Consider the following 47783-nt stretch of genomic DNA (forward strand, 5'->3'; position numbering starts at 1 on the left):
CGATGCCATATATGACAATTCTTGTCAATAACAAAATCCGGTTATGCCCTATATATATTACTAATTCAGTAATATATTATCCTCCGGCGCTGGTCGGCTGAGAAATATGGTACAATAATCGCGCTCAGGAGAAATACCATGCGATCTCGCGTGAATCAACAGGCCAGAGACGAACTGGTGGAGCTGTGCAAACGTCTCACCCCGAATCAGCGGCTGGCGGCCTTTGCCACGCACTCTCGCCTCATGATGAGCCTGTTCAAATCCGGCGAGCGATATCGCGCCCGGCGTCGACGAGCCCAACACTCTTCCTCTCGGTAATGCTTCCTTCGGGTTCAGGGCAATCATCCCGCTTACTTCTGGAATTGCTATCAGACCTTCGACGCTTGCGCATTCCGTATATGGCCATCGGCGCGACCGCAGCCACGTTCTACGGGGTGATGCGCGCCAGCTTTGACGCGGACGCCGCCCTGGCGATTCAACGCCACGACCCTCGCCTCATCTCCCTTCGAAATCAACTCACCAAAAAGGGGTTGGTCGTCACTCAGCAGGATGGCTCGCCCCGGGATCCCATCGCCACGATGCTCAGAGTCACGGATCGGCACCAGAATCGAGTTGATCTGCTGATCGGCATCCGAGGCATGGATCCGGCCGCGTTTTCAAGAACAGCCCGCGGGTCGCTGGACGGTCATCCGCTGAACATCGTCGGACTGGAAGATTTTGTGGCCATGAAGATCTTTGCCGGCAATCCTCAAGATCTGGAAGACGCCCGCGGCGCGTTGAAGGTCTCCGGAAAGGATGTGGATCTGAAGCTGCTCCGACACCTCACCGCCCGCTACGGCAAGCCCGCCCTCAAAACCCTCGCCTCCCTGCTTAGTCGTGACTAGGTTTTCTTAATTTCTCAAGGCGAGTCTTGACCGTCTGCTCAAAGCCTTGGTCGGTGGGGTCGTAGTACACCGTCTTGGTCGGCACATATTCTTGCTCGACGTAGTGGTCTTTGTAGTCATGGGCGTATTTGTAGCCCACACCGCGGCCGAGCTTCTTAGCACTCTTGTAGCTGGCGTCTTTCAGGCGCGTCGGCACTTCGAGCGTGCGGCCTTCCTTCACATCGCCCATGGCTTTCTCGATGCCAAGATAGGCGGCGTTGGATTTCGGTGCGCACGCCACATAGACCGTCGCCTCGGCCAGCGGAATGCGGCCTTCGGGCATCCCGACAAACTCAAGGGCTTGCATCGCCGCGGTGGCGACGACAAGTGCTTGCGGATCCGCCATGCCCACATCTTCCGCCGCGCAGATCACGATGCGCCGAATGATAAACCGCGGATCTTCTCCGGCGTACAGCATCTTGCCCAGCCAGTAGAGCGCGGCGTTGGGATCTGAGCCGCGCATGGACTTGATGAAGGCCGAGATCGTGTCATAGTGCGCATCCTCGGCTCGATCGTAGACCACGGCTTTCTTTTGGACCGACTCCTCAATCGCCGCCAACGTGAGTGGCGCCGTCCCCTCGGCATCCTTCGGCGTGGTCAGCACGGCCACTTCCAAGGCGCTGAGCGCTCGACGCGCATCCCCGTCGCAGATTGCGGCGAGATGGTCGAGGGCTCGATCGGCGGCGCGCACCTTCATGCCGCCCAATCCGCGCTCGCGATCCTGCAGCGCACGATGCAGAATGGCCAGGATGTCTGACTCGGCCAGCGGCTTCAGCTCGCAGACCAGCGAGCGCGACACCAGGGCCGGCTGCAGCGCAAAGAATGGATTGAACGTGGTCGCCCCGATCAAGATGGGATTGCCCTGCTCCACATCCGGCATCAGCACGTCTTGCTGCGCTTTGTTGAATCGGTGGATTTCGTCGATAAACAAAATGGTTCGCCGGCCGTTCATCGATTGGCGTTTTTTGGCATTCACAATCGCCTTGCGCAGCTCATCCACGCCAGCCGAGGTGGCGTTGAGCGACTCAAAATGCGCCTGGGTCACGTTGGCGATGATGGTGGCCAGGGTGGTCTTGCCGGTGCCAGGCGGGCCGTAGAGGATCAGCGAGGTGATGCGGTCGGCCTCAATCGCGCGCCGCAGCAGCTTGCCTGGGCCCAGTAGATGCGTTTGCCCGACAAAGTCTTCGAGCGTTTGCGGCCGCATCCGTACGGCGAGCGGCTGCGGCGTCTTGGTCGATGTCGAACGCTCGGTTTCGAACAAGTCCATCTCTTCCAATCGATATCAGATATGAAATGGCCATTTCATATCTGATATCGCCTTTCAAAAAGAAAAGCCCCGACGCTGCCGTTAGTTCCGTCGACGCTGAACCCAACCTCAACAGGTGGGTAACTCCTCCGCAGGGGACTTGCGTCCCGGCACCTTCCCGGGCAGGCCTCTCCCGGCAGAAGTCAGCTTCCCGTCAACATGGTGTTGGCTCACGTTAACGGAACGAATCGCGCGCAGCACAGGGCTTCAGCTGCATCCTACCCCTTTGAGAGAAAAACTCAAGTCAAAAAGGGGTCAGACCCCTTTTTAAATGGGGTCTGACCCCTTTTTGCCGATGTTGTGGATGCCGCACTCGGTTTTGTCCTGGCCGGCCCAGCGACCAGACCGCGGATCATGAGGATCGACCGGCTTCTGGGTGCAGGGCCAGCAGCCGATGGACGTGTAGCCTTTCTCCCACAGCGGATGATATGGCAGGTCGTGCTTCGTCATATACTCGTGCAGCTGCTTGGAGCTCCACCCTGCCAGCGGGGCCACTTTCGTCACGCCGTTGCTCAGCGCCTCGACAAATGGGGTGGCCGCGCGCGTTGTGGCATCGCTGCGGGAAATCCCGGTAATCCAGCAGCGCAGATCCTTGAGCATCCGCTCGGTCGTTTCCACTTTATAGGAGCTGCAGCAGAATTCGGGATGGCCGACCGCTTGCCCTTCATGCTCTCTCAGGAACTTGGGCACATCCAGCGCGGTGCCAACGATCTTCAGATTCAGATGAAAGCGTTTCTTGAGCTCCCCCATAAAGACATACGTCTCTTTAAAGAGTAGCCCGGTATCCACGACGCGAATTTCGATCTTCGGATCGGCCTGCAGCGCCATGTGGATGATCCCAGCGCTCTTTGCCCCGAACGACGACGTCAACGCCACCTGCGGACGGAAGGTCTCCACCGCCCACCGAACGATCTCTATCGGGTGTAAGGTTTCAAATCGTTTGTTGAGGCGTGCGATTTCTCGGGGCGTCATGGGAAGCCTTCGCGGTAGGAATCCAGCCGTGCTGCTCCAGGTAGGCGAGGACTTTGGCGAGGCTCTCTTGCTCGCTCTCGCGCTCGGAATCGATGAGAATTTCGGGCTTGAGCGGCGGCTCGTACGGATCAGACACGCCGGTGAAATTCTTGATCTCCCCGGCCAGCGCCTTCTTATACAACCCCTTTACGTCGCGGGCGGTCAGCGCCTCAATGGAGCACTGGACGTAAATCTCCACGAAGCTGCCGATCTGCTGCCGGTTGTAATCGCGGATCTCGCGGTAGGGGGAAATCGCCGCGCTGATCGCAATGACCCCGTTGCGGCTGAGCAGCTTGCAGACATAGCCGATGCGCTTGATGTTGGTGTCGCGATCTTCCTTGCTGAACCCCAACCCCTTGCTCAGGTTGGTGCGCACCTCATCCCCATCGAGAATCTCGACGTTGCAGCCGCGCGCGCGCAGCGCCTTCGCCAGGTGATTCGCCAGCGTTGACTTGCCGGCCCCGGAGAGCCCGGTAAACCATACCGTGACGCCTTTTCGATGCATGGGGATCCTTTCGAGTGTGCGATGATCGACGAACGTCCATTATAGCATCTCGACGGGAAGACGCAACGCTTGCGCTCTGAGGCATTCTTCGCTAGGATGGCAGCACGATATGCGTGGGCGCGCGTTATTCATCCGCTGCTCCATGATGTGGAGGGCGGGTGCCGTGTTCATCCTGCTCCTGGGGAGCGCTCCTTCGCTCCAGGCCCAAGGCGACGAAGCCCAGCGCAGCCAAGCCCCGCAACGCGCCACCGACGCTCAACACACCGCGCAGCGCGCCGCCGAACTCTCCGCCGCCTACCAAGCGCTCGGCCTTGACCATCCGGTGCCGTATCATGAGGTCCTGGCGAATCCTGATGACATCGACTTGAACGTCCGCTTCGCCAAAACGCAGACCGCCGAGGGCGATACGCTGGGCGCGTCGGCGACGCTGGAGCGCATCCTGATGATCCAGCCGCTGCTCGCCCCGGCGCGGCTGTTCTACGCCATGGTGCTGATGCGCCTTGAGCGCTATCCGGAAGCCAAGCAGGAGTTGGCGAGCCTAAACCAGCTTCCCGCGCTTCCGTCGGAGATCCGCGCAACCGTCATCGAGTACCTCCGCGAGGTCAGCAAGCGCGAGCGGCGCACGCAATGGACGAGTACCACCACCGTCGGCTTCCAATACGACCGCAACCGCAACGCGGCTTCCTCCACCAAAGAGCAGCTCTTCGCCGATGCGCGGCTGCCCTTAACCGGCACCTCCCGCCGTCGGCACGACACCAGCCTGCTCGTGGTCCAAGGGCTTGAGGTCGCGCATGACCTCGGCTTCCAGGCCGGGCATGAACTGCTCGGCTCCTTCACCTATTACGACGGCGAGCAGACCCGGGTGAATGATCTGGACTTGCAATCCTTCACCCTGGATACCGGGCCGAAGCTCAAGCTGCCGTGGTGCACGCTGACGGCGCAGGCCGACCTCAACCAGACGACGCTCTCGCGCGAAAGCTACGTGCGCTCCCAAGGCGTGAAGACGCGCCTGGAGCGGCAGCTGACCCCGCGGCTGGCGGCGTTTGCGGCCGGCGATTGGAAGTATGAGAATTTCGACGGGATCAACGAAAGCCAAACGGCGTTCCTGCGCGCCGGAGGGCGCACGACGGTGGCCCTGGGCGGCTCCTACACCCTGACTCCGACGATGAAGCTGGATTCGGACATCCAATATGATCGAAAGAGCGCGAAGGCCGATTTCTACGCGTTCCACGGGCTGACCCTCACCGGCAGCCACACGTGGATCTTGCCCGGCGGCCAGTTCGTGATCAACACGCTGGAGTACGGCTATGACCACTACGATGCGCCGGATTACGCCCTCAGCGCGATGGAGCGGGATGACCGCCACCTCACGGTGCGGGCCACATATGGCATCCCAGTTGGCCTGCTGCTGCCGAAGTGGCAAGCGCTGGAGCCCATCGTCGCGGATCTGACCGCGATCGGCAGCTTCGAGCAAACCCGGTATCTGTCCACAGTGGCCAACTATAGCTACGCGAACTCAAAATTTGATGTTATGATGACCAAGCGGATCGAATTCTGATGATGCGGCGTTTACAGCGCGGCGCGTTGGCGGCAACGGTGATGGCGGCTGCGTCAATCGCCTGGGCAGAGCCTGCGGCGGTAGCGCCCGGCCAAGTCGGCGTGGCTGCGGCGGTGCAAGGGGTCGTCAACGTCACCGCCGGCAACACCGGTCCTGCGCGGCCGGTGCGCAGCGGCCAGGCGATTTTCCTCGGCGATCTTGTCACGACGGAAGCGCAGAGCCGTCTCCAAATCCTGCTGCTGGATCAAACGGTCTTTACGATCGGGCCGGCCAGCGCGATTGCGATCGACGAATTTGTGTACGATCCCTCGACCGACGCCGGCAAGCTCAGCGCCCAGATCACCAAAGGGGTGTTTCGGTTCGTGAGCGGCCGCCTGGCGCACAAAGATCCCAATCAGATGAAAGTGAAGCTGCCTTCAGGCACGATCGGCGTGCGCGGCACATGCGTCACCGGCAGCGTCGAAGGGGATCGAGCCACGGTCGCCCTCGTCAGCCCCGGCGGGCTGACGGTGGATAACGCCGGACGGCAAGTGCAGGTGACGCGCAGCGGGTTTGGGACCACACTCTCAGGCCTGAATGCGCCGCCCAGCGCGCCGTCATCTATCCCCACGGCCGAGCTGACGGCGATGGCCACGTCGTTGACCCCGACGATGCAGATGGGCATGGAGGCGATGCGCCAGCAGATGCAGGCCGATCAACAGGGCGCTGGCCCTGCCGCCGGACAACCTGGAGGGCCTGGCCCTCAAATGCAGCAGCCAGGCCAGCCAACCGAAGGCCAACCGCAAGGTCCTGCCGGCCCAAGTCCCTTCGCTCCCGGCACGGCAGCCCCGGGCCAGTTCCAGCCAGGGACATTTCAGCCAGGCGCGTTCCAGCCTGGCACCTTTCAGCCTGGCATGTTCGGGCCGCAGGGACCGATGGGTCCAATTATAGCGGGCCCAATTCTTTACGGCCCAATTTACGACGTACCACCTCCACAATTTTTCCCACCACCACCAACGCCAATACCGGAACAAACAGCCCAAATCCTCGATGGCATCAGCAAACTCGACCAGCTGCGCCAAATTCAAACCGGCATTTTTCATTTCCAGCGAGCTGTGATCGACGCGTTTCATCAAACGTTCCCGGTCGACCGCCCGGGCCGCCTGGAGGTGTTTCTGGACATCGACTTCGGTGCGCGCACCGTCGGCGGCAACAACTCCCGCCTCATCGTCAAGACCGGCACAGGGGTCAGTCCACCGGACATCGACTCCACCATCACCATCCAAACGCAGTCGTTTGCCTCGGGTATCGGCGATGCGGTCTTCACCGCCTCAGGCGGTGGGTTGAGCGGAACGTTTACGATGTCCAACGCCGGAGGGGTCATCGCCAACCGCCTGAAGGCTGAGGCTGTCTTCGACACCGGCACTGGAGTAGGTGGAAAGCAGGGCTCGGGCACGTTCAACGACATCCAGCGGCAAGACGGGAACTCGCCGCCACCACCGCCACCGCCGTAGGAGAATTGCCGGATGGCTGACCGAGGCCGGATCGTTCGGGTCCGCAAAGGCGACCTCATTATCCAGGAAGGCATGCGCGACATGCGCGCCTACCAGATCATCGCCGGGCGCGTGAAAGTCTACACCACGCACAAGGGGCGCCGCTACGCGCTGGGGCGATTGGGCGTTGGCGAGGCGTTTGGGGAAATCGCGCTGGTCTCAAACGCCCCGCGCATCGCCTCGGTGGTGGCCGAGGAAGACTGCACGCTGCGCGCCATCACGCGGCCGGTGTTTAACCGTCTGCTGCGGCGAAACCCGCGCGCCGTCGTCCCGCTGCTCACAGCGCTCGTTGAGCGCCTGCGCGAGATGAACCGCAAGTATCTCACCGCGCTTGAAGCGCGCGGGGTGCCAAAACCCTCGGCCTATTTCGACGCCGAGGCAAACACCCCATCCCAATCCGCCGGTGGCGGACTCGTCTGATACCGATCGATCCGCTCAAGATACCGCTGATAGAAGACCCGCAAGCGCGTGCGCGGCGTATCGAAGGCCAGGCACTCGTGGATCGCCGCCGCGGCCTCTTCCCACCGCTGGGCTCGATACGCCGAGAGCATCTGCTGGTGCCGCGGCAGCAGCGCGCGGAATCCCTCATCGCGGGCGAAGGTCTCATCGCCGATCAAGCCGAAAATCCTCGTCGGAGCCTGGCGGCCTTTGACGCGGATCAAGTCCAGCTCAACCGTCGCCATCATCGGCACCGCCGTCTGGGTCCCTTCCCCGAGAATCATGTCCAGGCGATACTCTTTGGATTGCCCTTCCAGCCGCGAGGCGAGATTGACCGAATCGCCGAGCACGGAATAGTTGAAGCGCTGCTCAGAGCCCAAGTTGCCGACGACGCATTCCCCGGTATTCACGCCGATGCCGATATGCACGGTGTCAAACGCCTGGCCCCGCTTGGCGTGCTCCTCGGCGAGCTGCTGGTTGAACCGAACGAGCTGCTGGCGCATGCCAAGCGCTGCCAGGCACGCATGGCGGGCATGCTGGGGATCATCCAGCGGCGCATTCCAAAACGCCATCAGGCAATCCCCGACGTATTTGTCGATGGTGCCGTCCTGCGCCATGACTTCGCGCGTCATGGGGGTCAGAAACTGATTGATAAAGCGCGTGATCTCTTCCGCGGTCTGCTGCTCGGCCAAACCGGTGAACCCTCGGATATCCAGAAAGAGCACCGTCATGATCTTGCGCTCTCCGCCCAGCTTCAGCTGCTCAGGATGCTGCGCTAAGCGCTCGACCAGCACGGGGGAGAGATACATGCCGAAGGCCCGCCGCACCTGGCGCCGCTCGGCCTCGGCCCGCATGAAGCCCATCAGCGACGCCACGAGATAAATGCCCAGGGCCGCGAGCGACGGCACCACCGGATCCAGCAGTAGCCCGTGGCGGAGGAACGCGTACCATGAGCCGGCGATGGCCAGGCCGATGGCGCCGGCTCCCAAGCCTGCGCACCACAGCGCCCCGGCCCGCGGCAACAGCAGCATGAGTGCGAGGCCCAGCGCGATCAAGAAGCAGATTTCCGCCCCGTCGGCCCAATCCGGCCGCTGCAGCCACTGGCGCGTGAGCATCTGCTCGGCGAGCTGCGCATGCACGGAGACCCCGGCCGCCGACGGATTGAGCGGGGTCGCCCGCAAATCTTTCAACCCGGCAGCGCTCGTGCCGACAAACACGATGCACGATGTCAGCGCATCAGCCGGAAACTCCTCGGAAAAGATCTTCCATGCCGGGATGGTGCGCGCCGGGACCTCCTCGGTGTAATACACCCACGCCCGGCCTTGCGCATCGGTCGGCACGACCAGCGATCCCACCTTCAGGCTCACGATCCCGGTGCGAGCCCCCAAGCTGCGCTCCCCGCTTCCCCCGGATGATTTGATCCCGTAACTCGATGCGCCCTGATAGACCCGGAGCGCTTCCAGCACTAGCGACGGATACAGCGCGTCGCCGAACCGCAGCACGAGCGGCACGCGCCGCGTCATGCCGTCAGGCTCCGGCGTCATCGTAAAGTGGCCGTTGCCGGCGGCGGCGGCTTCCAGCGCCGGCAAATTGACGACCGCGCCTTGGTAGGACGCGACGAAGGCAACCGGATCCTCGCCGGCGAACGCAAAGCCTGCTTTGGCCGCGGGCGGGCGGGCGGAGGGTGTGGGGTCTGACGTCAGCGTAAAGCCGGTGACGACTTGCGCGCGCGCGATCGCTTGGGCGAGTACTCGATCGTGATCCGGCAGCCGCGCGATTTCGGCGCGCAGCAACGGCGAGGCCTCTTTCGATGACCACTGCGGCAGCAGGCGAGACGGCGAGGTGCGATCCGGCTCGGCGAAGACGGCATCAAACGCAATGGGAGCCGCCCCCAGGGCGGTGAGGCGGTCGACGAGCGCCGCCACCTGGGTCCTGGGCCAGGGCCATTGGCCCAGCCGGGTAAGCGTTTCGTCGTCGACATCGATGATGCGAACCGGAACGGGCTGGTACGCCCGCGGATGCATGCGCTGGAAGGCATCGAAGATGCGCGCGCGGATTTCGTCAAGGGCTGGGGGATTGAGCACGCGAAGGCCCACCGCCAGCACGAAGACGGCGGCGGGAATCGCGCGGGCGGCGGCGTTAGAAATACGGCTGAAAGAGCTGCTCCAATTCATTCAGCAGATGTCGATCGAGTTCAAACTCAATCACGTTGGCCCCGGCGTCCAGCCGCACGATCGCGTTGAGGCTGGCGTCTTCAATGTCCACCTTGGTCAACCGCTTGAAAAAATGGTTGTTGACCGTCTGGACCTCGCGGTAAAACTCGGCCAGCTGTTTCAGCGGCCAGTCGGCGGGCTGGCCCTTGAGGCTGCGCAGGTATTGCCCTAGCAGGTACATCGAGAGCACGCGGTAGCGCGTTTCATCGATAGTGGAAAACGGCAGGTGGAAGCGCACCATCGGCTTGAGCTTCGCCATCACCGGGCAGCCGCTGGTCACCATGTGGATGCCGAGGAGCGAGCTGATCCCCTCCTGCAGCGAGGTCTGCTTGGCGTGCTGCCGCTCAGGTGTTTCCACCACGACGGTCACCCGCTCAATCGACAGCGACTGCTTGAACGCGCTGATGAGCTCGACGACGCTGACCGCGGCCGGACACTGGGGCGACTCTGCTTCGCGCAGCGGGCAGTTAGGGCATTGCTGAAAGGACAGGCGGGTCCAGGCCGGCAGCGGAGCTGGCGAGGCCGGAGGGATCCACGCCAGTGTTGCTGGATCCAAACGGACGGTAAACGCGCGCTCGGTGTGATCGGGAAAGATGAAGCGGTAGTGAAAGGTGATCGCCGGTTCGGAAGACGCCTCCATCAGGCGATGACTAACCCATCGGCTGCGGCGCGCGTATCAGGAAACTGCTTGCGCGCCGCCGCGACGATCGAATCAATCATCTCATCCGAATGGCCGGGGTCGTGGGAGGTCAGCAGGAGTTCCTTCACGCCGGCCTCCTTGGCCACCGCCACCGCGTGCTCCCACGTGCTATGCCCCCATCCTCGACGAGCAGGCAGCTCCTCCGGCGTAAACTGCGCATCATGCAGCAGCACGTCGGCCCCGCGGCAGAACTTGATGAGCGCAGCGTCTCCTGCGGGATCTCCGTGCTCGCGGTCCGTGGCAATGACGAGCACGCGGCTCGGAGTGCTCAGCCGATACGCCACGCAGCCTTGCGGGTGGCGCACCGGCAGCGTTGTGATGCTCACCCCGTCAAGCCCATAGGCCTCGCCATGGCGCAGCCGCAAATCCTCAAAGCGCACCGCCGACCGATCGCGCAACAGCGGCAGCGGCCAAAATGGATGGTCCATGAGCAGGCTCACATGGCGCTGCCACTCCGGCAGCTGCGACGGATCCGCCATGAGGGTCACCTGCGCCTTGGAGTTCAGCAGCGGCTTAAACGCGGGCAGGCCGATCAGGTGATCGAGGTGGATATGCGTAAAGAGGATCGTCGTGGGAGGCGGAACCCGATGCGCCGCGAGCGCATCGCCGAGATCCGCGATGCCGGTGCCGGCGTCGACGATGATGAAGCCGCGGGAGGTCTCAAGGCTGAAACACGAGGTGCGCCCGCCATAGCGGGCAAAGGAGGTGCCAGCCACCGGATAGCTGCCGCGCGCCCCATGCACCGTGAATTTCATCAGCGTTATCGTCGCACAGCGCCGAGGTGTTGCGCAAGGGCTTGAGCAACGCGCTGATGCAGGGCGTCAACCTCGTCAGCGGCCAGCGTCCGCGCAGGATCATGGTACGCAATCGAAAATGTCAGGCTGTATTTACCCGACGGCACCTGGGCGCCTCGGTCGTAGCGATCGATCAATTCCACCTGGGAGGCGGCCGGCCCGGCCGCCTGCTGAATGACTCGCGCAGCCTCCGCATAGGCGACCGATACATCGAGCAGAAAGGAGATGTCCCGCTTCGCCGCCGGGATACTCGATGGCGCCATCACCCGCCGGTCGGTTGCGCGCGCAACGCCTAAGAGGTCGGCGTCGCATTCGGCGAACCACGCATCATGTTTGACATCAAGTGCTGCAAGAATCCGCGGGGCGATTTTTCCTGCCGCGCCGAGCCGCCGCTCACCGAGGAGAACCGTCGCGCTCTGCCCGGCCTCCGCCCACGGATGCGGCTGGACCGTGAGATGGATCGGCTGCTGGGTGGCGCGCCCCGCGATAGCCTCCAGCAGCCCCTTTAGGAGAAAGAAGTCGCTAGGCTGCGCTTTCATCGACCAATCCCGCAGCCATGTCCCGGAGATGAGCAGCCCCAGCTGCGTGCGCTCAGCTGAGGCTTCCGGCGGCACGACCGCCCCAAGCTCGAAGAAGCGAATACTTGATGCCCCATGGGTCACATTGTGCCGGAGGGCTTGCAACAACCCCATCAACAGCGATGGACGGACGTACGCATGGTCTTGGCTGAGCGGATTGCTCACCCGCGCCGCACTCGTGGGTGAGATGCCGCACCGGGTCAGGGCTTGCTCGGAGAGCAAGGACCAGGTTTTGGCCTCGCACAATCCCAGGCTCGCACAGAGGCGTTGCAGTTCGTGTCGTTGGGCATATGTTGCCGAGCCTGCACGCCGCGCAGGAAATGACCCGGTGGGCACGGTGGCGGGAATGCGCTCATAGCCCATTAACCGGGCGAGCTCTTCGTGAAGATCAACCTCGTGGGTCACATCTCGTCGAAACGACGGCACCGTCACGCGAACCGTCTCGCTTGATCCGGATGACGCCACCAAGCATCCCAGGCGTGCGAGGTGCGTTCGAATCTCCGACGATGACACCGGCACCCCCAGCCGTTGCTTGACTCGTCTTCCATCCATCACAATCACGGTGCGCGCGGCTGGTCCCTGGCCAACGTCAATGACGCGGCACTCCTCGCCGCCGGCGAGCTCTTGAATCAGCCCGGAGGCGCGCGCCGAGGCGGTGGCGACACCCACGGGATCAACACCCCGCTCAAACCGGTACGACGATTCGCTCGTCAGCCCTAGCCGCCGTCCGGTGCGTCGGATGGAGATCGGATCAAAGAGCGCGCTCTCCAGCAACACCGTCGTTGTCTGCGGGGTGACTTCGCTTCCCATGCCTCCCATAATACCGGCGACGGCAACCGCCTGTTTCGCATCGGCGATGACGAGGGTCTCCGGAGTTACGGTCCGCTTGAGGCCATCCAAGGTCGTGATCGACTCATTCGCTCGCGCGGCCCGCACCAGAATTGTGCCGCCGGATAGCTTGGCGAAATCAAACGCGTGCAGCGGTTGGCCGTATTCAAAGAGCACGTAGTTGGTAATATCGACGACGTTATTGATCGGCCGCGCGCCGCAGGCGATGAGGCGCTTCTGCATCCACTCCGGCGATGGTTTGATCGTCACCCCGTCGATGAGCCGCCCAATGTAGCGCTGGCAATGTTTCTTATCCTCAATGAGGATCTTGGCTAGGAGCTGAGAGCTAGGAGCGGAGCGCCGCCTAACACCTTTTTTGCTTCCAGCTCCCAGCTCCCCCGGCCCGACCCGAGCCGGGGCGGGCCAGCTCTTAGCCGACGGAAGTTTTAGTCTTTGCCCAGTAATTGCTGCCACTTCTCTCGCAATCCCGATGATCGACAAACAATCCGGCCGATTCGGCGTGACCTCGATATCAAACACTGGCTGCCCGTCGACGTCGTGGATGGCCACGACTTCCAGCCCGGCCATCGTCAGCCGCTCCGCCAGCGCCTCGGGCTTGAGCCGAATAGTTACGCACTCTTTCAACCATTCCAGCGGGATTTTCATGACGACTTCTTTGCACTTAAGAAAACCAGCATAGCTGTAACCATCGCTGGAAAAAAGAACAGCGTCAACCAGCCTACCAGGACACCGGCTTCGAGATATTCCAGAACCCTTACGATGCCATCGAATTCAAAAGGAACCAAGAGACCAGCTGCTGCAAAAATACGCCAAGAACTGTTACCAGACCGCCACTTGAAGGCTCGCCTCACTATGACAAGCATCCAAACCAACACTGCCGTCAAGATGAGCGCATAAGGTGTGGAAGTCAAAAAGGCCCATTCAATCTGCCCCCTGGGACCAAACTTGGGATCAACATTGTGAAACAAATAGACGCTGACGCGCTCTTTGCCAATCAGGGCTGACCAGGTCGCAAGAAAAAAAGCTCCTGCGCGTTTCCCATCGACGGTCATCAAAACTGCTCCAGGAATCGTAGATCGTTTTCGAAAAAGAGTCGGCTGTCGGTGATGCGATATGGCAACATCGTCAGGACGCTCCGCCGGCACGTGGTGCGCCTTTGAGATGATGGATCGTCAGGTACTCCTCGGCGGTGTAGAGCGGGATGGTGGCTTGCCGGTAATCCCGCTTATTGCGCGTGACGAGCCCGTCCATTTTGTGCACCACGGCTGAGTAATACTGAATGGCGTCCTCGAAATCGCTAAACTCCTCGGCCGAGAGCGCTCGATCAATAATCTGCTCATCGAGGGTCACGACACGGACAATGAGTCGAAGCTTTCGGACATGCTGGATGGCTGCGGCTTTGGTCATCGCACGCCGCAAGACGTAATGGAGATTCGCGACCGTCAAGGGGGACATGGCTCCACGAACGACCCCGGCTTCCACGAGACTTAACAATTCTGCGGCGGGCGTATGGTGCGGGGCACGAGCCAACAGCAGATCCAGCAGGATATCCGTGTCAAAAAAGAGGCTGGTCATCTGGCGTATTTCTTTGCCAAATGCTCCGCATACGCCTCCCTCCATCGGCGCGCCGCCTTCGCCGTGGTGACTCCGGACAACTCACGCACCAGCGGCGTGAGACGCTCCGATGGCGGCCAAGATTTCGACCCCAGCGCCTGAAAATAATCTTCCACGATCCGAGAGAGGCTGATGTGGTAAGAATGCGCGTAGCGCTTCGCGCGCTGAATCGCCGACCCATCAAGTTTCAAGGTAAGTTTCGTGTTCATCGCAACCTCTTTTGTACGTCTAAATTATACTTTATTTGGACGTACTCTGCAACATTCAAAACTGTTCGAGGAAGCGTAGATCGTTTTCGAAGAAGAGGCGGATGTCGGTGATGCCGAGTTTGAGCATCGCGATCCGTTCGACTCCCATGCCAAACGCAAAGCCTTGCACCTTGTTGGCGTCATAGCCGACCGCCTTGAACACATTCGGATGCACCATGCCGCAGCCCATGATCTCAAGCCAGCCTTTGCGGCCGCACGTCGAGCATCCCTTCCCTTCGCACGAGGAGCACGCGATGTCGACCTCGGCGGAGGGCTCGGTGAATGGGAAAAAGTGCGGACGAAATCGCGTCTTGGTCTTCGGCCCGAAGAGCCCTTGCAGAAACCGCTCCAACACCCCTTTGAGATCCGCAAACGAGGTCCGGTCATCCACCATCAAGCCCTCAACTTGATGAAACATGAAGCTGTGGCTGGGGTCGAGCGGATCCGGCCGAAACACTTTCCCAGGTACCACGACCCGCAGCGGCGGCTGGCGTTGCTCCATCACGCGCACCTGCACCGGCGAGGTGTGGCTGCGCAAGAGCAGCCGGCCTTTCTTCGGCTCCGGTGACGGAAGATCAACGAAGAATGTATCGAAGGATTCGCGAGACGGATGATCGCGGGGGATATTGAGCGCATCGAAGTTATAATATTCAAACTCCATCTCCGGCCCTTCGATGATGTCAAAGCCGAGTGGGATGAATTGGTCAAGGATGGAATGCAAGGTTTGGGTGATGGGGTGGAGCCGTCCGAGGGCCACGGCCCGCCCTGGCAGCGAAACGTCGATGCTAGGGCCCTGGCGGGTCGCGGCGAACATCTCGCGGCGCGCGATCAGGGCAGACTCGAGGGACGTTTTGAGGTGGTTCGCGCGCTTGCCGACGTCAACCCGCTGCTCCGATGAGAGCTGCGGAATGGACTTCATGATCTCCGCCAGCCGGCTCTTGCGGCCGAGGTAGGTGATGCGAACTTTCTCCAGCTCTTCGGGTGACGTCGCGCGCTCAACACGCCCGGCGGCTTCACTCAAGAGCTGCTCAAGTTCCTGCGCCGTGTCCATGCTCAAAAAGTCAAAAAGCAAAAAGTGTCAGACACTTTTGGCCTTCCAGAAGTGTCAGGCACTTTTTGAAGGCGGGAAGCGTCTGACACTTTTAGTTGGCGGTCGCCTGTGCTACGAGTTGGTCAAAGGCCGACACGTCGTGGATCGCCAGCTCGGCAAGTTGTTTGCGATTGAGCCTCACATTCGCCTTGCGAAAGGAGGACATCAACCGACTGTACGTCAAGCCCCGGGCGCGCGCCGCCGCGTTGATCCGGATCACCCACAGGTTGCGGAACTCGCGCTTCTTCACCTTGTTGTCGCGGGTACGGTAGGCCTTGGCCCGCATGACGGTCTCTTTGACCTTCAACAGATGCAAGCGACGCCCGCCGCGGTAGCCTTTCGCTTGTTTCAGGAGTTTCTTTCGCCGCCGTCGAGACGCGACGGCCCATTTCACTTTTGCCATTTCCCCCTCCTATCGAGAATGATTACACAGATTATGAAAACGATTACACCGATTAAGACATCCACAGACTTATCTGTGTAATCATCTTTCCATAATCCGTGTAATCACATATATGGAATTAAGGATCTCACCTGGCGCTCATCCGGACGCGATAGCACGCGTTGTTTCCGCAGCTTCCGCTTGATCTTCGCCGGACGTGTGCCGAGCAGATGCCGACGGCCCGGGCGGAATCCGACCAGCTTGCCGGTGCCGGTGACCTTGATGCGATCTTTCACGCCTTTGACGGTCTTCAATTTAGGCATGCGCCACTCCTTCCTGTCCCGTCGCGCTCGCCGGCGATGCGGTGCTTGTGCTGTGCGTCGCCGCGACCTTGGTGGCGCGCTCGGCCTGCGATTTTTGGCGCGCGAGCTGCTGCTCGTATCGCTTGACCTTTTCGCGATCCGGCCCGAAGACCATGGTCATGAACCGGCCTTCCAGCGACGGCGTGCGCTCCACCCTGCTGATCAATTTCAGATCATCGACGAGCCGATCCAAAATGCGCCGGCCCACTTGGGTGTGGGCGAGCTCGCGGCCGCGGTACACCATCGTAACCTTGGCCTGGTCGCCGCGCAGCAGGAACTTTTTGAGCATATTCAGCTTCACTTGATAATCATGCTGCTCGATGTGCGGCTTGAATTTGACCTCTTTCAGCTTCGCGATGTGGTGTTTCTTTTTGGCCTCGCGCTCCCGGCGCTGCTCTTCATACCGAAACTTGTTGAAATTCATGATCCGGCAGACCGGCGGGGATACTTGCGGGGCCACTTCGACAAGATCCAGCTCCTGCTCGCGTGCTAGGCGAATCGCATCGGCCGGTAACATCACGCCAAGCTGGGCGCCATCTGCGCCGATCACGCGCACCTGAGGTACGCGGATGCGTTCATTGACTCGTAACTGTCTCAGCCCTTCTCCTCCTCTGTCAGCCGCTAGGTAGTGGCGCGGCTTGCGTTTTCTTGACTCACCCGCTGCACGAAGGCCTCCAAGGCCATCGCGCCCACATCGCCTCCCCGGCGGTGGCGCACGGCCACGCTGCGGGCTTCGGCTTCCCGTCCGCCGACGACCGCCATGTAGGGGATCTGCTGCAGTTGGGCATCTCGGATCTTCGCTTGCATCTTCTCGCTGCGGTCATCGCACGTCGCGCGCAGCCCGAGCGTTCGCAACGCGGCCTCAACCTCGCGGGCATACGGCAGCACGGCGTCGGTGATGGGCACGACCACCGCCTGCACCGGCGAGAGCCACACGGGCAGTGCTCCGGCATAATGCTCCAGCAGCACGCCGAAAAACCGCTCCAGGCTACCCAGGAGGGCTCGGTGAATCATGATCGTCCGATGCGCCTTGCCGTCGTCGGCTTGATACGTCAGATCAAACCGCTCCGGCAGCGCAAAATCGCATTGGATCGTGCCGCATTGCCAGCTGCGTCCGATCGCATCCTTGATTTTGATGTCAATCTTTGGGCCGTAAAACGCCCCTTCCCCTTCGTGCACCGCAAACGACAGGCCGCGACTCGTCATGGCCTCGCGCAGGGCGGCTTCGGCGCGCTCCCACAGGGCCGCCTCGCCGATGAATTTCTCAGGGCGCGTGGAGAGCTCGATTTCGTACTCGGCAAATCCAAAGGTCTTCAAGATCTCGAACTCAAACTCGAGCACGCGCTGGATTTCTTCCACCAGCTGATCCTCGCGCAAAAAGATGTGCGCATCATCCTGCGTAAACCCTCGCACGCGCATCAACCCATGCAGCACGCCGGATTTCTCATTGCGGTACACCGTGCCCAGCTCAAAGAACCGGATGGGCAGCTCGCGATAGCTGCGCAGTTTCGACCGATAGATGAGGATATGCCCCGGGCAGTTCATGGGTTTAATGCCAAAGGGCTGCTCCTCCGCCTCAAACAAAAAGATGTACTCTTTGTAATACTCCAGGTGCCCGGATTGTTTCCAGATGTCCGTCCGGAAGATGTGCGGGGTCGCGACGAGCTCGTAGCCGCGCTCCAGGTGCCGCCGGCGGATTTCATCCTCGATGATCGCCCGCACCCTGGCACCCTTCGGATGATAAAACACCACGCCAGGGCCGGCAAGCTCTTCAAAGCTAAAGAGGTCAAGCTCCGTACCGAGCCGACGGTGGTCGCGCCGCTTGGCCTCTTCGAGGCGCTTCACATAGTCATCAAGTTGCTGCTTGGTGGGAAACGCCGTGCCGTAGATGCGCTGCAGCATCGGTCGCTTCTCATCCCCGCGCCAATACGCGCCGGCCAGACTGAGGAGCTTAAACGCCTTGACCTCGCTGGTGGATGGCACATGCGGGCCTTCGCACAGATCCACAAATTCTCCGTCGGTGTAGAAAGAAACCTGCGCGTCAGGGATCCCCTCGACGATTTCGACCTTATACGTTTCGCCCTGGCGCTTGAATTGCTCGATAGCCTCGGCTTTCTTCAGATACGACCGCTGAAACGCATGGTTTTCTTTGACGATCTTGGCCATCTCGGCTTCAATCTTCGCCAAATCCTCATCGGTGAGCTTCACCGGAAGATCCAGATCATAATAAAATCCGTCTTCAATCGGCGGCCCGATAGCCAGCTTCACCTGCGGCCCATACAGCCGCCGCACCGCCTGCGCCATCACATGCGCGGCCGAGTGCCGCAGCGCATACAGCGGATCGTTTGCTTTTAATTTATCAGCCTGCCCTGCGTGAGCCATGGATTACCGAGTAACGTTTAACGTGAAACGTGTAACGTTAGGCTCCTCGAGAGAGCCAGGAATCGTCCCGTGTGAACCTGGGGCCGCCCTGATAAGTCTCCGCAACTCGGCATCGCACCGTTTGGCGGTCCAGCGTGGATGCTGCGCACGAATGGAGGCACGCGCGAGCGCAATGGAAAGCTCGGTTAACTGAGTGCCAATTGTGACACTCTCAGCACCACTCAGGTAGCTAAACAACCTCAGGACTTTCGGGGTTCTCGGCAACTCAATAGTTACAAGAGGCATACGGTGTTGCTCCACTAATTGTTTGGCATAGTCCAGGCGAGATTAAAGCGGTCCAACGTATCGTCCGTCAACAAGCCATGTAAGTCGCCCAGAGAGCCATCAGCCAGGAAGTCTCCGTGCCGTCGCCACGTCGTCCAAGGGATCTCCTTGCTCTGTGACTCCATGAGTAAATAGCTCGCGTACGCTGCCATGGCACGATCGAACCACTGTTTAAACTTTGAGCTGTGGAATTCGAGGATGGCCAGTCCATAAGGCGACCATTGCTTGTGAGCCTTGCTTCTCTTATCTGTATGACGATACATATGGACTCGGTTGAGCGGAAGCTTCAACATTCGGCTCTAGTATCGTCTTGCGGTCGATAGTGCGAAGCGTTTATGGACTCTCACATAGACACTGAGGCGATTCTCATCAGCATGGCATACTTCTCTCAAGAACTTGATGAACACTTGAAGCATCCGGCTGTCAAGGTTACCGATTTTCGTACCATGCTTGTACGTCTTATCCCCCTCGGCCCAATACAGCAAGAAGCCGGCGGCCAATAGTTCTCGTTGAGCTGATGTCAATGTACTGGGAATTGTGAACGGATCCCCATCGGGATTAAGTTTCACATAGGCGCTTTCACTCCACGACCGCCTTGGAATTCTGTGCTTTTTCAGCCAATACAGAACGGTTGCATGAGTGATGCTCAGCTCGCTGGCGATCTCCATCATCGACAACCGTCGCTGACAGTACAGTCTCTTCAATTCTATCTTATTCATGTGTAAACCTGGGCGATAGTGGGCTCGAACCACTGACCTCCACGATGTCAACGTGGCGCTCTAACCGACTGAGCTAATCGCCCCTGATCTAAAACTGCCAGCGAATGGCACCACATTCGCCACACGCCAATAACCGTCGATGGCAATAGAGTGCGATAATGCCAGGAAAAATCCCACAGAAAAATAGCAGGATGATCGCCCAGACCGGAATCACTTGCTTCGCCTCAGCGGTGTTCCCGCACGTGCACTTGGCCATCGGTTGAGATTACAACGGGTTCGCCTTAATAACCACTCGCATGGTGTTACGAACCGTGTCTTCCATATCTTTACTTCCGTACGATGCGATGATAAACGTGCTGCCTTTCACCATCGCCATATAATAGAATGGGGTTGGTTTTTGGGGTCCCGATCCGAGCGGCCCGTGACGCTGCACAACAATCCGATACGCCGTAGTTCCTCCGAAGCGCTCCTCGTGTACGCTCTCCAATTGATGCGGCATTACGGCAATATCTCTATTGCCTAAATCAAGTAATGACGGCACGAAATCGCCCTTATGATATTTTCCGGCAACAATCTTTTCGAATCGGTTATGAGGCGTCGCGCTGATATGACTTTCATATAGTGCCCATCGGTCTTTCATCCCCTTCACTGGCCCATGTTGCAGCTCGGCCTCGAAAATTCCCTTCCACACAGCCTCCTCACCCAAGAAATGCATTTCTTGTTCTTTTGCGTCGTCAGGAAGATAAAGAGAAAAATCAAACGGGCGTAGTCCCTGAGTTGTTAAACAGGCGTTTTGCGGTGCTTGGGCCGCGTCCCTAAAATGTCGCAGATGGATTTTGCATCGTTCCCTGGTGAGTGGTTTTTTTCGCTCCTCTTGGTCGATCTGCCATCGTGGGGTGCTTGGGGCTCTGGCTTGTGGCTTTCCGAGGTATTTCAACGATGCCAGGATAGGCTCGACGGCGTCTGTATTACTGCCCACTGTCAAGGTGAGAAGACCGTCGAAAAAAATATCGTAACTAAATTTTAGATCACTCTGCGTCCACTTGTTCTTCGGGAAACGCGATTGATCTAGTTTTAGTACCTGAGCTCCTTGAATGAGCTGATAAGGCTCTAGAATCTGCTGTCTTCCCTCAAGAAACTCGCTATACCCGCTTCGCTTATCCTGTGCTCTATCCCAAATATCAAGCCGCACCTCACATGCTGAACGCGAAGAACATCCAAAAAAATGTAGAAACGGCTCTTCGTCATCTGCCGGAACATACCAGCCAGGCGGAATGGTGAGCTCAATCCCCATCGTGGTGTTGCGATACACCGTTTCTGTGCTTGTTGTGAAGTCAGGCTGGGGAAGTTGCGAGGTGTCAGCCCGGGCAAGACCGAAGATTCCTCCTGTTATGGCAATGATTTCTATAACACGAATCAAGAAACCTGGCGTGCGTTGGTGATTCATGGGTCTAACTCCTTGCCTCCAATTTCGGATCTCATGTGCTCTGCGTGCTGAGCACTCAGCCCTCGAATCCCACTCGTCGTGCAAAATCGTCTGCGCATCTAATTTCAATCGCACTATTCGAATTCATGCCGGGGGTGGGATTCGAACCCACATGTCCCTTTCGAGACAACGGGTTTTAAGCCCGTCGTGTAAACCGTTCCACCACCCCGGCATATCGGTTGCAAATTCTTCAGCGACTAATCCTGCTGTAGGATCAGGCTTATCATCGGGGCCTCTTATCGGTCGTGGATATGTATGCACATAACTCCAATTTCGCCAGCAATGGGAATTATTTACGGTCTTGCTCTTCCTCCAACCCACAGAAATTGATGCGCATTCAAGGGCTAACTTCATTTTTCTCTCAAGCGCTAACGCTCCAGCGTAATAGCATTCGCTTAAAATCACCTTGGCGGCCAATTTTCCAAATTTGAGCGTGTACATGGGATGCCGTCGACCTGTTTCGTCCACGTATTTGTGAATTTTCCCTTTGACATGCCAGAGTCGCTGTGTCGTCCCCTGTAACCACACGATAAATGGTTGTGAGGCGCCGTAAATTCTTACAACCCACTGCTCCCGACCATTCGTTGGGTGCGTCCAGTGGCGAATGTTTCCGTCTCCATCAATTACTCCACGGAGAAAATGGTGAAACCACTTATCAGGGATACTGAGAGGACCGAGGGTCAAAGATTTCCGTGGCGTTAAACCAAGGCTAAGTAGTTTCTCATATAAGTTTTTATTGCTGATCTGTAGACGATATGCAAAGTGACCACTGCCTCCCCAAGATTTGGTCGCGCCGCAAGTAAGATGAGCGTGGTGTTTCAATTTCATAAGATATCGACGATCTTTGGCAACAATTGTCACATGTCGACCGTCCGAGCTAAGACAGCCGTCGGATGCGACCACCCCAACCAAATACCAAAACACATGATCGGGACACTCGAAGGGTTTTAGTTTGGGTCCTCTATTTCCCATTCTAGCTCACTTATTCACTGCTCATGCCAGCGCGGTGTCAGGCACCTCACGGCGCCAGACACCGCGAGAAGAAGGCGACGACCGGATTCGAACCGGTGAATAGCGGTTTTGCAGACCGCCGCCTTGGACCACTTGGCTACGTCGCCGCATCCCCCATTCACCCTGAACCCAACGTGGTTCAGGGCAAAGACACCTCGGCCGCACACCGAGCGCATACGCATGGGAAGGAGAATTAGGTGTTCACCCCGCCCCAGAAAAAGTCATCGTGTTAGTGCACCGCACATGCCTGGGGCGGGGTTCACGGTTTTTTGCCGTGGGACTCAAAACCGACTTGGCCACCGACGTACAGGATGTTCACCCCATCCGGGTGATTGCCATCCTTATCCTTGGCCAGAGCCTCGGTGGATTTGCTGGCGGGAGACAATCCTGACGTGTACTCATAGTCGCCGCCGCCCGGTGAGGCCGGCACGGCATTTTTTGACGACGGGCACTTAAAGACCGCGAGATCGTCGATGTACTGGTCGTGCAATTGATCCAGCGAGTCGGGAAATTGCTCGTTGTGATCATCGCGATACGCAGAAATCGCGTAAAAAATCTGTTTCAGGTTATTCTGGCACTTCGCCCGCCGCCCCTTCTCGCGGATCTTCATGGTCGCCGGGGCTAAGAAACCGATGAGGATGCCGATGATGGCAATCACCACCAGCAGCTCAATCAGCGTAAAACCCTGCGCGCTACGGTGTTGGGATCGCTTACGCCACATTCGCATGGTTGTGTTGACCGTACCAAAGTGCTTCGATTTTGTCAAGGAGCACGCCGGCTGCGCGGCGCTTCGAAATTCGCCCGAGCGCCCTGACGGCGACCGACCGCTCCAGCAGCCACGCCCGGATTTTGGTTCGCCCAAACGGCGCTGCCGGACCCCGCTGAGCCGCTGATGGCCTGGCCACGTGTTGCGCGAGTATGAGATCGAGATCTTTGGTGCGCGCTTTTTCGCGCGCGCGCGCGGCCACCCGATCGGTTTCTACCGCAAACCCAACGCGCAGCTGCCCGTGGCACCGCGGCAGCCGTGCAATGATGTCGGGGGTGGCTTCCAGTATCAATGCGCCGTGCGCTCGCCGCTTTAGTTTGTGCCTCGCCCGCCGCGCCGGGCGAAAATCCGCCACGGCCGCAGCCATGATCACCACGTCGGCCGCTCGCGCATGGGCGCGGAGGGCTCGCTCCATCTCGATTGCCTGCTCGACCGCGATGCGCCGCACCCTAAGCGGCAGCGGCTCGCTGATCGGTCCATGGATCACGGTGACCCGGTGCCCGCGCCGCAAGGCCTCCGACGCCAACGCGGCTCCCATCGCGCCGGTCGAATAGTTAGACATGAACCGCACAGGATCAATCGGCTCGCGCGTGGGGCCCGCCGTCATCACCACTCGAAGGGGACGCCGAGAACTCCCCATGCCGGCCTAGCGTTTCTTGGTGGTGCGCTTGCGGCGTGTTGTACTCGACCGGGCGGGTGTTGCCGCGGCGGCCGGGGCTGCAGAGCCGACCGGCACCCACTGCTTCACGGCGCGCACAATTTCCTCGAGCTCGGCTAGATGCCCGATCGCCTCGTAGCCGCAGGCCAGTTTCCCCACATCTGGGCCGATGAATCGCACCCCGAGGCGCTTGAGCGTTGTGACATTCCGCTGCACCGAGGGATGCTGCCACATGTGCACATTCATTGCGGGCGCAAACAAAATCTTCGATTTCGTCGCGAGCAGCAAACAGGAGAGGAGGTCATCCGCGAGGCCGCTCGCAAATTTGCCGATGATGTTGGCCGTCGCTGGAGCGACAAGGATCAATTTCGAGCGATCGGCCAGCGTCGTATGCACGATCTGCGTCGTCTGCAGGTCGAAGAGTTCCGTGTAGACTTTGCGCTCGGAGAGCGCTTGCAGCGTCAGCGGCGCGATGAACTGCGTGGCCCGATGCGTCAGCACGCATGTCACCCCATAGCCGGCATCCCGCAGCTGCCGCGTCAAGTCGCCTGCCTTGTAGGCTCCGATCGATCCCGTGACGCCAAGGACGATTTCCGGACCGCCTGCTAGTGTGGTCATCCGACGGCTACTCCTTCTTCTTTTTCCGCTTGCTCGATTTGTCGTCCTCGATCGGCCTGTACAACACCTTGCCCTGCAAGATCTCCTCCAAGGCGATGGAGGTGACTTTGCGAGGCGCTTGCTCCACCAACGCCGGAGCGCCCTCGGAAATCTCCTTCGCGCGGCGAGACGCGAGAATCACCAGCTTATAGACGCTGCTGCACCGCTTCAGCAATTCTTCAATCGGCACATGGGCCATGCGCTCACGACTCCCTTCCGTTGATTCGTCCTGCGTTTCGAATGATCGCCCGCACGTGCGCCACGGCCGCCTCAAGGCGGTCGTTGATCACCACGTGGTCGTACCAGGACGCGCACGCCAGCTCCCTCTGGGCCGCGGCCAAGCGTTCCTGAACGGCTTCCCGGTCTTCGGTGCTGCGCCGCAGCAGGCGCTGCCGCAACTTTCGCATGGAGGGGGGCTTGAGAAAAATCAAAACCGCTCGCCGCCCCAGCAGCCGCCGGATCTTGCGCGCGCCCTGCACGTCGATGCTGAGAACGGCGCTCTGCCCTTGGGCGAGCGCGCTCAGCAGCGGCCGCTTCGGCGTGCCGTACCACGCGCCGTGCACGCGCGCCCATTCCATCAGCGCCCCCTGGCGCCGCATCCGCGCAAAGACGCTCGGCGAAATAAACCGATAATCCCGCCCGGTGCGCTCCCCCGGCCGAGGCGCTCTCGTCGTCACCGACACCGAGCGCGCCAGCACGGGCATCCGGCGCAGGAGACGCTTGACCACCGTCGTCTTGCCGCCGCCCGAAGGGCTTGAGATGACAAAGACTTTACCTGGATGGTGGATGGTGGATGGCGGATCGTGGATTGTTGGAGGCTCGAACAGTGGTAAGAGTCGCCCACCATCCACCATCCACCATCCATGATCCATGCGGTTTAGTCACGCCTCAATTCGGCCAGCCGCTGTGCGACCGTCTCCGGCTGCAAACTTGAGAGCACCACATGATCCGAGTCGGTGACGATGACCGTGCGGGTTCGGCGGCCATTGGTCGCATCGACCAGTTTTTGATGCCGGCTCGCCTCTTCGCGCAACCGCTTCACCGGCGAGGGATCGGCGGAGACGACCGCGACAATGCGCTCCGCCGCCACCGCGTTGTCGAATCCGACGTTTAAGAGTGTCACAGCCATCACGGAGCAGAGAGCCTCACTCCAGATTCTGTACTTGCTCTCGGATCTTCTCGATGCAGCCTTTGATCTCGACGACGTGCTGCACCGCCTCAGAATCGTTGACTTTGCTGCCCAGCGTATTGGTTTCGCGCATCAGCTCCTGGGCCATAAAATCCAGGCGCTTGCCGACCACTTGCTGTTTTGCGAGCGTCTGCCGCATCGACGCGACATGGCTCTCCAACCGGACGAGCTCCTCATGCACATCCGTATCCTTCACCAGGGCGGCAGCTTGCTCCAGCTGCGAGACAGAGGCGGCCGCCCCATTGCCAAGCAGCTCGCGCAACCGCTCGACCAGCCGCTGCCGTTGCTGCGCTAAGGCCCTCGGCAGGCGCCGCGCAATGGCTTGGGCGTTCCGTTCAATCACCTTTAGCTGCCCCCGGAGATCCGCGGCGAGCTTCGCCCCTTCGCGGCGGCGTGAGACAGCCAAATCGCGCGCCGCCGCCTGCACCGCGGAGCGCACCGACGGCCAGAACTGCTCGGCAGGCACGCGGTCTTCCACGACGGACATGGCTTGCGGAGCGCTGAGCAGCTGCTCAAGCGTCAGCGGCCCTTTGAGGCCGAAGCGCCCCTTCAGATTCAGGAGGGCCTCGTGGTACCGCTGCAGCAGCGCTTCATCAAACTGCACCTTGCGGTGCCCCAGGCGGTCCGTCTGCAGCGTGAGAAACACTTCCACGCGCCCGCGGCGCACGATCTTGCGCAGCTCATCGGCGATGCGACCCTGCAGCGCGGAGAGGCCGTTGGGCATGTGGGCGTCGATTTCCACGTATCGATGATTCGTGCTCCGCACCTCGACGGCCACCCCCCCGAACTCGGTGCGCGCGGTGGCGCGGCCGTAGCCGGTCATGCTGGAAATCTTCGCGCGCGCCTGGCTCATGTCAGCGGCGGGCGGGCGGCGGCCAGTGTTGAGGACGGCAACGGGAGCACTTCATGCGGTTGGAACCAGAGGGCAATTTCCCGCGAGGCATCGGCCGTATTCGCCGAGGCGTGGACCACGTTTTCCATCAGCCCGTTCGTCGCCATCCGGCCAAAGGCGCCTCGAATCGACGAGGGGGCGGCTTTTTCTGGATGGGTCGCCCCCGTCAATGCGCGAACGCGCTCAACGGCCTTCTCCCCCGACAAGACCAGGGCCATCACGTAGGGGACGCCGTGCCGCTTGCCCTGCAGATACTCGACCGTCTCGTCGAAAAACGGTTTCCCGCGAATGTGCGCATAGTGCGCTTCCGCTAATTCCTTGGAGACGCGCACGATCTTCGCTCCCAGCACATCCAAGCGGAGCTCTTCAATGCGCGAGATAATCGCCCCCAGCAGGCCGCGCTGAACCGCGTCGGGCTTGATCAGAAACAGCGTGGACTGTGGCGCCATCATCCCACGGAAACGCTGAGAAGGCCAAGCAGCCGCGTCAATTCTTCGGAGGAAAAATACTCAATCACGATGCGCCCGCCTTTTTTCCTCGCCTTGACGCTGACTTTGGTTCCGAGGGCGCGCCGCAGCGCCTCTTCAAGGCCGGCGGTGTTGGGGTCGCCCGGCTTCACACGCCGCTTGCGCGACGGCATCCAGTTCGTGGCCAGGCCCTCAAGATGCCTGACCGATAAGCCATTGGCGAGGATCTTCTGATACAGCGCCGTCTGCCGTCCGCGATCCTCGATCGTCAGCAGCACCTTGGCGTGCCCGAGCGAGATCTTTTCATCGAGCAGCCCTTGCCGAATCTCCTCAGGCAGGCGCAGGATGCGCAAGAGGTTCGCAATGGTCGCGCGGTCCTTGCCCACGGCCATCGCGAGCGATTCCTGCGTATAGCCAAACGCTTCCGTGAGCCGCGAATAGCCTCTGGCTTCTTCGAGCGGGTTGAGGTTTTCCCGCTGCACATTCTCAATCAGCGACAACTCCGCGGCCTGCTGATCTGACAGCGTCTTCACGACCGCGGGGATCTCAATCAGCCCGAGGGCTTGGGCTGCGCGAAATCGCCGCTCCCCCGCGACGAGCTCATAGGTGCCCTGGCTCCCAGGCCGCACTACCACCGGCTCGATGATGCCGGATTGTCTGATCGATGCCTTCAGTTCCTCCAAGCTGGTGTCGCTGACCGAGGTGCGCGGCTGAAATCGTCCAGGGCGGATCTGCGCGGTTTTCACGACCACCAATCCCGCCGATGCGGCGGCGTCTTGCGGCAGATCAATCAAATCGGCAAGCCCTTTCCCTAATCGCTTCATGTCGCGGCTCCGAAAATTTCCTTGTTTATAACCTCTTGTGTAAGAAGACGATACGCTAATGCGCCAGTTGAATTTGGATCATAGAGGCAAATCGGCTTGCCAAATCCTGGTGACTCGGCGAGCCGAATGTTGCGCGGGATCGATGTCTTGAACACCATCTCCTTGAAATAATTTTTAACTTCATCGGCGACCTCACGGGCAAGATTAGCGCGAAAATCTGCCATCGTCAACACAATTCCTCCGACTTTCAGCGCAGGGTTCAGCCGCTGCTTCACCAAATTGACAGACCGCATCAAGGAGCTCAGGCCCTCAAGGGCTAGGTATTCGCACTGGACAGGGATAATGGTGCTGTCAGCCGCAACGAGCGCGTTGACCGTCAGCAGGCCAAGCGCTGGGGGGCAATCAAAAAGAATGAATTCATATTTCGGGCGAAGCGTTTCGCAGATCCGCCGCAGCACGGTCTCTTTTTCTTCCGCGGTTGCCAGAAACGGCTCTGCCCCGGCAAGATCAATGCTGGCAGGAACAAGGCGCATCCCGTCAACCGGCGTCTTGAGAATGGTTTCCTCGATGTCAAGGTTATTGATCAGCACTTGGTAGATGTCTTTTCCTGCCGCGTCGTCTCTTGATACGCCACAGGTTGTTGTCGCATTGCCTTGAGGGTCAAGATCAACCAGCAGCGTCTTTCGCCCGGCAAGTGCCAGATAGGAGCCGACGTTCACCGCTGTTGTTGATTTTCCAACCCCGCCTTTTTGATTACACACCGCGATAATTTTTGCCATCTCAGCTAATGTTCCACGTGGAACATTATCCTCGTACCGTTCTAGGCTTTTCGTTTCGCACAAGCTGTGCTCATTATGTGCGTTTCTTCTAACTCTTTGCCACTCTATAAATAACAAGTGACATGAGCGTGTTGGTCAACCAGTATAAGACCAATCCTGAGGGCACCTGGTAAAACATCACGCCAAACATGATGGGCATCAGCGGGCCTGAGAACATTTTCGCGGTCGGATTGCTCTCAGCGCTTCCCATGGCTCTGCTCGATTGGCGCGTTTGAATGTACATCGCCGCCGCCATGATGATCGGCAACAGATTTAGGTGCGGACCCAACAGCGGCACGGAAAATGGCAGCCGGAGAAAATGATCCGGCAGCGACAAGTCAGCGATCCACAAGAACCCCTTTCCACGAAAATCGATAAAATGCGACATGGCTTGAAACAGCGCAATAAGGATCGGCATTTGCAGCAACATCGGCAGGCACCCGCTCAGCGGGCTGACTTTGTGCTCGCGGTATAAGGCAAACACTTCCTGGTTCGCTTTCATCTGATCGTTCTTATATTTTGCTAACACATGATCTACCTTAGGCTTCAGCTCCTGCATTTTCTTCATCGACCTGAAACTGATCAGTGTGAGGGGTGAAATGAGCGCGGTGATGCCGATGGAAAAACAGATGATCGCGACCCCGTAGTTCTTCGTGATGCCAGCAATCCATTTGAGGAACGACAGCAAGACCAATCCAATTTGACTGATCGTGCCAACGGCAAAAGCCTGTTCAACCCCGGCCTGACGAAGGTAAAAATAGTCTCTTGGTCCGAAATAGACCTTTGCCTGGTAGGTGTCAGCGCCTGATGGCAGCGAGGCTTCGGTCACAAGCTCGTGCCCGTTGATGCTTGGGAGAATTTGGACCGCAAGGGGCTGCACTGATTTCACCGAGATGCAGAAGAAGCGCTCGGCGATTGAAAGCAGCAATGTTCCACGTGGAACATTTTTTGCCTTTCGCGATACGCCATGCCGAAAATACCTGGCCTTCCCGTTGTCTTCAGAGCGCGCGCTGATCTCCAACCTGTTCTGCTGATCATTCAACGCGTCTGCTTTAGCCCAGCTTGCGATGATCCTCAGGGAGGCAAGCGTCGCCTGGTCGGTTGCCACGGACAGCTGCAATCCAGGCTGCTCCGCGTTTAGCTCATAGGTCAGGCGATATGATGCGGACGCATCCGCCCCGGTGAATGTGACCGCTGTCGACCCGGTTTCCTTAAGAATCCAACGAACGTCGCCTCGAATGCCAAGCAGCGGATACGATGAGCTGATTTGCAGAGGCGCGCTTGAAATCGAATCGTGGAATTGTTTCAGCGTCACCTTGCGAACTGCGGCACTTGACTTGCCAATTTCAAGCCGAACATCGCGCGATTCAATAACTGTAACATCCTCATCGAGAATATGATATGACGCCACATCGGCTGACATCGTCTGTGGTGAGGCGACAGGAAGGAGTTGTTGCGCCGGCTGGCGCGATGGCTTGAGGACCGCCGAGGAGTAGACGCTAATGAAAATTGCGCTGAGGGCTGCAGCGAGCAAGACGCGCTTCTCTGATCCCATTACGTGAGGGGGTCAACGCCCCACGGGCCAAGGGGATGGCACCGCAGCAGCCTGCCAACGATCTTCATTCCTCCGCGCCAAAAACCGTAGCGCTCAAGGGCTTGGCAGGCGTAGGAGGAGCAGCTTGGGAGGAACCTGCATGACTGTAACTTATTGTAAGAAATGTAGTTACGATATATCTGTATGACGCGAATCGCTAGCGTAGCGGCAAGAGAATGTTGAGGCGTTTGCATAGGATTTTCAATTCTGTGGCAAGTGTTTCGGTTGGACACGGGATCTGTGCTGGGTGAAGGATAATGACCACATCAACTGCTGGGCATAGCGCTAGTCGTTGCGTTCTGATGACCGTGCGCAACTGCCGCTTGAGCCGATTCCGCTCCACGGCCCCTTTGAGTCCGCGTCGAGTCCGTAGGCCGAGGCGGGTCTCGATGCGCTGGTTCGGCGCGCTCCCAACGGACAGATGCCGCCCGCGCGCCCACCGCCCGCTCCGATAGACGGCTGTAAACGCCTTGGTCAGTCGTAGCCGGGTAATCGTCGGGGTGGCGTCGTTACGCAGGAATCAGCTGCCAGCGTCCCTTGCGCCGTCGACGGCGCAAGGCATTTTGGCCTCCGCGCGTGCTCATGCGACGGCGGAATCCATGGACGCGTTTCCGTTTTCGGTTCGAGAGATTCCGTAGGTTCTTTTTCATTCGATAGGACGTGAAATATTATACGGCCGGGGGCTAGGAGAAATCAAGCACAAATCGCTTGAGCGCGTTTCTGAATGTTGGTATAATGCGTTTCTCCGAAGTGGATCCCAGGCACCCTGTGGAAAACGTGTGGAAACTGTGCAAAACACCCCGTTCGACTGGGCCGTAATCCGGGAACGCCTCAAGGCAAGGCTTGGTTCTGAGGTGGTCAATCGGTGGCTCGATCCGCTGACCGTCGGTGGATTGACGGATGCCGCCGTCACGCTTGAAGCGCCTAACTCCTTTTTCCGCGATTGGGTCCTCACCCATTATCTCGAGGCGCTTCGGCCGTTTGCCGGAACGCGCGAGGTGCGGGTGGTCACCGCGACCGCCGCGAGCTTCGCGTCCATTCTGCCGGCAGCGGTTTCGCCCCTCAAGCCGGCGGATGCCTCTCCAGCCAACGCGGCCCCGGCGTCCTCATCGCAAAGCGATGGCAGCCACGGGCTGAATGCCAGGCTCACCTTTGACCGATTTGTGGTGGGCCCCAGCAATCGCTTTTCCCACGCGGCGTCGCTGGCCGTCGCTGAATCGCCGGCGCGGGCGTACAACCCGTTGTTTATTTACGGCGGGGTGGGGTTAGGGAAGACCCACCTCATGCAGGCGATCGGCCACGCGATTCTCCATCGCTGGCCTGCGCGGCGCGTCGTGTATATTTCGAGCGAGCGCTTTACGAACGAGCTGATCGCCTCCATCCAGAATAAAACCACGTCGCGGTTCCGCGATAAGTACCGAACGGTCGATGTGCTGCTCGTCGACGACATCCATTTCATCGCCCAGAAAGAAGCGACCCAAGAGGAGTTCTTCCACACCTTCAACGCCCTCTATGACGCCCACAAACAAATCGTGATTTCCAGCGACCGCTCCCCCAAAGAAATCGCCGGGCTCGAAGAGCGGCTGGTGTCGCGCTTTGAATGGGGCTTGGTGACGGATATCCAACCCCCGGATCTGGAAACCCGCATTGCCATTCTCCGCAAGAAGGCGGAGGAGGCCGGGATCCTTGTGCCGGAGCCGGTCACGGATTTCATGGCCAAGCAAATTACCGCCAACATCCGGGAATTAGAAGGCGCGCTGATCCGCGTTATCGCGTACTGCAATCTCTTTAACAAGCCGCTCGATGCTGAGATTGCGCGGGAGGTCTTGAAGGATATGGTGCGGGAGGTCAGCGCGCGGATCACGCTGGATGAGATCCAGCGGCGCGTCGCCGAGTACTTCCAGTTAGACCTCCAGGAGATGCGCGGGAGCCGCCGGCAACGTTCGGTCTTGTTCCCGCGGCAGATTGCGATGTTTCTGTGCCGTCGGCTCACCGAGGCTTCGCTGCCGGAGATTGGGCGAGCATTTGGGGGGCGGGACCACACCACGATTATGCACGCCGTCGGAAAAATTGAGCGGGAGATCACACAAGATGCGCACAAGAAGCAGATCATCACCCACCTAAATCAGCTGATTACCGCAGCCTCGGGGCGCCAGATGGGTTAAAATGTTTTCCACATTTCCACACACTCTAGTGCTACTACGAGGGTTCTTTTTTAATACCATATCGTCATAACAGTGCTGTGAAATCCACAAGGAGCCGCGATGCGCATCACCATCCCGCAACCCCAGCTACTTCGGCACCTCCAAATGGTTGAGCACGCGGTCAATGACCGCAGCACCCTCCCCATCCTTGCCAACATTCTCATTGAGACGACCGAGGAGGGCATCACCCTCAGCGCAACCGACTTGGATGTGGGTATCCGGTGCCGGTTTCCATTGGCCGCCCAAAACGAAAAAGGCGCCGTGGCTCTCCCCGCGAGAAAATTTACCACCGTGATTCGAGAGCTTCCGGATGAGGTGGTGGTCTTGGAGGCAAGGAAGAACCACACCGCCACCATTACCTGTGGGGCGAGCAGCTTCCGTATTCCAGGACTACCTGCGGAAGATTTCCCCATCCTTCCCCCCACATCCAATAACGAGCAACTCACTATCTCCCAACAAGCGCTCAAAACACTCATTGCGCAGACGGCGCATGCGATGTCGATGGAAGAAACGCGGTTTATTCTCAACGGAACCCTCATCGCTCTTCAGAAGACGGAGCTGACCCTGGTGGCGACCGACGGCCGTCGCCTGGCGGCCGCCAAGGCGCCGGTCACGAACGCGACAACGCACCAGCTCTCAGTGGTGGTTCCGGCGAAGACGGTGCGGGAGCTTGGAAGACTCTTGCAGGCTGATGGGACCGAAGAGGTTCGCATCGCCCCCCTCAAAGACAACCAGCTCACCTTTACCTTCGGCGACGTCACCATCATCACCCGGCTCATTGAGGGGCAATTCCCGCAATACGACAAGGTGATTCCCCCACCGACAAAAACCGTCATGACGTGCAACCGCCAAACCCTCACCAATGCGATCCGCCGGGCCAGTTTGATGACCAGCGCCGCCTCGCAGGCGGTCGTTTTTGAAGTGGGGGAAGGGAAGCTGGTGGTGTCAAAAGAGTCCGCCGAGCTCGGGAGCGCTCGGGAAGAACTTGCGGTGACGTACCCGGGCGAGCCGGTGACCGTCGCGTTTAATCCGGAGTTTTGGCTTGAAGTGCTGAAAGTGTTGGATACGGATGAGGTGGCGGTGGAAATCACCGGACCGGAGAAGCCCGCGGTGATCCGTCAGCCAGGCTTTACGTACCTTGTGCTGCCCATGAAGGCGGTATGAACCGCAACGCTGCGCGCGGATGACCGCAGATGATGAGCAAACCGACAGGACAGCGGATCGATGCGCTCTTACCGAGCGTGCTGAAGCGGGTGGAGCAGCACCATGCCGTGCTTGATCTGCTGCGGCGCCGCTGGAAACGGTTGGTCGGCCCGGACCTTGCCGCGCATACGCAGCCGGTGAGCGTTCGCCGCGGCCAGCTGGTGATCGCCGCGGAGCAGCCCGGGGACAGCTTCATGCTGCACTTTCAGCGCGAGCGCCTCGCCCAGCACGTACGGACGCTGACCGAGGGCAAAGTCACCAGTCTCGTAGTTCGGCCGCAGACGGCAGGACGGCATGCCGTATCTCATTGATCGAGGGCGCGCGGTTCGCACGACCGAGCTGGTCGCGGTGGTGCGCGGCCGGCAGCGGCGGATCCGAAGCCAACTGATTTTTCGCGATAACAGCATTTACAACACCCTCACGCGGCCCGGGACGTTGCGGGCCGTGGTCGAGCAGACGGGAACAACGGCAGGGAGGACGACGAGACTGGTATGGCGAGCGCAGCAACCATGAAACGCAACACCGCAAAGACATCCGCGCCCTCGACGGCGGCGGGGAAAGCGTACGACGCGAGCAGCATTCAAGTGCTGGAGGGCTTGGAAGCCGTCCGCCGCCGCCCGGCGATGTACATCGGCGATACCGGCCCGCGCGGGCTGCATCATCTCGTCGAAGAAGTCGTCGATAATTCGATCGATGAAGCCATGGCCGGCCACTGCTCCAAGATCGAGGTGGCCATCCACCAGGACAACTCCGTGACGGTCGTCGATGACGGACGCGGGATTCCTGTTGACCAACACAAGACCGAGAAAAAATCCGCGCTTGAGGTGGTGCTGACGAAGCTGCACGCCGGCGGCAAATTCGACTCCAAGACGTATAAAGTCTCCGGCGGACTGCACGGGGTGGGGGTGTCGGTGGTGAACGGATTATCCGAATGGCTCGAGGCGGAGGTCAAGCGCGACGGCAAGGTGTATCGCCAGCGCTACGCGCGCGGCAAGGCGGTCTCGCCGCTGACGACCATCGGCAAAGTCTCCGGCACGGGCACGCGGATCACCTACAAGCCGGATAAGGAAATTTTCACGAATGGCATCGCGCACAACTTCGAGACGCTGTCCAACCGGCTGCGCGAGCTGGCCTTCTTAAATAAGGGCCTGGCCATCTCGATCAAGGACGAGCGGTCCGACAAAGAGGCGTCGTTTAAGTTCGACGGCGGCATCAAAGAGTTTGTCGCGCACATCAACAAGAACAAGACCCCGCTGCACAATGTGATCGCCTTCGAGGGCGAGCAGGGCACCACCGCGGTCGAAATCGCGCTGCAGTACAACGACGGCTATTCCGAGAACCTCTACGCCTTCGCGAACAACATCAACACCGTCGACGGCGGGACCCATCTCTCTGGGTTTAAATCGGCGCTGACCCGGACGATCAACACCTACTGCAAGGCGAAAAATCTGTTTAAGGGCGACAGCCTGACGATTGAAGGAGAAGACGCCCGCGCAGGACTCGTGGCGGTGGTGAGTGTCAAAGTCCCGCAGCCGCAGTTTGAAGGGCAGACCAAGGCGAAGCTGGGCACGCCGGAAGTGGAGGGCATCGTCGCCTCGATTTGCAACGAGAAGCTGGGCGCGTTTTTTGAAGAGCATCCGTCGGTGGCGAGCAAGGTCGCGGATAAATGCTTGGTGGAAGCGCGGGCCCGCGAGCGCGCGCGGCACGAGCGCGAGCTGGTCCGCCGGAAGGGGTTGCTGGAATCAAGCGCGCTGCCTGGCAAGCTCGCCGACTGTTCCGAGCGCGACGCCGCACTCTGCGAGATCTACATCGTGGAAGGCGACTCCGCCGGCGGTTCGGCCAAGCAGGGACGGGACCGGAGATTTCAGGCGATTCTGCCGATTAAGGGAAAGATTCTCAACGTTGAGAAGGCGCGGCTGGAAAAAGTGCTGACCAATGAAGAAATCCGGACGATTATTACTGCGCTTGGCTGTGGCATCGGCAACGAATTTTCGCTGGAGAAGCTGCGCTACCACAAGGTAGTGTTAATGGCTGATGCCGACGTCGACGGCAACCATATCCGCACGCTGCTGCTGACCTTTTTCTATCGGCAGATGAATAAGCTGGTTGAGGCCGGGCATATCTACATCGCGCAGCCGCCGCTCTACAAGATCAAGCGCGGCAAGCGCGAAGAGTACATCGAGACGGATGAGCAGATGTCAAATCTGCTGCTGGAGCTCGGCGCTGAGGGCAAAACACTCACGCACGTCTCAAGCAAGAAGACCTTCAAAGACAAGACGCTGCTGGAACTGCTGCGCGCACTGGCCGAACTCGAGCGGGTGAGCCGCGGGCTGCATCGGTATCGCCTTGAGCCGGCGACCTATTTTGCGCAGCGCCATCCGAAGAAGGGGCTGCCGCTGTACATGATCCGGCTGAATGGCGAGCAGCACTTCCTGTATGATGATGAAGAGCTGGCGAAATTCGCCGAGAAGCAGGAGCTGAACCTCGAAGAGCTGGAGAAGGCATCGTCGAATGCCGCCGCGCAATTCGCCGAGCTGTTCGAGGCTTCGGAGCTTGAGGATCTCGAGAAGAAGCTCAAGAAGCTGGACCTCTCGCTGGAAGATTACCATCCTAAAGATGGGAAACCAGCGTTTCGGCTGGAAGGCGAGAACACAACGCAGCCATTCGGCGGATTGCGCGAGGTGCTGCTGGCCGTTGAGGAAGAAGGGCGGCAAGGGCTGACGATCCAGCGGTACAAAGGGCTTGGGGAAATGAATCCGCAGCAGCTGTGGGATACGACGATGGACCCAGCCAAGCGCACGATGCTGAAGGTCACGCTGGAAGATGCGGTCGAAGCCGAGCGCATGTTCACGACCCTGATGGGCGAGGCGGTGGAGCCTCGCAAACAGTTTATCGAAGAGCACGCTCTGGAAGTCAAAAACCTGGATATCTAACTATGTACGCACTGGGTGAGAAGATTGTGAATCGAGAGATTGAGGAAGAGATCAAAGATTCCTACATCTCGTACGCGATGAGCGTCATTGTCGGGCGGGCATTGCCTGATGTGCGCGATGGGCTCAAGCCGGTCCACCGGCGCATTCTTTACGGCATGCAGGATCTCGGCCTGGAGCCAGGTAAGCCGTATAAGAAAAGCGCTCGTATCGTCGGGGAAATTTTGGGCAAGTATCATCCACACGGCGATATGGCCGTCTATGACGCGCTCGTGCGCATGGTGCAAGACTTTTCGCTGCGCTATCCGCTCATCGATGGACAAGGCTACTTCGGCAGCGTTGATGGGGATGCGCCGGCCGCGCACCGCTTCACCGAGGCGCGGCTCCAAGCGATCGCGATGGAGCTGCTCGATGAGATCGATAAAGACACCGTGGACTTTGCGCCGAACTTTGACGGCTCGCTCCAAGAGCCAAAGGTGCTTCCCGCGCGCTTGCCGAACCTGCTCGTCAATGGCTCCAGCGGCATCGCCGTTGGGATGGCCACGAACATTCCGCCGCACAATTTGACCGAAGTGGTCGATGCGGCCTGCGCGCTGATCGAGGATCCGCAGATTGAGCTCGGCCCCTTGATGCGGCACGTGCGGGGGCCGGATTTTCCGACCGGGGCGATCATCTGCGGGCGCGATGGCATCAAGGATGCCTACGCCACCGGCCGAGGGTCGATTCGTATTCGCGCCAAGGCGCAAGTCGAACAGCTCAAAGGCAACCGGCAAGCCCTTGTCATCACCGAGCTGCCGTATCAGGTGAACAAGGCAACACTGCTGGAGACCATCGCCAAGCTCGTGCAGGAGAAGACCATCGAAGGCATCTCGGATCTGCGCGATGAGTCGGACAAAGACGGCATGCGCGTGATGATCGAACTCAAGCGCGATGCCAACGATCAAGTCGTGCTGAATCAGCTCTACAAGCACACGCAGATGGAGACGACCTTCGGCGTGATCATGCTCGCCCTGGTCGACGGGCGGCCGCGGGTGCTGGGGCTGAAATCGATGCTCCAGACATTCGTGGATCATCGCAAGGAGATCATCACCCGCCGCACGAAGTTTGAGCTGGCCAGAGCGCAAGAGCGAGCGCATATCCTGGAAGGCTTCAAGAAAGCGATCGCGAATCTGGATGCCATTATCAAGCTCATTCGAGGCTCCAAGAGCCCGCAGGAAGCCAAGGAAGGACTCATCAAGAAGTTTGATTTTTCGGATCGGCAAGCCCAGGCCATCCTGGAAATGCAGCTGCAGCGGCTCACGGCTCTGGAGCGCGAGAAGATCGAAGCCGAGTACCTGGAGCTGATCAAGAAGATCGAGTACTACCAGATGCTCCTCAAGAGCGAGAAAAAAGTGCTGGAGGTGATCAAGACCGAGCTGCAGGACGTGAAGAAGAAATTCGGCGATGAGCGGCGCACCGACATCGTCGGCGAGATCCAGGACTTGCAGATCGAGGATTTGATCGCCGAGGAAGACGTGGTGATCACCATTACCCACACCGGGTACATCAAGCGGCTGCCGGTGTCGACCTATCGCAAGCAGCGGCGCGGCGGTGTCGGGGTCACGGCGATGGAGACGAAAGAAGAGGATTTTGTGGAGCATCTCTTTGTCGCGACGACGCACGAAACGCTGATGTTTTTCACCAATATGGGCCGCTGCTATTGGCTCAAGGTCCATGAGGTGCCGCAGGCCGGCCGCTACGCGCGCGGGACCGCGATCGCCAATCTGCTATCGCTGCAAAAAGATGAGCGGCTCTCAACCTTTGTGGCGGTGAAGGAATTTACGCCGAGCACATTTCTCCTCATGGCGACCAAGCAGGGCACGATGAAGAAGACGAAGGTTGAAGCCTACTCAAATCCTCGCAAAGGCGGCATCATCGCCATCACCCTGGACAAAGGCGATGAGCTCATCGAGGCCGAGGTCACCGACGGGGAGCGGGAAATCTTGCTGGTGACCAAGCAGGGCAAGGCGATTCGATTTCCCGAGGGGCAGGCTCGCGAAGTCGGCCGATCAGCCCGCGGGGTGCGCGGCATCCGCCTGGGGAAGGGCGATGAGGTGATCTCGATGGTCGTGGTGCGGCCGAAGGCGACCCTGCTGACTGTCACGGAGCTTGGCTTCGGCAAGCGCTCCGACATTGCTGAGTATCGCGTGCAGAGCCGCGGCGGCAAGGGGATCATCAACATCAAGGTCACGAAGAAAAACGGGGCGGTGGTGGGTGCTAAAGCGGTGACGGATCAGGATGAGGTGATGCTCATCTCGCACGAGGGGATGATGGTGCGCTCCCCGGTCAAAGACGTGCGCGCCACGGGCCGCGCCTCCCAAGGGGTGCGGTTGATCAGCATCAAAGGCAAAGACCGCGTCGCGTCGGTGGCGTGCGTGGTGCCGCAAGCGGCGGAAGAAACCGCCGATCCGCCTCCACGGAACACCGAACCGAAAGCGCAGCCCGCGGAAATCGGCGAGGTGGTTTCGATTGAGGATATCCAGGCCGCTGCAGCCCCCCCGGAGCCATTGAAGGCGAAGCCTCAGGCAAAAGCCAAACCGCCGCGCGCCAAGCCTGCCACCAAACGTAAGAAATAAGCTTTCCAGGCGATATCAGATATCAAACCCCGGTTTGATATCTGATATCATATCTGACACGTCCCCGTCGTCTAGTGGCTAGGACAACAGCCTTTCGAGCTGACAACGCGGGTTCGATTCCCGCCGGGGACATTTTTGAAAGTTGATCATGGTCGAACTATCGCTAGCGGGCGGAAAGCTTGTCACTCCTCGCGGGATCATCGACGGGGCCCTCGGCGTTAACAACGGTCGTATCGGGTCGATTCGTGGCCGGCCGCCACGTGGGGCGAAATCGATTCATCTCCACGGCGCCTACCTCGTCCCAGGGTTCATTGACCTGCATGTGTGGGGCGAGCCGCAGCGGCTCTCGCGCGACCTGGCGCGATCCGGCACCACAGCGTTTTTGCGCACGATCGGGCCCGAAGCAGCGAAACGATTAGCCGACCGTTTGATCGCCCAGACCGAGCTGCGCGCATTTGAAGGCGCCCAGTGTCTTGGCGCGCATCTGGAAGGCCCGTTTGTCAATCCCGACCGGGCCGGGGCATTACCCAAGCGCTGGATGCGACCGCCTCGAGGTGCTGAGCTTCGAGCACTGGGGAGCACTCACGCGATCCGGCTCATGACAATTGCGCCGGAGCTACCTGGAGCCATGGCGGCCATTCGCTGGTGCCGGCGACGGGGCATCGTGGCATCCCTGGGCCACAGCGCGGCGACGACTGAGCAGGCCGAACGCGCCGTGAACGCGGGTGCGAGTGCTGCGACCCACGTCTTTAACGGCATGCCGGCATTCCATCACCGGCGCCCGTCGCTGCTCGACGCAGCGCTGACGGATAATCGACTGACGGCCATGGTGATTCTCGACGGAGTGCACGTGAGCCCTTCTGCCTTTCGCTTGTTGGTGCGCGCCAAAGGGGTGGATCGCGTGGCACTGGTGACCGACTCGATTCGGTATCAAGGCTGGAACGTCGTGAAACGGCGCGGGGCGTATTTCCTGAAGACGGGAACATTGGCCGGCAGCGCGCTGACCATGATGCGCGCCGTCCAGCATGCGGTCGCGTGGGGCGGGGTGTCGCTGCTGGACGCCGTCCGGATGGCATCGGAAGTTCCGGCGCGCTTGCTTGGGGATCGGGGGCGCGGAGTAATCGCCGTCGGCAAACGCGCCGATCTGGTGGCGTTCGACAAACACTTTCGCGTGCTGCTGACCGTCGTCGGCGGGCAGATCATTCACCAGCGTTAACGGCAAGGCGATATCAGATATGAAATGGCCATTTCATATCTGATATCGAATGAGAGACGATGTGCGGGATTATCGGATACGTGGGAACCAAGCCAGTCACGGACGTCCTTCTTGAGGGCTTGCGGAATCTTGAATATCGGGGTTATGATTCCGCCGGACTCGCGGTGCTCAATGGCCGGGGGATTCAGATTCGCAAGCGACCAGGTAAACTGAGCGCGCTCATCGAAGAGATTAAGCGCAAGCCGATTTCTGGAACCATCGGGGTGGGTCACTCCAGATGGGCGACGCATGGTCTGCCGAATGAGATCAACGCGCATCCCCACACGGATTGCACGGGCAAGCTTGCCATCATCCATAACGGCATCATTGAGAACTACGCGCAGCTGAAGGAGCGGTTGCTGGAGAAAGGCCATCGGTTTCGCTCGAAAACCGACACGGAAATCATTGTCCATCTCATTGAAGAGCACGCCAAGCATGCGCCCATCGCAGAGGCCTTCCGGTTGGCCCTCAAAGAGCTGCGCGGCGCGTATGCGGTCTGCCTGCTCTCGGCTGATGAGCCGACACGGCTCTTCGGGGCGCGCAACAGCAGCCCGCTCATCGTCGGGCTGGGCGGGGGTGAAGCGTTTTTTGCCTCTGACGTGCCGGCCATCTTGGGCCATACGCGGCGCGTGGTCTACTTACACGACGATGAGGTCGTAGAGCTTTCCGCCAAGGGGGCTCGGATCACGACGCTGGATGGCAAACCCATTCAGCGCGCTCCCAGCACGGTGTCCTTCAGCCGCGAGGCCGCGCAGCGCGGCGGCTACCCGCACTTCATGCTCAAAGAAATCCACGAGCAACCGGCGAGCATTGCGCAAACCCTGGCGAATCGGCTGCTGCCGGACACGCGGCGCGTGACCTTTGACCGGCGCACCAAGGCGTTTCTCGATGCGCTGCACCCGGACGAAAAATTCATCATCATTTCTTGCGGCACCGCCTATCACGCGGGCTTGGTGGGCGAATATATGCTGGAAGAATTCGCCGGCGCGCCCGTCGATGTCGACTTGGCCAGCGAATTCCGCTACCGCGGAGTCACACTCGACCGCCGCACCACCGTCATGGCCATTACCCAATCCGGCGAGACAGCGGATACGCTTGCTGGCGTGCGATTGGCGAAATCGCAAGGCGCAAAGGTTCTTTCGATTTGCAACGTCGTGGGATCTTCCATTGCGCGAGAATCCGATGCGGTGCTCTACACGCATGCCGGGCCGGAAATCGCCGTCGCCTCAACCAAGGCCTACACGTCGCAGCTGACGGCGCTGGCCCTGATCACGCTGTATCTGGCCAAGCGGCTGCGGCGGATGACGCCGCGCCGATGGCGGGCGCTGCTGGAGAACTTCGCCCAGTTACCGTACATCATCGAGCGGACGCTCACCATTGAGCCGGCGATCAAGAAGGCCGCGGCGAAATACGCCGCCGAGCGCAATTTCTACTATTTGGGGCGCCGCTACCACTATCCCAGCGCGCTGGAAGGCGCGCTCAAGCTGAAAGAAATCTGCCCGTTGATCCATGCCGAAGGCTATGCGGCCGGCGAAATGAAGCACGGGCCGATCTCGCTGATCCGCAAAGGCTGGCCGGTGGTGTTTCTGGCGACGGACTCGCCGGTATATGAAAAGGTCATCTCCAACATCGAAGAAATCCGCGCGCGCAAGGGGGCGTGCATCGTCATCGCAACCGAAGGCAACACCGCAATCCGCCGCCACGCGGACCATGTGCTCTACGTGCCGAAAACCGAGGAGCTCTTCTCCCCGATCATCGCGGCCATTCCGCTGCAGCTCTTCGCCTACTACGTGGCCGACGCCAACGGCTGCGATATCGACCAACCTCCAAACCTTGCAAAAAGCGTCACGGTAGAGTAGTGATGACCGGCACGCTGTCGGTCGTGGCAACGCCGATCGGGAATCTGAAGGATATCTCGTTTCGCGCGGTCGAGACGTTGAAGACCGTCGATGCCATTGCGTGCGAAGACACACGGCAAACCAGCAAGCTGCTGCAGCACTACGAGATTCACAAGCCGCTCATCAGTTTGCACGACCACAATGAGCGGCAGCGGACTCCGGAGCTGCTCGAGCGTTTACAGGATGGCGAATCGATCGCGCTGGTCAGCGATGGCGGGACCCCGCTTATCAGCGATCCTGGCTGGCGGCTGGTGCATGAGGCCATCGCCGCGAAGATCTCCGTGGCGTGGATCCCAGGTGCGACCGCCCTCATCGGCGCATTGGTCCTCTCCGGGTTACCGACTGAACGCTTTGTGTTCGAAGGATTTTTGCCGAGCAAACCAGGCGCCCGCCGCAAGCGTCTTGAAGCGCTGAAGTCAGAGGAACGGACCGTCGTGCTGTACGAATCGCCGCATCGGCTACTTAAAACGCTGCGAGAGATCCGCGACGTGCTTGGCGACATTTCGGTCGTGTGCGCGCGAGAATTGACGAAGATGTTTGAAGAGATCGCGCGCGGAACGGCAAGCGAGCTCGCGGCGCACTTTGAAACCCATGCGCCTCGCGGCGAGCTCGTGCTTGTCCTTGGAGCCGGCCACCTGGCCACGCGGCCACCTGGCCACGAGCCATGAATACGATTCATTCGTCCGCCATCGTTGGCAAGAACGTCCAGCTCGGGGAGGGCAACGAGATTGGGCCGGGGTGCGTGATTGCCGATGGGGCCGTCATCGGCTCGAAGAACAAACTATGGATGAGCGTCTATGTCGGGCCAGGCACGACGATTGGCCATGAGAACCAGATCCACCCTGGGGCGATCATCGGCCATGAGCCGCAGGATCATGCGTTTGACGGCTCGCCGAGCTTTACTACGATCGGCGATCGCAACATCATCCGCGAGTACGTGACGATTCATCGCGGCACCAAACCCGGCACGACGACATCCCTCGGCAGCGACAACTTTCTCATGGCCAACGCGCATATCGCCCACAATTGCCAGGTGGGCAACCACACGATTTTCGTTAACCTGGCCTCGATCGCAGGCTATTGCGAGGTGCAGGATGAGGCGGTGCTCTCCGGCATGGCGGTGTTTCACCAATTCTGCCGGGTGGGCCGGCTGGCGATGATCAGCGGGCTCTCGGCCATCAACAAAGATGTGCCGCCGTATATGGTCTGCGGCGGACGGCCCGGGGTGATCCAAGGGGTCAACGTGGTGGGGCTGCGGCGCGCTGGCATCAGCGCTCCCATCCGAGGAACGATCCGCCAAGCGTATAAATTCCTCTATCGTGAGGGCTTAAGCGTGCCGCATGCCATCGAGGAGATCAAGAAACTCCCCCCATCCAAGGAGCTCGTGGTACTCGTCAGCTTCATCGAGCAGTCGAAGCGCGGCATCTGCGCCGGCAACTCCAAGGAAGACCATATAGAGGAAGGGGAGTCCCTATTGCCTAGTCGGTCAAAATAGACAGACGGGCGTCTAGATATATTGCTGTTGACAGGTGCACCGGTATTTTCGTATAATAGATGTACACTCTTCACCTTTAAGGACCGTCCTGAGAGGCGGGCAAGGACATGAGGCAGGACAATCAGACCGCAGGAAGGGAATCCCAGCTAGCCGAGGCTGGGTTTTTTTATGTCTTGCCCCGAGCGAAGCCGAGGGGCCGATGAGTGCCGCGGCGTTCCACGATAAGGCGCGGCTCATGGATCCCGAGGCGATCCGACGGGCACTCACCCGCGTCGCCCACGAAATCGTTGAGCACCACAAGGGCACGATCGACGTGGCCTTGGTTGGCATCCGCACCCGCGGGGCCATTCTGGCTCAGCGGCTGGCGAAAGAGATTGAGGCCATCGATCAGCGCACCATTCCCGTGGGCATCCTCGATATTACGCTCTACCGCGATGATCTCTCCCGCATTGCTCCCAACCCCGTGGTCCATTCCACCGCCATCGAGTTTGACATTACTGATCTCCACCTCGTGCTCGTTGATGACGTGCTCTTCACCGGCCGAACCATTCGGGCCGCCTTGAACGCGATCAACGATCTGGGACGGCCGAAGACGATTCAGTTGGCGGTCCTCGTGGACCGCGGGCACCGGGAGCTGCCGATCCGCGCGGATTATGTGGGGAAAAATATCCCGACGAATCTGAGCGAGCGCATCGATGTCCGGCTCAATGAGCTTGATGAAAAAGAAGAAGTCATGATTGAAGCCGCCGCCGCGGTGCGGCCATGACCATGGCGACCGAGCACGCCGAGCAGACCGCCCAGTGGACGAAAAAGGATCTCCTGGGGCTTCGGCATCTCACCCCGGAAGAAATCACGCTCGTCCTCCACACCGCAGCGTCGTTCCGTGATATTTCCCTGCGCCCGATCAAGAAAGTCCCTGCCCTGCGCGGCAAGACCATCGTCAACCTCTTCTTTGAGCCCAGCACGCGAACGCGCACTTCGTTTGAATTGGCGGCCAAACGACTCTCCGCCGATATCGTGAACATCGCCGCGGCCGGATCCAGCCTTTCAAAAGGCGAGACGGTGCTGGATACGGTGCGCAATCTCGAAGCGATGAAAGTCGATGTCTTGGTCGTGCGCCATGCCGCCGCCGGCGTGCCTCACCTGATTGCGCAACATGCGGCCTCCTCGGTGATCAACGCCGGCGACGGGGCCCATGAGCATCCGACCCAAGCGTTGCTGGATCTGTTCACCATGCACGAGAAGAAGGGGCGCGTCACTGGCCTTCAGGTCTCGATCATCGGCGATATCGCGCACTCGCGGGTGGCGCGCTCCAACATCTGGGGGCTGACGAAGCTGGGGGCCCGCGTCACACTCTGCGGCCCGCCGACGCTCATTCCGCCGCACGTGGAGCAGCTGGGGCAGGGCGGGGTGCGCGTGACCCACCAATTAGAGGAAGCGATCCGCGGCGCTGATGTGCTGATGCTGCTGCGGATCCAGCATGAGCGGCAGGAAGCCCAGCTCGTCCCCAGCTTGCGGGAGTTTCGGCTGCACTACGGCATTACCCGCGAGCGGCTCGCGTCCGCCAAGCCTGATGTGCTGATCATGCATCCCGGGCCGGTCAACCGCGGGGTGGAGCTGGACTCGGATGTGGCCGATGGCCCGTACTCCGTGATTCTCGATCAGGTGACGAACGGCCTAGCGGTTCGCATGGCGGTGTTGTATCTCGTCTCCGGCGCCTCCCGAGGGGACCATGAAGCTGCTGATTAAGGGCGGTCATGTGGTGGACCCTGCGAATCGGCGGGACGGGCGGACGGATATCCTCATTGACCGAGGGAAAATTGTCGATGTGCATGCCTCGATCCTCGCCGATGGCGCGAAAACGATTGATGCCAGCGGAAAGTTGGTGACTCCAGGATTCGTCGATCTGCACACGCATTTGCGCGAGCCGGGACGGGAGGACAAAGAGACGATCGAAACCGGCGCGCGGGCAGCGCTGCGCGGAGGATTCACGACAGTGTGCGCCATGCCGAACACCACGCCGGCCATTGATCAGCGCGGCACCGTGGATTTGGTGCATCGGGAGGCCGAGCGGCTGGGACTGGTGACCGTGAAAGTGGTGGGGGCGATTACGCGAGGGCGCGCCGGGAACGAGTTGACCGATTTTGCCGAGCTCTTCGACGCAGGCTGTGTGGCGCTCTCGGATGACGGCAGCGCTGTGGCCAACGGGTTCTTGATGCGGCGAGCGCTGGAGTACGCGAAACTCTTCGGCCGGCCGCTGATCCAACACGCCGAAGAGCCGACGCTCTTCGCCAACGGCGTGATGAACGAAGGGCTGGTGTCGACGACCTTAGGATTACGCGGCATTCCCGGCGAATCCGAGTCAGTGATGGTGGCGCGGGACATTGCGCTGGCCGAGCTGACCGGCGGCTGGGTTCATGTTGCGCATCTCTCCAGCGCCAAATCGGTCGAGATGATCCGCCAGGCGAAACGGCGCGACGTGCGCGTCACTGCCGAAGTGACCCCCCACCATCTCGCGCTGACCGAAGAGGCGATTGGGGAATTTGATACGCGCGCCAAGGTCAATCCGCCGCTGCGCGCCGAAGAGGATCGGCAGGCGCTGATCGAAGGGCTGCGGGATGGCACGATCGATTGCATCGCGACGGACCACGCCCCGCACACGGACTGGGAAAAAGAAGCCGATTTCGACTCCGCCCCCTTCGGGATCAGCGGCCTTGAGACGGCGCTGGGTGTGTGTGCGCATACGCTCATCGCGCCGAAGCTCTTGACCTGGCCGCAACTGATTGAGCGATTGGCCGTCAACCCGGCGCGGATCGCCGGCATCGAAGCCGGCACGCTCAACATCGGCGCCTGGGCCGATGTTGCGATCATCGATCCGAACGCCACCTGGACCGTGGAGCCGAAACACTTTTCCTCCAAAGGCCGCCACACCCCATTTGCCGGCCGGCAGCTTCCTGCAGCCGTGGTCACCGCGCTTCATCACGGGGCCGAGGCCGGCCGATGACGATCCCGCAGCCGGCATGGCTGGTGCTGGAAAATGGGACGGCATTGAAGGGGCGCGCGGTTGGCGCGGAAGGCGAAACCTTCGGCGAGGCGGTCTTCAACACGTCGATGACCGGCTATCAAGAGGTGCTGACCGATCCGTCGTACAAGGGCCAAATCGTGTGCATGACGTATCCGCACATCGGCAACTACGGCGTCAACGACGAAGATGTCGAGTCGCGCAAACCATGGGTGGAAGGCTTCATCATCCGCGAGCTCTCGCCGATCGCGAGCAACTTCCGCTCGCAGGAGACGCTTGAGGCGTATTTGAAACGGCACAAGATCGTGGCGATTGACGGCATTGATACGCGCGCCCTGACCCTCATCCTCCGCACGCAAGGTTCGATGAAATGCGGCATGTCCACGACAGAATCCGATCAGGGAAAGCTCTTACAACGAGTGCGCGAGTCGCCGGACATCGTCGGCGTTGACCTGGTCAAACAGGTGACCTGTGAGCAGCCATACGAGTGGACAGCAGACAGCGCACCCCGGCCCGACCCGCGGAGCCGGGGCGGGCCGCACACAGCACACAGGGGGCCCCGGGTTGTTGTGATGGATTTTGGCGTCAAATACAACATCCTCAGGAGCCTCGCGGCGTTGGGCTGCCATGTCACGGTGGTGCCGGCGACCACGACGGCGAAGGAGATCCTCGTGCGCACACCGGATGGCGTCGTCCTCTCCAATGGCCCTGGGGATCCTGCCGCGGTGAGCTATGCGATCAACACCATCACAGCCCTCATGGGCCATGTGCCAATGCTCGGGATTTGCCTCGGGCATCAGCTGCTGGGACATGCGTATGGCGGCACGACCGTGAAACTCAAGTTCGGCCACCACGGCGGCAACCATCCGGTGCAGGATCTGACGACGCAGAAGGTGGACATCACGACGCAAAACCATAACTTTGCCGTGCCGGTGGAGTCGATCCCGGGGGGCAAGGTTGAGGTCACGCATAAAAATCTGAATGACGGAACCGTGGAGGGCATGGCGCATAAGACGCTGCCGATCCTGAGCCTCCAGTATCATCCCGAAGCGTCGCCCGGGCCCCACGATGCGCAATATTTCTTTCAACGATTTATCGATCTGATCGAAGGCGTTCATGTGTAACTCAGTCGTGCTCCCGGCCAGCCCGCTCGCTCAGTGCTCGCTCCGGGCGCTCGCCTTGCAGCGAAGCGGCCACCAACTCCGCGCCCGGCTGGGGCGCGATCGAACAGGTGGCCGCAGCTTGACAGCATTCGCTGCCGGCTCGCTGAG

The 47783-nt window shown here is 60.0% G+C and carries 49 protein-coding genes, 4 tRNA genes and 1 other RNA gene; 20 read left to right on the forward strand and 34 right to left on the reverse strand.

The genetic code is table 11. From position 1 onward, the window contains the following. Positions 1-138: 138 nt before the first annotated feature. A complete protein-coding gene (locus HY737_01870; protein MBI4597138.1) occupies positions 139-318 on the forward strand; it encodes a hypothetical protein in 180 nt (59 codons plus the stop codon). Positions 319-383: 65 nt separating this feature from the next. Next, positions 384-884: a hypothetical protein gene (locus tag HY737_01875; protein ID MBI4597139.1), complete on the forward strand. Its 501-nt coding sequence runs from the start codon at positions 384-386 to the stop codon at positions 882-884. On the opposite strand, the gene HY737_01880 is transcribed toward HY737_01875, so the two are convergent. From HY737_01880 to cysC, 4 genes are all read right to left on the reverse strand, one after another. Beyond that, positions 871-2190: a replication-associated recombination protein A gene (locus tag HY737_01880; protein ID MBI4597140.1), complete on the reverse strand. Its 1320-nt coding sequence runs from the start codon at positions 2188-2190 to the stop codon at positions 871-873. The two genes, HY737_01875 and HY737_01880, sit on opposite strands and share 14 nt — an antisense overlap. Positions 2191-2252: 62 nt before the next feature. After that, positions 2253-2438, reverse strand: a non-coding RNA gene (gene ssrS, locus HY737_01885) — 6S RNA. 58 nt (positions 2439-2496) lie between these two features. Then, entirely contained in the window at positions 2497-3201 is a 705-nt protein-coding gene (locus tag HY737_01890) for a phosphoadenylyl-sulfate reductase (protein MBI4597141.1), read from the reverse strand. Then, positions 3161-3745, reverse strand: coding sequence for an adenylyl-sulfate kinase (cysC, locus tag HY737_01895; protein MBI4597142.1), 585 nt, complete (start codon positions 3743-3745; stop codon positions 3161-3163). The genes HY737_01890 and cysC overlap by 41 nt, the downstream gene beginning before the upstream one ends. A 142-nt stretch (positions 3746-3887) precedes the next feature. Here cysC and HY737_01900 point away from each other — a divergent pair, with 142 nt between their 5' ends. Genes HY737_01900 through HY737_01910 form a run of 3 tightly spaced genes read left to right on the forward strand, consistent with a single transcriptional unit; the run spans position 3888 to position 7255 of the window. After that, positions 3888-5303 carry a hypothetical protein gene (locus HY737_01900; GenBank protein MBI4597143.1) on the forward strand — a complete coding sequence of 472 codons (1416 nt, stop codon included), beginning with the start codon at positions 3888-3890 and terminating at the stop codon, positions 5301-5303. After that, a complete protein-coding gene (locus tag HY737_01905) occupies positions 5303-6796 on the forward strand; it encodes a FecR domain-containing protein (GenBank protein ID MBI4597144.1) in 1494 nt (497 codons plus the stop codon). The genes HY737_01900 and HY737_01905 overlap by 1 nt, the downstream gene beginning before the upstream one ends. Positions 6797-6808: 12 nt before the next feature. Next, positions 6809-7255 carry a cyclic nucleotide-binding domain-containing protein gene (locus tag HY737_01910; protein ID MBI4597145.1) on the forward strand — a complete coding sequence of 149 codons (447 nt, stop codon included), beginning with the start codon at positions 6809-6811 and terminating at the stop codon, positions 7253-7255. Here the strand turns inward: HY737_01910 and HY737_01915 are convergent. The 30 genes from HY737_01915 to rpmH form a co-directional block, all read right to left on the reverse strand. Next, a complete protein-coding gene (locus HY737_01915) occupies positions 7198-9447 on the reverse strand; it encodes an adenylate/guanylate cyclase domain-containing protein (protein MBI4597146.1) in 2250 nt (749 codons plus the stop codon). The two genes, HY737_01910 and HY737_01915, sit on opposite strands and share 58 nt — an antisense overlap. After that, positions 9413-10126: a hypothetical protein gene (locus tag HY737_01920; protein MBI4597147.1), complete on the reverse strand. Its 714-nt coding sequence runs from the start codon at positions 10124-10126 to the stop codon at positions 9413-9415. The genes HY737_01915 and HY737_01920 overlap by 35 nt, the downstream gene beginning before the upstream one ends. Then, a complete protein-coding gene (locus tag HY737_01925; GenBank protein ID MBI4597148.1) occupies positions 10126-10941 on the reverse strand; it encodes an MBL fold metallo-hydrolase in 816 nt (271 codons plus the stop codon). Before HY737_01925 ends, HY737_01920 begins: the two co-directional genes overlap by 1 nt. Positions 10942-10946: 5 nt before the next feature. After that, positions 10947-13052: a phenylalanine--tRNA ligase subunit beta gene (locus tag HY737_01930; GenBank protein ID MBI4597149.1), complete on the reverse strand. Its 2106-nt coding sequence runs from the start codon at positions 13050-13052 to the stop codon at positions 10947-10949. Continuing rightward, positions 13049-13459: a hypothetical protein gene (locus tag HY737_01935; GenBank protein ID MBI4597150.1), complete on the reverse strand. Its 411-nt coding sequence runs from the start codon at positions 13457-13459 to the stop codon at positions 13049-13051. The genes HY737_01930 and HY737_01935 overlap by 4 nt, the downstream gene beginning before the upstream one ends. Positions 13460-13532: 73 nt before the next feature. After that, on the reverse strand, positions 13533-13982 hold the full coding sequence (locus tag HY737_01940; protein MBI4597151.1) for a PIN domain-containing protein: 450 nt from the start codon (positions 13980-13982) through the stop codon (positions 13533-13535). After that, entirely contained in the window at positions 13979-14230 is a 252-nt protein-coding gene (locus HY737_01945; protein ID MBI4597152.1) for a hypothetical protein, read from the reverse strand. The genes HY737_01940 and HY737_01945 overlap by 4 nt, the downstream gene beginning before the upstream one ends. A 55-nt stretch (positions 14231-14285) precedes the next feature. Beyond that, positions 14286-15320 carry a phenylalanine--tRNA ligase subunit alpha gene (gene pheS, locus HY737_01950; protein ID MBI4597153.1) on the reverse strand — a complete coding sequence of 345 codons (1035 nt, stop codon included), beginning with the start codon at positions 15318-15320 and terminating at the stop codon, positions 14286-14288. A 91-nt stretch (positions 15321-15411) separates the two neighbouring features. Continuing rightward, positions 15412-15762, reverse strand: coding sequence for a 50S ribosomal protein L20 (rplT, locus tag HY737_01955; GenBank protein ID MBI4597154.1), 351 nt, complete (start codon positions 15760-15762; stop codon positions 15412-15414). A gap of 104 nt (positions 15763-15866) precedes the next feature. Continuing rightward, complete coding sequence (gene rpmI, locus HY737_01960) at positions 15867-16064, reverse strand: 50S ribosomal protein L35 (GenBank protein ID MBI4597155.1); 198 nt, start codon at positions 16062-16064, stop codon at positions 15867-15869. Continuing rightward, the gene (locus HY737_01965) at positions 16057-16701 is read right to left on the reverse strand and encodes a translation initiation factor IF-3 (protein MBI4597156.1); all 645 of its coding nucleotides are present in this window, start codon (positions 16699-16701) and stop codon (positions 16057-16059) included. Before HY737_01965 ends, rpmI begins: the two co-directional genes overlap by 8 nt. A 23-nt stretch (positions 16702-16724) precedes the next feature. Further along, positions 16725-18485, reverse strand: a complete 1761-nt coding sequence (gene thrS, locus HY737_01970; protein ID MBI4597157.1) for a threonine--tRNA ligase — start codon at positions 18483-18485, stop codon at positions 16725-16727. Positions 18486-19537: 1052 nt separating this feature from the next. Then, a tRNA-Val gene (locus HY737_01975) sits at positions 19538-19611 on the reverse strand. 182 nt (positions 19612-19793) lie between these two features. Beyond that, positions 19794-20975, reverse strand: a complete 1182-nt coding sequence (locus HY737_01980) for a hypothetical protein (protein ID MBI4597158.1) — start codon at positions 20973-20975, stop codon at positions 19794-19796. A 126-nt stretch (positions 20976-21101) separates the two neighbouring features. After that, positions 21102-21186, reverse strand: a tRNA-Leu gene (locus HY737_01985). Positions 21187-22058: 872 nt separating this feature from the next. Next, positions 22059-22132, reverse strand: a tRNA-Cys gene (locus HY737_01990). Between the two features lie 152 nt (positions 22133-22284). After that, positions 22285-22752: a type II secretion system protein gene (locus HY737_01995; protein MBI4597159.1), complete on the reverse strand. Its 468-nt coding sequence runs from the start codon at positions 22750-22752 to the stop codon at positions 22285-22287. After that, on the reverse strand, positions 22736-23398 hold the full coding sequence (locus HY737_02000; protein MBI4597160.1) for a phosphopantothenoylcysteine decarboxylase: 663 nt from the start codon (positions 23396-23398) through the stop codon (positions 22736-22738). The genes HY737_01995 and HY737_02000 overlap by 17 nt, the downstream gene beginning before the upstream one ends. Positions 23399-23437: 39 nt before the next feature. Further along, positions 23438-24067, reverse strand: a complete 630-nt coding sequence (locus HY737_02005) for a hypothetical protein (GenBank protein ID MBI4597161.1) — start codon at positions 24065-24067, stop codon at positions 23438-23440. 7 nt (positions 24068-24074) lie between these two features. Further along, positions 24075-24305: a DNA-directed RNA polymerase subunit omega gene (rpoZ, locus tag HY737_02010; GenBank protein MBI4597162.1), complete on the reverse strand. Its 231-nt coding sequence runs from the start codon at positions 24303-24305 to the stop codon at positions 24075-24077. 4 nt (positions 24306-24309) lie between these two features. Next, a complete protein-coding gene (gene gmk / locus HY737_02015) occupies positions 24310-24960 on the reverse strand; it encodes a guanylate kinase (GenBank protein MBI4597163.1) in 651 nt (216 codons plus the stop codon). A 23-nt stretch (positions 24961-24983) separates the two neighbouring features. Further along, positions 24984-25235 (reverse strand): DUF370 domain-containing protein, encoded by a 252-nt coding sequence (locus tag HY737_02020; GenBank protein MBI4597164.1) that lies wholly within the window; start codon positions 25233-25235, stop codon positions 24984-24986. A 16-nt stretch (positions 25236-25251) separates the two neighbouring features. Then, the gene (locus tag HY737_02025; GenBank protein ID MBI4597165.1) at positions 25252-26148 is read right to left on the reverse strand and encodes a YicC family protein; all 897 of its coding nucleotides are present in this window, start codon (positions 26146-26148) and stop codon (positions 25252-25254) included. Further along, positions 26145-26639, reverse strand: coding sequence for a nucleoside-diphosphate kinase (locus HY737_02030; GenBank protein MBI4597166.1), 495 nt, complete (start codon positions 26637-26639; stop codon positions 26145-26147). The genes HY737_02025 and HY737_02030 overlap by 4 nt, the downstream gene beginning before the upstream one ends. After that, positions 26636-27478: a ParB/RepB/Spo0J family partition protein gene (locus HY737_02035; GenBank protein ID MBI4597167.1), complete on the reverse strand. Its 843-nt coding sequence runs from the start codon at positions 27476-27478 to the stop codon at positions 26636-26638. The genes HY737_02030 and HY737_02035 overlap by 4 nt, the downstream gene beginning before the upstream one ends. After that, the gene (locus HY737_02040; protein MBI4597168.1) at positions 27475-28257 is read right to left on the reverse strand and encodes a ParA family protein; all 783 of its coding nucleotides are present in this window, start codon (positions 28255-28257) and stop codon (positions 27475-27477) included. The genes HY737_02035 and HY737_02040 overlap by 4 nt, the downstream gene beginning before the upstream one ends. An 88-nt stretch (positions 28258-28345) precedes the next feature. Continuing rightward, positions 28346-29851: a membrane protein insertase YidC gene (gene yidC / locus HY737_02045; protein ID MBI4597169.1), complete on the reverse strand. Its 1506-nt coding sequence runs from the start codon at positions 29849-29851 to the stop codon at positions 28346-28348. Continuing rightward, positions 29851-30084, reverse strand: a complete 234-nt coding sequence (yidD, locus tag HY737_02050) for a membrane protein insertion efficiency factor YidD (GenBank protein MBI4597170.1) — start codon at positions 30082-30084, stop codon at positions 29851-29853. Before yidD ends, yidC begins: the two co-directional genes overlap by 1 nt. Then, on the reverse strand, positions 30048-30407 hold the full coding sequence (gene rnpA, locus HY737_02055; protein MBI4597171.1) for a ribonuclease P protein component: 360 nt from the start codon (positions 30405-30407) through the stop codon (positions 30048-30050). The genes yidD and rnpA overlap by 37 nt, the downstream gene beginning before the upstream one ends. After that, complete coding sequence (gene rpmH, locus HY737_02060; protein MBI4597172.1) at positions 30400-30540, reverse strand: 50S ribosomal protein L34; 141 nt, start codon at positions 30538-30540, stop codon at positions 30400-30402. The genes rnpA and rpmH overlap by 8 nt, the downstream gene beginning before the upstream one ends. A gap of 129 nt (positions 30541-30669) precedes the next feature. Here rpmH and dnaA point away from each other — a divergent pair, with 129 nt between their 5' ends. From dnaA to carA, 15 genes are all read left to right on the forward strand, one after another. Next, positions 30670-32055 (forward strand): chromosomal replication initiator protein DnaA, encoded by a 1386-nt coding sequence (gene dnaA / locus HY737_02065; protein MBI4597173.1) that lies wholly within the window; start codon positions 30670-30672, stop codon positions 32053-32055. Positions 32056-32154: 99 nt separating this feature from the next. After that, positions 32155-33258 carry a DNA polymerase III subunit beta gene (dnaN, locus tag HY737_02070; GenBank protein ID MBI4597174.1) on the forward strand — a complete coding sequence of 368 codons (1104 nt, stop codon included), beginning with the start codon at positions 32155-32157 and terminating at the stop codon, positions 33256-33258. A 29-nt stretch (positions 33259-33287) separates the two neighbouring features. Further along, the gene (locus HY737_02075) at positions 33288-33608 is read left to right on the forward strand and encodes a DUF721 domain-containing protein (protein MBI4597175.1); all 321 of its coding nucleotides are present in this window, start codon (positions 33288-33290) and stop codon (positions 33606-33608) included. After that, positions 33592-33810, forward strand: a complete 219-nt coding sequence (locus HY737_02080) for a hypothetical protein (GenBank protein ID MBI4597176.1) — start codon at positions 33592-33594, stop codon at positions 33808-33810. The genes HY737_02075 and HY737_02080 overlap by 17 nt, the downstream gene beginning before the upstream one ends. Further along, positions 33807-36230 carry a DNA topoisomerase (ATP-hydrolyzing) subunit B gene (gene gyrB / locus HY737_02085; protein ID MBI4597177.1) on the forward strand — a complete coding sequence of 808 codons (2424 nt, stop codon included), beginning with the start codon at positions 33807-33809 and terminating at the stop codon, positions 36228-36230. The genes HY737_02080 and gyrB overlap by 4 nt, the downstream gene beginning before the upstream one ends. A 2-nt stretch (positions 36231-36232) precedes the next feature. Continuing rightward, complete coding sequence (gene gyrA / locus HY737_02090) at positions 36233-38842, forward strand: DNA gyrase subunit A (GenBank protein ID MBI4597178.1); 2610 nt, start codon at positions 36233-36235, stop codon at positions 38840-38842. A 60-nt stretch (positions 38843-38902) separates the two neighbouring features. Beyond that, positions 38903-38974 (forward strand) — tRNA-Glu (locus tag HY737_02095). A gap of 16 nt (positions 38975-38990) precedes the next feature. Then, positions 38991-40058: an N-acetylglucosamine-6-phosphate deacetylase gene (gene nagA / locus HY737_02100; protein MBI4597179.1), complete on the forward strand. Its 1068-nt coding sequence runs from the start codon at positions 38991-38993 to the stop codon at positions 40056-40058. 59 nt (positions 40059-40117) lie between these two features. After that, complete coding sequence (gene glmS / locus HY737_02105) at positions 40118-41956, forward strand: glutamine--fructose-6-phosphate transaminase (isomerizing) (protein ID MBI4597180.1); 1839 nt, start codon at positions 40118-40120, stop codon at positions 41954-41956. Between the two features lie 2 nt (positions 41957-41958). Then, on the forward strand, positions 41959-42663 hold the full coding sequence (gene rsmI / locus HY737_02110; GenBank protein MBI4597181.1) for a 16S rRNA (cytidine(1402)-2'-O)-methyltransferase: 705 nt from the start codon (positions 41959-41961) through the stop codon (positions 42661-42663). Further along, on the forward strand, positions 42660-43490 hold the full coding sequence (gene lpxA / locus HY737_02115) for an acyl-ACP--UDP-N-acetylglucosamine O-acyltransferase (GenBank protein ID MBI4597182.1): 831 nt from the start codon (positions 42660-42662) through the stop codon (positions 43488-43490). Before rsmI ends, lpxA begins: the two co-directional genes overlap by 4 nt. A gap of 199 nt (positions 43491-43689) precedes the next feature. Further along, positions 43690-44256: a bifunctional pyr operon transcriptional regulator/uracil phosphoribosyltransferase PyrR gene (gene pyrR / locus HY737_02120; GenBank protein MBI4597183.1), complete on the forward strand. Its 567-nt coding sequence runs from the start codon at positions 43690-43692 to the stop codon at positions 44254-44256. Between the two features lie 2 nt (positions 44257-44258). Continuing rightward, a complete protein-coding gene (locus tag HY737_02125) occupies positions 44259-45239 on the forward strand; it encodes an aspartate carbamoyltransferase catalytic subunit (protein ID MBI4597184.1) in 981 nt (326 codons plus the stop codon). After that, positions 45223-46494 (forward strand): dihydroorotase, encoded by a 1272-nt coding sequence (locus HY737_02130; GenBank protein ID MBI4597185.1) that lies wholly within the window; start codon positions 45223-45225, stop codon positions 46492-46494. Before HY737_02125 ends, HY737_02130 begins: the two co-directional genes overlap by 17 nt. Next, positions 46491-47636 (forward strand): glutamine-hydrolyzing carbamoyl-phosphate synthase small subunit, encoded by a 1146-nt coding sequence (gene carA / locus HY737_02135; GenBank protein ID MBI4597186.1) that lies wholly within the window; start codon positions 46491-46493, stop codon positions 47634-47636. Before HY737_02130 ends, carA begins: the two co-directional genes overlap by 4 nt. The last annotated feature ends 147 nt before the right edge of the window (positions 47637-47783 follow it).

It is taken from the genome of Candidatus Omnitrophota bacterium, from assembly GCA_016209275.1.
Classification (GTDB): domain Bacteria; phylum Omnitrophota; class Gorgyraeia; order Aquiviventales; family Aquiviventaceae; genus JACQWM01.

Bases quoted from the DNA above. Each gene is read 5' to 3' on its own strand.
- HY737_01870 (MBI4597138.1), top strand. From the start codon at position 139: ATGCGATCTCGCGTGAATCAACAGGCCAGAGACGAACTGGTGGAGCTG.
- HY737_01880 (MBI4597140.1), bottom strand. From the start codon at position 2,190: ATGGACTTGTTCGAAACCGAGCGTTCGACATCGACCAAGACGCCGCAG.
- HY737_01890 (MBI4597141.1), bottom strand. From the start codon at position 3,201: ATGACGCCCCGAGAAATCGCACGCCTCAACAAACGATTTGAAACCTTA.
- cysC (MBI4597142.1), bottom strand. From the start codon at position 3,745: ATGCATCGAAAAGGCGTCACGGTATGGTTTACCGGGCTCTCCGGGGCC.
- HY737_01900 (MBI4597143.1), top strand. From the start codon at position 3,888: ATGATGTGGAGGGCGGGTGCCGTGTTCATCCTGCTCCTGGGGAGCGCT.
- HY737_01905 (MBI4597144.1), top strand. From the start codon at position 5,303: ATGATGCGGCGTTTACAGCGCGGCGCGTTGGCGGCAACGGTGATGGCG.
- HY737_01910 (MBI4597145.1), top strand. From the start codon at position 6,809: ATGGCTGACCGAGGCCGGATCGTTCGGGTCCGCAAAGGCGACCTCATT.
- HY737_01915 (MBI4597146.1), bottom strand. From the start codon at position 9,447: ATGAATTGGAGCAGCTCTTTCAGCCGTATTTCTAACGCCGCCGCCCGC.
- HY737_01920 (MBI4597147.1), bottom strand. From the start codon at position 10,126: ATGGAGGCGTCTTCCGAACCGGCGATCACCTTTCACTACCGCTTCATC.
- HY737_01925 (MBI4597148.1), bottom strand. From the start codon at position 10,941: ATGAAATTCACGGTGCATGGGGCGCGCGGCAGCTATCCGGTGGCTGGC.
- HY737_01930 (MBI4597149.1), bottom strand. From the start codon at position 13,052: ATGAAAATCCCGCTGGAATGGTTGAAAGAGTGCGTAACTATTCGGCTC.
- HY737_01935 (MBI4597150.1), bottom strand. From the start codon at position 13,459: ATGACCGTCGATGGGAAACGCGCAGGAGCTTTTTTTCTTGCGACCTGG.
- HY737_01940 (MBI4597151.1), bottom strand. From the start codon at position 13,982: ATGACCAGCCTCTTTTTTGACACGGATATCCTGCTGGATCTGCTGTTG.
- HY737_01945 (MBI4597152.1), bottom strand. From the start codon at position 14,230: ATGAACACGAAACTTACCTTGAAACTTGATGGGTCGGCGATTCAGCGC.
- pheS (MBI4597153.1), bottom strand. From the start codon at position 15,320: ATGGACACGGCGCAGGAACTTGAGCAGCTCTTGAGTGAAGCCGCCGGG.
- rplT (MBI4597154.1), bottom strand. From the start codon at position 15,762: ATGGCAAAAGTGAAATGGGCCGTCGCGTCTCGACGGCGGCGAAAGAAA.
- rpmI (MBI4597155.1), bottom strand. From the start codon at position 16,064: ATGCCTAAATTGAAGACCGTCAAAGGCGTGAAAGATCGCATCAAGGTC.
- thrS (MBI4597157.1), bottom strand. From the start codon at position 18,485: ATGGCTCACGCAGGGCAGGCTGATAAATTAAAAGCAAACGATCCGCTG.
- HY737_01980 (MBI4597158.1), bottom strand. From the start codon at position 20,975: ATGAATCACCAACGCACGCCAGGTTTCTTGATTCGTGTTATAGAAATC.
- HY737_01995 (MBI4597159.1), bottom strand. From the start codon at position 22,752: ATGCGAATGTGGCGTAAGCGATCCCAACACCGTAGCGCGCAGGGTTTT.
- HY737_02000 (MBI4597160.1), bottom strand. From the start codon at position 23,398: ATGACGGCGGGCCCCACGCGCGAGCCGATTGATCCTGTGCGGTTCATG.
- HY737_02005 (MBI4597161.1), bottom strand. From the start codon at position 24,067: ATGACCACACTAGCAGGCGGTCCGGAAATCGTCCTTGGCGTCACGGGA.
- rpoZ (MBI4597162.1), bottom strand. From the start codon at position 24,305: ATGGCCCATGTGCCGATTGAAGAATTGCTGAAGCGGTGCAGCAGCGTC.
- gmk (MBI4597163.1), bottom strand. From the start codon at position 24,960: ATGGTGGATGGTGGGCGACTCTTACCACTGTTCGAGCCTCCAACAATC.
- HY737_02020 (MBI4597164.1), bottom strand. From the start codon at position 25,235: ATGGCTGTGACACTCTTAAACGTCGGATTCGACAACGCGGTGGCGGCG.
- HY737_02025 (MBI4597165.1), bottom strand. From the start codon at position 26,148: ATGAGCCAGGCGCGCGCGAAGATTTCCAGCATGACCGGCTACGGCCGC.
- HY737_02030 (MBI4597166.1), bottom strand. From the start codon at position 26,639: ATGATGGCGCCACAGTCCACGCTGTTTCTGATCAAGCCCGACGCGGTT.
- HY737_02035 (MBI4597167.1), bottom strand. From the start codon at position 27,478: ATGAAGCGATTAGGGAAAGGGCTTGCCGATTTGATTGATCTGCCGCAA.
- HY737_02040 (MBI4597168.1), bottom strand. From the start codon at position 28,257: ATGGCAAAAATTATCGCGGTGTGTAATCAAAAAGGCGGGGTTGGAAAA.
- yidC (MBI4597169.1), bottom strand. From the start codon at position 29,851: ATGGGATCAGAGAAGCGCGTCTTGCTCGCTGCAGCCCTCAGCGCAATT.
- yidD (MBI4597170.1), bottom strand. From the start codon at position 30,084: ATGCAAACGCCTCAACATTCTCTTGCCGCTACGCTAGCGATTCGCGTC.
- rpmH (MBI4597172.1), bottom strand. From the start codon at position 30,540: ATGAAAAAGAACCTACGGAATCTCTCGAACCGAAAACGGAAACGCGTC.
- dnaN (MBI4597174.1), top strand. From the start codon at position 32,155: ATGCGCATCACCATCCCGCAACCCCAGCTACTTCGGCACCTCCAAATG.
- HY737_02075 (MBI4597175.1), top strand. From the start codon at position 33,288: ATGATGAGCAAACCGACAGGACAGCGGATCGATGCGCTCTTACCGAGC.
- HY737_02080 (MBI4597176.1), top strand. From the start codon at position 33,592: ATGCCGTATCTCATTGATCGAGGGCGCGCGGTTCGCACGACCGAGCTG.
- gyrB (MBI4597177.1), top strand. From the start codon at position 33,807: ATGAAACGCAACACCGCAAAGACATCCGCGCCCTCGACGGCGGCGGGG.
- gyrA (MBI4597178.1), top strand. From the start codon at position 36,233: ATGTACGCACTGGGTGAGAAGATTGTGAATCGAGAGATTGAGGAAGAG.
- nagA (MBI4597179.1), top strand. From the start codon at position 38,991: ATGGTCGAACTATCGCTAGCGGGCGGAAAGCTTGTCACTCCTCGCGGG.
- glmS (MBI4597180.1), top strand. From the start codon at position 40,118: ATGTGCGGGATTATCGGATACGTGGGAACCAAGCCAGTCACGGACGTC.
- rsmI (MBI4597181.1), top strand. From the start codon at position 41,959: ATGACCGGCACGCTGTCGGTCGTGGCAACGCCGATCGGGAATCTGAAG.
- lpxA (MBI4597182.1), top strand. From the start codon at position 42,660: ATGAATACGATTCATTCGTCCGCCATCGTTGGCAAGAACGTCCAGCTC.
- pyrR (MBI4597183.1), top strand. From the start codon at position 43,690: ATGAGTGCCGCGGCGTTCCACGATAAGGCGCGGCTCATGGATCCCGAG.
- HY737_02125 (MBI4597184.1), top strand. From the start codon at position 44,259: ATGGCGACCGAGCACGCCGAGCAGACCGCCCAGTGGACGAAAAAGGAT.
- HY737_02130 (MBI4597185.1), top strand. From the start codon at position 45,223: ATGAAGCTGCTGATTAAGGGCGGTCATGTGGTGGACCCTGCGAATCGG.
- carA (MBI4597186.1), top strand. From the start codon at position 46,491: ATGACGATCCCGCAGCCGGCATGGCTGGTGCTGGAAAATGGGACGGCA.